Source organism: Streptomyces sp. NBC_01352 (assembly GCF_036237295.1).
Taxonomy (GTDB): domain Bacteria; phylum Actinomycetota; class Actinomycetes; order Streptomycetales; family Streptomycetaceae; genus Streptomyces; species Streptomyces plumbiresistens.
This window is the reverse complement of sequence record NZ_CP108354.1, coordinates 9,133,557-9,188,102: the sequence shown is the minus strand read 5'-3', so window position 1 is coordinate 9,188,102 and position 54,546 is coordinate 9,133,557. Positions and strand designations below refer to the sequence as shown.

The 54,546-nt window shown below is 72.4% G+C and carries 57 protein-coding genes and 1 riboswitch (2 of these 58 running past the window's edge); of the genes, 32 read left to right on the top strand and 25 right to left on the bottom strand.

Annotated features, from left to right (window positions below):
- The 3 genes from OG252_RS42220 to OG252_RS42210 form a co-directional block, all read right to left on the bottom strand.
- Window positions 1-263, bottom strand: the 5' portion of a protein-coding gene (locus tag OG252_RS42220) for an urease subunit beta (RefSeq protein ID WP_266443725.1). It extends 49 nt beyond the left edge of the window; the window shows 263 of its 312 coding nt (coding positions 1-263); it begins with the start codon at window positions 261-263; its stop codon lies beyond the left edge, outside the window.
- A 15-nt stretch (window positions 264-278) separates the two neighbouring features.
- Window positions 279-581 (bottom strand): urease subunit gamma, encoded by a 303-nt coding sequence (locus OG252_RS42215; RefSeq protein ID WP_010355509.1) that lies wholly within the window; start codon window positions 579-581, stop codon window positions 279-281.
- 113 nt (window positions 582-694) lie between these two features.
- Window positions 695-1,366 (bottom strand): TetR/AcrR family transcriptional regulator, encoded by a 672-nt coding sequence (locus OG252_RS42210; protein ID WP_329342810.1) that lies wholly within the window; start codon window positions 1,364-1,366, stop codon window positions 695-697.
- Window positions 1,367-1,536: 170 nt separating this feature from the next.
- Between OG252_RS42210 and OG252_RS42205 the strand changes: the two genes are divergently transcribed.
- Window positions 1,537-2,562 (top strand): ABC transporter permease, encoded by a 1,026-nt coding sequence (locus OG252_RS42205; protein ID WP_329342808.1) that lies wholly within the window; start codon window positions 1,537-1,539, stop codon window positions 2,560-2,562.
- 69 nt (window positions 2,563-2,631) lie between these two features.
- Here the strand turns inward: OG252_RS42205 and OG252_RS42200 are convergent, their stop codons facing one another.
- A complete protein-coding gene (locus OG252_RS42200; protein WP_266443702.1) occupies window positions 2,632-2,910 on the bottom strand; it encodes a type II toxin-antitoxin system Phd/YefM family antitoxin in 279 nt (92 codons plus the stop codon).
- 63 nt (window positions 2,911-2,973) lie between these two features.
- Here OG252_RS42200 and OG252_RS42195 point away from each other — a divergent pair, with 63 nt between their 5' ends.
- The 4 genes from OG252_RS42195 (at window position 2,974) to OG252_RS42180 (ending at window position 5,652) form a co-directional block, all read left to right on the top strand.
- Entirely contained in the window at window positions 2,974-3,609 is a 636-nt protein-coding gene (locus tag OG252_RS42195) for an ATP-dependent Clp protease proteolytic subunit (RefSeq protein WP_329342806.1), read from the top strand.
- Between the two features lie 7 nt (window positions 3,610-3,616).
- On the top strand, window positions 3,617-3,925 hold the full coding sequence (locus tag OG252_RS42190; protein WP_266443697.1) for a hypothetical protein: 309 nt from the start codon (window positions 3,617-3,619) through the stop codon (window positions 3,923-3,925).
- A 370-nt stretch (window positions 3,926-4,295) separates the two neighbouring features.
- Window positions 4,296-4,475: riboswitch (cyclic di-AMP (ydaO/yuaA leader) on the top strand.
- A gap of 3 nt (window positions 4,476-4,478) precedes the next feature.
- Window positions 4,479-4,952 (top strand): C40 family peptidase, encoded by a 474-nt coding sequence (locus OG252_RS42185; protein ID WP_266443695.1) that lies wholly within the window; start codon window positions 4,479-4,481, stop codon window positions 4,950-4,952.
- 136 nt (window positions 4,953-5,088) lie between these two features.
- Window positions 5,089-5,652: a DUF6328 family protein gene (locus OG252_RS42180; protein ID WP_266443692.1), complete on the top strand. Its 564-nt coding sequence runs from the start codon at window positions 5,089-5,091 to the stop codon at window positions 5,650-5,652.
- Between the two features lie 53 nt (window positions 5,653-5,705).
- Here OG252_RS42180 and OG252_RS42175 read toward each other — a convergent pair whose 3' ends face one another.
- Entirely contained in the window at window positions 5,706-6,164 is a 459-nt protein-coding gene (locus tag OG252_RS42175) for an ATP-binding protein (RefSeq protein WP_266443689.1), read from the bottom strand.
- A 214-nt stretch (window positions 6,165-6,378) separates the two neighbouring features.
- Here OG252_RS42175 and OG252_RS42170 point away from each other — a divergent pair, with 214 nt between their 5' ends.
- Both OG252_RS42170 and OG252_RS42165 read left to right on the top strand, forming a co-directional pair.
- Window positions 6,379-7,239, top strand: coding sequence for a helix-turn-helix domain-containing protein (locus OG252_RS42170; protein ID WP_266443688.1), 861 nt, complete (start codon window positions 6,379-6,381; stop codon window positions 7,237-7,239).
- A 9-nt stretch (window positions 7,240-7,248) separates the two neighbouring features.
- Window positions 7,249-7,479 (top strand): DUF397 domain-containing protein, encoded by a 231-nt coding sequence (locus OG252_RS42165; RefSeq protein WP_266443683.1) that lies wholly within the window; start codon window positions 7,249-7,251, stop codon window positions 7,477-7,479.
- Window positions 7,480-7,521: 42 nt separating this feature from the next.
- On the opposite strand, the gene OG252_RS42160 is transcribed toward OG252_RS42165, so the two are convergent.
- On the bottom strand, window positions 7,522-8,649 hold the full coding sequence (locus tag OG252_RS42160; protein WP_329342801.1) for an 8-amino-7-oxononanoate synthase: 1,128 nt from the start codon (window positions 8,647-8,649) through the stop codon (window positions 7,522-7,524).
- Window positions 8,650-8,816: 167 nt separating this feature from the next.
- Between OG252_RS42160 and bioB the strand changes: the two genes are divergently transcribed.
- Genes bioB through bioD form a run of 3 tightly spaced genes read left to right on the top strand, consistent with a single transcriptional unit; the run spans window position 8,817 to window position 12,017 of the window.
- Window positions 8,817-10,004, top strand: coding sequence for a biotin synthase BioB (gene bioB / locus OG252_RS42155; protein ID WP_329342798.1), 1,188 nt, complete (start codon window positions 8,817-8,819; stop codon window positions 10,002-10,004).
- Entirely contained in the window at window positions 9,997-11,286 is a 1,290-nt protein-coding gene (locus OG252_RS42150) for an adenosylmethionine--8-amino-7-oxononanoate transaminase (protein WP_329342796.1), read from the top strand. The genes bioB and OG252_RS42150 overlap by 8 nt, the downstream gene beginning before the upstream one ends.
- A gap of 14 nt (window positions 11,287-11,300) precedes the next feature.
- Entirely contained in the window at window positions 11,301-12,017 is a 717-nt protein-coding gene (gene bioD, locus OG252_RS42145) for a dethiobiotin synthase (RefSeq protein ID WP_329342794.1), read from the top strand.
- A gap of 250 nt (window positions 12,018-12,267) precedes the next feature.
- Here bioD and OG252_RS42140 read toward each other — a convergent pair whose 3' ends face one another.
- Complete coding sequence (locus OG252_RS42140; RefSeq protein WP_329342792.1) at window positions 12,268-14,598, bottom strand: helix-turn-helix transcriptional regulator; 2,331 nt, start codon at window positions 14,596-14,598, stop codon at window positions 12,268-12,270.
- Between the two features lie 115 nt (window positions 14,599-14,713).
- Between OG252_RS42140 and OG252_RS42135 the strand changes: the two genes are divergently transcribed.
- Together OG252_RS42135 and OG252_RS42130 are read left to right on the top strand one after the other, a co-directional pair.
- The gene (locus tag OG252_RS42135) at window positions 14,714-15,400 is read left to right on the top strand and encodes an esterase/lipase family protein (RefSeq protein WP_266443671.1); all 687 of its coding nucleotides are present in this window, start codon (window positions 14,714-14,716) and stop codon (window positions 15,398-15,400) included.
- Between the two features lie 72 nt (window positions 15,401-15,472).
- A complete protein-coding gene (locus OG252_RS42130) occupies window positions 15,473-16,162 on the top strand; it encodes a class I SAM-dependent methyltransferase (RefSeq protein ID WP_329342790.1) in 690 nt (229 codons plus the stop codon).
- A 22-nt stretch (window positions 16,163-16,184) separates the two neighbouring features.
- Here OG252_RS42130 and OG252_RS42125 read toward each other — a convergent pair whose 3' ends face one another.
- Together OG252_RS42125 and OG252_RS42120 are read right to left on the bottom strand one after the other, a co-directional pair.
- A complete protein-coding gene (locus OG252_RS42125; RefSeq protein ID WP_266443666.1) occupies window positions 16,185-16,559 on the bottom strand; it encodes a fic family toxin-antitoxin system, toxin component in 375 nt (124 codons plus the stop codon).
- Window positions 16,560-16,563: 4 nt separating this feature from the next.
- Window positions 16,564-16,782, bottom strand: a complete 219-nt coding sequence (locus OG252_RS42120; protein WP_266443663.1) for a toxin-antitoxin system HicB family antitoxin — start codon at window positions 16,780-16,782, stop codon at window positions 16,564-16,566.
- A 209-nt stretch (window positions 16,783-16,991) separates the two neighbouring features.
- Between OG252_RS42120 and OG252_RS42115 the strand changes: the two genes are divergently transcribed.
- From OG252_RS42115 to mug, 10 genes are all read left to right on the top strand, one after another.
- A complete protein-coding gene (locus OG252_RS42115; RefSeq protein WP_266443661.1) occupies window positions 16,992-17,828 on the top strand; it encodes an ABC transporter ATP-binding protein in 837 nt (278 codons plus the stop codon).
- Window positions 17,829-17,832: 4 nt separating this feature from the next.
- On the top strand, window positions 17,833-20,400 hold the full coding sequence (locus OG252_RS42110) for an ABC transporter permease (RefSeq protein ID WP_266443658.1): 2,568 nt from the start codon (window positions 17,833-17,835) through the stop codon (window positions 20,398-20,400).
- A 46-nt stretch (window positions 20,401-20,446) separates the two neighbouring features.
- Complete coding sequence (locus OG252_RS42105; protein WP_266443655.1) at window positions 20,447-21,331, top strand: LLM class F420-dependent oxidoreductase; 885 nt, start codon at window positions 20,447-20,449, stop codon at window positions 21,329-21,331.
- Between the two features lie 77 nt (window positions 21,332-21,408).
- Window positions 21,409-21,834, top strand: coding sequence for a GNAT family N-acetyltransferase (locus tag OG252_RS42100; protein ID WP_266443652.1), 426 nt, complete (start codon window positions 21,409-21,411; stop codon window positions 21,832-21,834).
- Window positions 21,835-22,001: 167 nt separating this feature from the next.
- Window positions 22,002-23,336 carry a hemolysin family protein gene (locus OG252_RS42095; protein ID WP_266443647.1) on the top strand — a complete coding sequence of 445 codons (1,335 nt, stop codon included), beginning with the start codon at window positions 22,002-22,004 and terminating at the stop codon, window positions 23,334-23,336.
- Window positions 23,333-24,346, top strand: coding sequence for a hemolysin family protein (locus tag OG252_RS42090; protein ID WP_266443645.1), 1,014 nt, complete (start codon window positions 23,333-23,335; stop codon window positions 24,344-24,346). The genes OG252_RS42095 and OG252_RS42090 overlap by 4 nt, the downstream gene beginning before the upstream one ends.
- A 68-nt stretch (window positions 24,347-24,414) precedes the next feature.
- Window positions 24,415-25,197: an SGNH/GDSL hydrolase family protein gene (locus OG252_RS42085; protein WP_266443642.1), complete on the top strand. Its 783-nt coding sequence runs from the start codon at window positions 24,415-24,417 to the stop codon at window positions 25,195-25,197.
- A 6-nt stretch (window positions 25,198-25,203) separates the two neighbouring features.
- Window positions 25,204-25,545, top strand: coding sequence for a DUF4326 domain-containing protein (locus OG252_RS42080; RefSeq protein WP_266443639.1), 342 nt, complete (start codon window positions 25,204-25,206; stop codon window positions 25,543-25,545).
- A 59-nt stretch (window positions 25,546-25,604) separates the two neighbouring features.
- A complete protein-coding gene (gene purB, locus OG252_RS42075) occupies window positions 25,605-27,047 on the top strand; it encodes an adenylosuccinate lyase (RefSeq protein WP_329342781.1) in 1,443 nt (480 codons plus the stop codon).
- Window positions 27,044-27,589 (top strand): G/U mismatch-specific DNA glycosylase, encoded by a 546-nt coding sequence (gene mug / locus OG252_RS42070; protein ID WP_266448776.1) that lies wholly within the window; start codon window positions 27,044-27,046, stop codon window positions 27,587-27,589. The genes purB and mug overlap by 4 nt, the downstream gene beginning before the upstream one ends.
- Before the next feature lie 85 nt (window positions 27,590-27,674).
- Here mug and OG252_RS42065 read toward each other — a convergent pair whose 3' ends face one another.
- From OG252_RS42065 to OG252_RS42050, 4 genes are all read right to left on the bottom strand, one after another.
- Window positions 27,675-28,835, bottom strand: coding sequence for an FAD-dependent monooxygenase (locus OG252_RS42065; RefSeq protein WP_266443634.1), 1,161 nt, complete (start codon window positions 28,833-28,835; stop codon window positions 27,675-27,677).
- A gap of 114 nt (window positions 28,836-28,949) precedes the next feature.
- A complete protein-coding gene (locus OG252_RS42060; protein ID WP_266443631.1) occupies window positions 28,950-29,390 on the bottom strand; it encodes a hypothetical protein in 441 nt (146 codons plus the stop codon).
- A 56-nt stretch (window positions 29,391-29,446) separates the two neighbouring features.
- Entirely contained in the window at window positions 29,447-30,172 is a 726-nt protein-coding gene (locus OG252_RS42055; protein WP_329342778.1) for an ABC transporter permease, read from the bottom strand.
- 1 nt (window position 30,173) lies between these two features.
- Window positions 30,174-31,109 (bottom strand): ABC transporter ATP-binding protein, encoded by a 936-nt coding sequence (locus OG252_RS42050; RefSeq protein ID WP_266443625.1) that lies wholly within the window; start codon window positions 31,107-31,109, stop codon window positions 30,174-30,176.
- 108 nt (window positions 31,110-31,217) lie between these two features.
- Here OG252_RS42050 and OG252_RS42045 point away from each other — a divergent pair, with 108 nt between their 5' ends.
- The 3 genes from OG252_RS42045 (at window position 31,218) to OG252_RS42035 (ending at window position 34,401) form a co-directional block, all read left to right on the top strand.
- The gene (locus OG252_RS42045; RefSeq protein WP_329342775.1) at window positions 31,218-32,387 is read left to right on the top strand and encodes a sensor histidine kinase; all 1,170 of its coding nucleotides are present in this window, start codon (window positions 31,218-31,220) and stop codon (window positions 32,385-32,387) included.
- 14 nt (window positions 32,388-32,401) lie between these two features.
- The gene (locus tag OG252_RS42040; protein WP_043668383.1) at window positions 32,402-33,064 is read left to right on the top strand and encodes a response regulator transcription factor; all 663 of its coding nucleotides are present in this window, start codon (window positions 32,402-32,404) and stop codon (window positions 33,062-33,064) included.
- A gap of 179 nt (window positions 33,065-33,243) precedes the next feature.
- Window positions 33,244-34,401, top strand: a complete 1,158-nt coding sequence (locus OG252_RS42035) for an ROK family transcriptional regulator (RefSeq protein ID WP_266443615.1) — start codon at window positions 33,244-33,246, stop codon at window positions 34,399-34,401.
- 104 nt (window positions 34,402-34,505) lie between these two features.
- Here the strand turns inward: OG252_RS42035 and OG252_RS42030 are convergent, their stop codons facing one another.
- Window positions 34,506-35,267, bottom strand: a complete 762-nt coding sequence (locus tag OG252_RS42030; protein WP_266443612.1) for a GntR family transcriptional regulator — start codon at window positions 35,265-35,267, stop codon at window positions 34,506-34,508.
- A gap of 194 nt (window positions 35,268-35,461) precedes the next feature.
- Window positions 35,462-36,349, bottom strand: a complete 888-nt coding sequence (locus OG252_RS42025; RefSeq protein WP_266443609.1) for an RNA polymerase sigma-70 factor — start codon at window positions 36,347-36,349, stop codon at window positions 35,462-35,464.
- Between the two features lie 167 nt (window positions 36,350-36,516).
- Between OG252_RS42025 and OG252_RS42020 the strand changes: the two genes are divergently transcribed.
- From OG252_RS42020 to OG252_RS42010, 3 genes are all read left to right on the top strand, one after another.
- Window positions 36,517-37,347, top strand: a complete 831-nt coding sequence (locus OG252_RS42020) for an alpha/beta fold hydrolase (protein WP_266443606.1) — start codon at window positions 36,517-36,519, stop codon at window positions 37,345-37,347.
- 151 nt (window positions 37,348-37,498) lie between these two features.
- On the top strand, window positions 37,499-39,073 hold the full coding sequence (locus OG252_RS42015; protein WP_329342770.1) for an alkaline phosphatase D family protein: 1,575 nt from the start codon (window positions 37,499-37,501) through the stop codon (window positions 39,071-39,073).
- 109 nt (window positions 39,074-39,182) lie between these two features.
- The gene (locus OG252_RS42010) at window positions 39,183-40,616 is read left to right on the top strand and encodes a GNAT family N-acetyltransferase (protein ID WP_329342768.1); all 1,434 of its coding nucleotides are present in this window, start codon (window positions 39,183-39,185) and stop codon (window positions 40,614-40,616) included.
- Here OG252_RS42010 and OG252_RS42005 read toward each other — a convergent pair.
- Window positions 40,594-41,832 carry a trans-sulfuration enzyme family protein gene (locus OG252_RS42005; protein ID WP_266443597.1) on the bottom strand — a complete coding sequence of 413 codons (1,239 nt, stop codon included), beginning with the start codon at window positions 41,830-41,832 and terminating at the stop codon, window positions 40,594-40,596. The genes OG252_RS42010 and OG252_RS42005 overlap by 23 nt on opposite strands.
- A 60-nt stretch (window positions 41,833-41,892) precedes the next feature.
- Here OG252_RS42005 and OG252_RS42000 point away from each other — a divergent pair, with 60 nt between their 5' ends.
- Window positions 41,893-42,387, top strand: coding sequence for an Lrp/AsnC family transcriptional regulator (locus OG252_RS42000; protein ID WP_266443595.1), 495 nt, complete (start codon window positions 41,893-41,895; stop codon window positions 42,385-42,387).
- Between the two features lie 33 nt (window positions 42,388-42,420).
- Window positions 42,421-44,112 carry a DUF885 domain-containing protein gene (locus OG252_RS41995; protein ID WP_329342765.1) on the top strand — a complete coding sequence of 564 codons (1,692 nt, stop codon included), beginning with the start codon at window positions 42,421-42,423 and terminating at the stop codon, window positions 44,110-44,112.
- An 18-nt stretch (window positions 44,113-44,130) separates the two neighbouring features.
- On the opposite strand, the gene OG252_RS41990 is transcribed toward OG252_RS41995, so the two are convergent.
- The 3 genes from OG252_RS41990 to OG252_RS41980 all read right to left on the bottom strand — a co-directional run bounded on the left by OG252_RS41990 (window position 44,131) and on the right by OG252_RS41980 (window position 46,251).
- Window positions 44,131-44,976: an SDR family oxidoreductase gene (locus OG252_RS41990; RefSeq protein ID WP_329342763.1), complete on the bottom strand. Its 846-nt coding sequence runs from the start codon at window positions 44,974-44,976 to the stop codon at window positions 44,131-44,133.
- A 230-nt stretch (window positions 44,977-45,206) separates the two neighbouring features.
- Window positions 45,207-45,722: an immunity 21 family protein gene (locus tag OG252_RS41985; protein ID WP_329342761.1), complete on the bottom strand. Its 516-nt coding sequence runs from the start codon at window positions 45,720-45,722 to the stop codon at window positions 45,207-45,209.
- Window positions 45,723-45,765: 43 nt separating this feature from the next.
- Window positions 45,766-46,251: a rhodanese-like domain-containing protein gene (locus OG252_RS41980; protein WP_329345338.1), complete on the bottom strand. Its 486-nt coding sequence runs from the start codon at window positions 46,249-46,251 to the stop codon at window positions 45,766-45,768.
- 133 nt (window positions 46,252-46,384) lie between these two features.
- Here OG252_RS41980 and OG252_RS41975 point away from each other — a divergent pair, with 133 nt between their 5' ends.
- On the top strand, window positions 46,385-46,831 hold the full coding sequence (locus tag OG252_RS41975; RefSeq protein ID WP_329342759.1) for an Lrp/AsnC family transcriptional regulator: 447 nt from the start codon (window positions 46,385-46,387) through the stop codon (window positions 46,829-46,831).
- A gap of 2 nt (window positions 46,832-46,833) precedes the next feature.
- On the opposite strand, the gene OG252_RS41970 is transcribed toward OG252_RS41975, so the two are convergent.
- The 3 genes from OG252_RS41970 to OG252_RS41960 form a co-directional block, all read right to left on the bottom strand.
- A complete protein-coding gene (locus OG252_RS41970) occupies window positions 46,834-49,827 on the bottom strand; it encodes an SMC family ATPase (RefSeq protein ID WP_329342757.1) in 2,994 nt (997 codons plus the stop codon).
- Window positions 49,824-50,987: an exonuclease SbcCD subunit D gene (locus tag OG252_RS41965; protein ID WP_329342755.1), complete on the bottom strand. Its 1,164-nt coding sequence runs from the start codon at window positions 50,985-50,987 to the stop codon at window positions 49,824-49,826. The genes OG252_RS41970 and OG252_RS41965 overlap by 4 nt, the downstream gene beginning before the upstream one ends.
- Before the next feature lie 338 nt (window positions 50,988-51,325).
- Window positions 51,326-52,597 carry a multidrug effflux MFS transporter gene (locus tag OG252_RS41960; RefSeq protein ID WP_329342753.1) on the bottom strand — a complete coding sequence of 424 codons (1,272 nt, stop codon included), beginning with the start codon at window positions 52,595-52,597 and terminating at the stop codon, window positions 51,326-51,328.
- Window positions 52,598-52,655: 58 nt separating this feature from the next.
- Here OG252_RS41960 and OG252_RS41955 point away from each other — a divergent pair, with 58 nt between their 5' ends.
- Complete coding sequence (locus OG252_RS41955) at window positions 52,656-53,162, top strand: MarR family winged helix-turn-helix transcriptional regulator (protein WP_329342751.1); 507 nt, start codon at window positions 52,656-52,658, stop codon at window positions 53,160-53,162.
- Window positions 53,163-53,244: 82 nt separating this feature from the next.
- Here OG252_RS41955 and OG252_RS41950 read toward each other — a convergent pair whose 3' ends face one another.
- The 3 genes in view from OG252_RS41950 to OG252_RS41940 are tightly spaced (at most 52 nt apart) and all read right to left on the bottom strand, a layout consistent with a single transcriptional unit that may run on beyond the window.
- Window positions 53,245-53,871, bottom strand: coding sequence for a YigZ family protein (locus OG252_RS41950; RefSeq protein WP_266443569.1), 627 nt, complete (start codon window positions 53,869-53,871; stop codon window positions 53,245-53,247).
- Between the two features lie 52 nt (window positions 53,872-53,923).
- A complete protein-coding gene (locus OG252_RS41945) occupies window positions 53,924-54,466 on the bottom strand; it encodes a SixA phosphatase family protein (protein ID WP_266443566.1) in 543 nt (180 codons plus the stop codon).
- A protein-coding gene (locus tag OG252_RS41940) for a hypothetical protein (protein WP_266443563.1) crosses the window boundary here: on the bottom strand, window positions 54,463-54,546 show its 3' end. 639 nt of this gene lie beyond the right edge of the window; the window shows 84 of its 723 coding nt (coding positions 640-723); its start codon lies off the right edge, out of view — the gene reads right to left on this strand; the stop codon is at window positions 54,463-54,465. The genes OG252_RS41945 and OG252_RS41940 overlap by 4 nt, the downstream gene beginning before the upstream one ends.

Sequence of the window (54,546 nt, the reverse complement as noted above, 5' to 3'; positions counted from 1 at the left end):
CGGGCGCCGGCGAGCGGGACGAGTTCGACGTCGACGGGGATCCCGGGTTCGAAGCGCACGGCGGTGCCGGCGGCGATGTTGAGCCGCTTGCCGCGTGCGGCGGCGCGGTCGAATTCCAGACCGGGGTTGGCCTCGGCGAAGTGGTAGTGGGAGCCGACCTGGACGGGCCGGTCGGCGGCGTTGAGGACGGTCAGCGCGGTGACCTCGCGCCCCTCGTTGTAGACGATCGGGCTTGAAGCGAACAGGAACTCTCCGGGAATCATGGCGGCTCCTGCCCGTCAGACGATCGGGTCGTGGACGGTGACGAGCTTGGTGCCGTCCGGGAAGGTCGCCTCGACCTGGACGTCGTGGATCATCTCGGGGATGCCCTCCATGACGTCGTCCCTGGTGAGCAGCTTGCGTCCGGAGGCCATGAGCTCGGCGACCGTACGGCCGTCACGCGCGCCCTCGAGGATGTGCGACGTGATGAGCGCGACCGCCTCGGGGTGGTTGAGCTTCAGCCCGCGGGCCCGGCGCTTCTCGGCCACGTCGGCCGCCACATGGATCAGCAGCCTCTCTTGCTCGTGCGGGGTCAGTTGCACGTCCCACCTCACAGTCCTCGCTCCGGACCGTGCGGGGTCCGGCTGCCGCAGCCCCCGGGCAACGTCCCTGGTGGCGTGGATCGGCAGGCTAGTTGGACCGGGTTTCAAGCAAGTTAACCGAGCTGTGATCCGTTCAGCCCACTTCCTTGATCCGTTCTGGCCTCTTTGTGGGGTGCCGACATGCTCATCAACGCGCGTAGTCCGTTCTGGAGAACCTCGACCGGGGCCGGCCCCAGCAGCGGCTGCTGGGCGACGAACCCCTGAACAGTCGCGATCATGGTGCGCACGACATGCTCTGCGGGCAGGTCCGCGCGCATCATCCCGGCGTCCTGGTACGCCTCGACGACCCGCATCCAGCCCTCACCGACAGCGGAATAGCCGTCCCGCAGGGTGGCGGCCAGCTCCGGGCTGCGCAGCGTCTCCGCCCACACCTGGACGATCAGCCGCGGGAAGGCCGGTTCCCCGTCGACGGTCAGCGACGCCCTGGTGGCAAGCGTCCGGCCCAGTACAGCGCCGACGAGGACGTCGGGCGGGGGCGGCGGACTCTGCTTCGCCGCCCCCTCGAAGGCGTCCCGGACCGACCCGAGTACCTCACCGACGATCGCGGCGATCAGCTCCTCCTTGCCACTGAAGTAGCGGTACACCGCTCCGGCCGAGAGGTCGACCTCCTTCAGCACGTCCTGCATGGACGTGGCGTGGAAGCCGTTGCGGGCGAAGCAGAGCGCGGCGCCGTCGAGGATCTGGCGGCGGCGGGCGTCGAGGTGCTCCTGGGATACACGGGCCATGTCCCCAACCTAAAACGAACGTTCCTTCTTGACAAGGAGCAGTCTCGGCGGGACGGTTGGAGCAGCCTAAAACGAACGATCCTTCTTTTTACCGCAGACTTTTGGCGCAGCCCTCTCTTCGGCCTCCGCCGCCGACGAGACAAGCGCCCCGACCCGAGGAGCACAGCCCCATGTCCACGCCCCCCGCCGCCCAGGCCGAGCCCCGGCCCCTGCCGCACGGCCGCCGCATGGTCGCCGTGGCGGTCCTGGTCCCGCTGCTCGCGGCCCTCGCCCTATGGGCCTTCGCCTGGCCCGCGGCCCGCACCGCGCCTCGGGACCTGCCGCTCGGCGTCGCCGGGCCCGCTGCCGCGACGGCCCAGGTAGAGCAACAACTCGCGCAGCACGAAGGCGCGTTCGAGATCCACCGCTACGCCGACGAGGCCGCCGCCCGGGACGCCGTCGAGGACCGGACCGTATACGGCGCGGTCGTGGTCACCCCCCAGGGCACCGAGCTGCTGACCGCCTCCGCGGCGAGCCCGTTCGTCGCCCAGTTGCTCCAGCAGACGATGGCCGAGCAGGCCGCCGCCTCGGGTGCGCAGGTCAGGACGGTCGACGTGGTGGCCGCCCCCGAGGCGGACCCGCGGGGCACGGCACTGAACGCGAGCGTGCTGCCGCTCGCCCTGGCCGGCATCGCGGCGGGCGCGGCGGTGACCCTGCTCGGACTGCGTGGCTGGCGTGCCGTCGGCGCACTCGTCGGCGCCGCGGCCCTGGTCGGCGTGGTGGCCGCCGCCCTCGCACACAGCTGGCTGGGCGTCCTCGCGGGCGACTGGTGGGCGGAGGCGGGATCGTTCGCCCTGTCCACGCTGGCCGTCGGGGCGGCGGTGGCCGGGCTGGCCGCCCTTCTGGGGCAGGCCGGTGTCGGGGTGGCCGCGGGCGTCGTGATGCTGTTCGGCAACCCGTTCTCCGGGGCGGCCACCGCGCCGCAGATGCTGCCGGAGCCGTTCGGGACGATCGGCCAGTGGCTGCCGCCGGGCGCGGGGACGAGCCTGCTGCGCTCGGTGTCCTTCTTCGACGGCGCGGCGGCGACCGGGCCCGCCCTGACGCTCACCTGGTGGGCCGCGCTGGGTCTGGGCGCCGTACTGCTGGGAAACGCGCTCACGGCGCGTACGAAGCGCGCCGAGCCCGCGCCCGATCGGGAGCCCGTGGCCGTCGGCTGACCGGCCGGCCGCACCGGTCCGACCGTGCACCCCCGCTGTGGCGGACGGGGGTGCACGGTCTTGTCGTCTCTAGGACGGGCCGTGCCCCCGGTGGTGCGCCGCGATGCCGAAGCGCTGCTGTTCGCGGGGAGCGGACGCGACCTCGCGGACGCTGGAGACCGCGCTGACCACCTGCTCCTCCGCGGGCTCCTGGAGCTCCTCCAGCCGTTCGAGGTCGGCGGCGGAAACCAGGGCGACGAGGGGTTTGCCGTGCCGTGTCACGACCACCCGCTCACCGCCGTACACCACCCGATTGATCAGGTCGGCGAGTTCAGCTCTGGCTTGCGTCACCGGAATCTCGTAGGCCATACCCCCATCATAACGTCACGTACGTCCTGTACATTTTTTACAGACGCCGAAGGAGGGGTACCCATGACCCGACCAGCCGCCCGCTACGTGCTGCCCGAGTTCACCGAGCGCACGAGCTACGGGCACAAGTCGATGGATCCGTACTCGAAGCTCCTGGAAGAGCGGATCGTCTTCCTCGGGACGCAGATCGACGACACCTCGGCGAACGACGTGATGGCCCAGTTCATGTACCTGGAGTACCAGGACCCGGACCGGGACATCTCGCTGTACATCAACTCGCCCGGGGGCTCGTTCAGCGCGATGTCCGCGATCTACGACACGATGCAGTACGTCCGTTGCGACGTGGAGACGACGTGTCTGGGGCAGGCCGGTTCGTCCGCCGCGGTGCTGCTGGCGGCGGGCACGCCGGGCAAGCGGAACCTGCTGCCGGGTGCGCGCGTGGTGATCCACCAGCCCGCCGTGTACGAACCCGTGCAGGGGCAGGCCAGCGATCTGGCCATCCAGGCCGACGAGTTGCTCCGCGTGCGCTCCCGCCTGGAGGAACTGCTCGTCAAGCACACCCACCGCAGCCCGGAACAGGTGAACGCCGACATCGAGCGCGAGAAGATCCTGGACGCGCCGGGAGCGCTGGAGTACGGCCTCGCGGACCGGATCATCCCCAGCCGCAGGACGACGATCGCCCCGCCCAGCGGGAGGTGAGCGGCCGGTGCTCCCACCCGAACTGCCGCCCCTGCCGGCCCTGACCCGCGCCGAGGGCGAACTGATCGACCGTTACCTCGACGTGGTCGATCTGCTCGGCCGGATCAACCCCGCCCGCCACGGCGACACGTACCGCGGGCTGCGGGCCGCGCAGGCACTGGTCACCAAGGCGGCCGAGCTGCGGGACGCGTTGGCGCTGATGCACCGTCGGGGCGAGACGGAGGTGCACGCCGACACGCTGGCGCGTGCGCTGCGTGTGCTGGACGGGGAGCGCCGCGCGGCTCGCGTCACACTGCCGCCGCTCTCCGACAGTTGACGCACCCACAGCCGGTCCGGGCCTTCCGTCCTCCTGACGGAGTGTCCGGACCGGCGCCGAAACGGACCAAATGGCGTACCGCCTTTTGGAGTAGTCGCACGTCCTTTTACGGGCCCGTCACGGTTGCGCAACACGCATGACCTCAGGGCGGAATGAGTCGTTCCGGTGCTGGTCCGGGCGTCCGCGGATCCCTGGACACCCCTTCGAACACTGGGGTGTCCACCCGAACGGGTGAGTGGTGAGTAACAACACAAACCATCGGTTCCGTTGGGATTTTCGGACATCCGTGAGCCAAGATCCCTGTCTGACGACAAGACCCCGCCGCAGCGGCGGGGCGATCCGGGCGGACGCCGAGTCCTGCCGCTGCCCGGATGACAGGTCGACAGAAGTGGATCGGCAGGAGTGGAGGACCCAGGCACGACGGGTCGCCGGAACGGTCACGCCATGACCGCGCCGAGCTGCCCTTGGGGTGAAGCCGCAGCAGCGGCCGGGCAACTTCGCCAGCCCGAATCCGACAGGTCATCCTTCACAGGCGGCTGACGAAGGGTTGCGCATGACTGCGCTCAATCGTGTCCCGTCGCTCATGGTCCGAGCCGGTACGGCCTCGGCCCTCACCATCGCCGCGATGGGCGGCTCCGTCGTGGTCCCGGGTGTCGCGTCCGACGCCGCGGCCGCCACGCCGGCGACGAAGGCACTTCAGATCGCCGCGTCCAAGAAGGGTTCCCCGTACAAGTACGGTGCCACCGGACCACGTCGCTTCGACTGCTCCGGGCTCACGCTGTACTCGTTCAAGAAGGCGGGCAAGAAGCTCCCCCGCACGGCGGCCCAGCAGTACAACAAGACACGCCACATCTCCTCCGGGAGCCGCAAGGCCGGAGACCTGGTGTTCTTCCACTCGGGGTCGAACGTGTACCACGTCGGCATCTACGCCGGGAAGGGGAAGATCTGGCACGCCCCGAAGACCGGGGACGTCGTGCGACTGCAGAAGATCTGGACGAAGAGCGTCTGGTACGGCCGGGTCAAGTGACCCACCCTCGGGGGGCGGCGGCGACCTGACCCGCCGTCGCCCCCTCCGGGGCTCTCAGTGGCTCCTCAGGGGCGCCAAGGGCCCTCCAGGGCTCTCAGGGCGCGTGACACGGGCTGAGATGGTTACTCGTCCGTCCATGGCCGACCACAGTCCCTGCACCGCACGCAACGAGACCCCGCTGGAGCGCGCCGACCGCAACTTCGGCGAACTGCTCCAGGAACTGCGCGTCACGCAGACCGGGGTGCAGATCCTCTTCGCCTTCCTGCTGACGCTGGCCTTCACGCCGCGCTTCCCGTCGCTCGACACGGTCCAGCGCACCACGTACGTCGTCACGCTCCTGCTGGCGGTCCTGGCGGCGGCCCTGTTCACCGCGCCCGCCGCCCTGCACCGCTCGCTCTTCCAGAAGGGCGCCAAGCCCCGCATAGTCCAGGTCTCCTCGCGGCTCGCCACCCTCGGCATGGGGGTGCTGGTGCTCGCGTTCACCGGGTCGGTGCTGCTCGTGGTGGACGTGACGACCGGCCGGGCCGGCGGGCTGGTCGCGGGCGGGGCGACCCTGTTCGTGTGTCTGTGCCTGTGGTGGCTGCTGCCGCGGCTGGTGAGCCGGGCGGTACGGGCGGACACGCCCCGGACGGCTGTCAGGCCGCTCGCACCGGTGCGAGGAGGAGTACCGCACCGAGAACTGTCGGCGCGCCGCCGATGACCCCCTGGCGCCGACAGCGCCCGCGTCCCGGGTCCGGCCCGCCGGTGTGAGGGTTACGGCTCCTGCTGGCCGGCCGCCGGTACCGGTTCGGCCGGTACGGTCCACGGCACTTCGATCGAGACGGTCTTGCCGCCCTCGCGGGTGGGCCGGACTCTCAGCTTGCCGCCGCACTCGGCGGTCAGCCAGCGGATGATCACCATGCCGCGGCCGTTGTCCTGCTGGACGGCGGCCGGCAGCCGTTTCGGGAAGCGCGGGTGGCTGTCGGTGACACCGATGCGCAGGTGTTCGTCACGCTCGAGCACGATGTCCACCGTGAAGGTGGGTGACTGACCGAAGGTGTGCTGTACGGCGTTGGTGGCGAGTTCGGAGACGATGAGGCGGATGGTGTCGGCCACCTCCGTCTCCGCGGGCAGACCCCACTCGGCCAGGGTGGTGAGCACGTAGGAGCGGGCCGCGGAGACCGAAGCGGGATCGCTCGGCAGAGTGACGGATGATTCCAGGTGGTCTGCCATGACGACGTCGTCCCTTTCCCGCGGGACCGCAGTCCGACGCGAAGGCGGAGGTTCGAGTACGGTCCCGGACTGGTGCTTCGTCGCCAGAGTGCCATCACCGAGGCGGTCAGGGGTGGCGATCCACCAAGATATGCATATATCTGTCGCTCGAAGCGGTGAACTCTGCGACGGCAGAGCGTATTTGGGTGCCTCGGTTGGAGTAAGGAGTAGCCCCATGCAGCACGGTCCCGCGGTGCGCCGCCGGAAGCTGGGCGCCGAACTGCGTGCGCTGCGCACCGGTGCGGAGCTCACGAGTGGTGAGGCGGCCCGGCTCGTGGGGTGGCACCAGTCCAAGGTGAGCCGGATCGAGACCGGCGCGAGCGGTGTGAAACCGGCCGATGTTCGGTTACTCCTCGACGCCTACGGGGTGCACGACTCCCAACTACGGGAGTTGCTCCTGATGTTGGCGGGATCCGACGAGGGCGGCGGCCGCCACCACTGGTGGCACGCGTACCGCGGGGTGCTGCCGCCGACCTACCGGGACTTCATCAGCCTGGAGTCGCAGGCGAGCACGATGCGCACCCTGGAGATCTCTGTGGTGCCCGGGCTCCTGCAGACCCCCGAGTACGCCCGGGCGGTGACGAAGGCGGCGGTGGACGGGCTGGACGAGGAGAAGCTGGACGCCCTGGTCGAGGTGCGCCTGGCCCGGCAGGACGTGCTGCGTTCGCATCCGCCGCTGGAGCTGAGTGCCGTCCTGGACGAGGCCGTGCTGCGGCGGGAGGTGGGCGGCCCCGACATCATGGCGCGGCAGCTGGCACGGCTGGTGGAAGCGGCGCGGCTGCCCCAAGTGCGGTTGCAGGTACTGCCGTTCGCGGCCGGCGCGCACATCGGCGTCACCGGCCCTTTCGTTATTTTCTCATTTTCGCGCACATCTGATCTGGATGTGGTTGTTCTCGACCACTTGACGAGTAGCCTCTATCTCGAGCGGAAAGAAGACCTCCAGGCCTACACCGAGGCCTTCAACGCCCTTCAGTTCCACGCCCTTTCGCCCGAGGACTCGTTGGACTACATCGCCGCTGTAGGTGACGGCGCGTAAGGAGGCACCATGTCTGCCCTGCCTCGGCACGTACTTTCCGGTACTGATCTGCCCGGCCTGCGGTGGCTGCGCAGCAGTTACAGCACAGGAGCGAACAACTGCGTCGAGACCGCCCGGCTCGTGGCCGGGCACTCGGCGGGACTGCTCGCCGTGCGCGACTCGAAGAACCCGGCCGGACCCGCGCTGCTCTTCTCCCCCGAGAGCTGGGCGGGTTTCACGGCCGCGGTGCACCACATCTGACCCGTTCAGTCATCTGGCGACGCACGGCCGTGGCACGCCGACTCACGGTCGCGTCTCGCCGATCACCCCTACAGCGCGTTCGATCTGCCCGTCCAGGAGGTCCGCGCGGGCGGTCAGCCTCAGCCGGGAGATGCCGTCGGGCACGGAAGGAGGACGGAAGCAGCCCACGGCCAGCCCCTGCGCACGACAGTCGGCCGCCCAGCGCACGGCACCCTCCGGGGACGGTGCGCGCACGGAGACGACCGCGGCGTCCGGACGTACCGCTTCCAGACCCGCGGCGCTCAGGCGTGCGTGCAGCTCGGCGGCGACCGCGCGCGCCCGCGCCGCCCGCTCCGGCTCGCGGCGCAGCAGGCGCACGGCCGCCAGGGCCGCGCCCGCCGCCGCGGGGGCGAGGCCGGTGTCGAAGATGAACGTCCGGGCCGCGTTGACCAGGTGGTCGATCACCCCGGCGGGACCGAGGACGGCACCGCCCTGGCTGCCGAGCGACTTGGACAGCGTGACCGTCACGACGACGTCGTCGGCGCCCGCGAGGCCCGCCGCCTGCGGGGCGCCGCGGCCGCCGTCGCCGAGGACCCCGAGACCGTGGGCGTCGTCGACCACCAGTCCCGCGCCGCGCTCCCGGCACGCTTCGGCGAGCCCGGCCAGCGGGGCAGCGTCGCCGTCGACGGAGAAGACCGTGTCGGAGACGACGACGGCGGGTCCCTCGTGGGTCAGGAGCGCCTTGCGTACGGCGTCCGGATCGGCGTGCGCGACGACCTGCGTGCTCCCGCGGGCCAGCCGGCAGCCGTCGATGAGCGAGGCGTGGTTGCCCGCGTCGGAGACGATCAGCGAACCGTGCGGCGCCAGCGCGGTGACCGCGGCGAGGTTGGCCGCGTAGCCCGAGGAGAAGACGAGCGCCGCCTCGAAGCCGCAGAAGTCGGCCAGCTCGCGTTCCAGTTCCTGGTGCAGCTCCGTGGTGCCGGTGACGAGCCGGGAGCCCGTCGAGCCGCCGCCCCAGGTCCGCGCGGCCCGCGCCGCGCCCTCGGTGACCTCCCGGTGCCGGGCCAGGCCCAGGTAGTCGTTGCTCGCCAGGTCCAGGAGCGGGGAGTCGGAAGGGCGGGGGCGCAGCGTCCGTACGAGTCCGGCGCGGCGGCGCAGCTCGGCCTGCTCGTCGATCCAGGCGAACGCCATCGGCCCTCCAGGGAATGGGTAGACAGTGCCGGTGATTTGTAGGCAGTCCACAGACACTAGCGGGACTGCCGGGCCCCCATGATGTGGCAATACCCACACGTCGAAGCGCCTCTGTTGTGCGAACTCTCCTTGGCCGAAGGCGGCTGCGTAAGACAGGATCGGCTCTCATGGACCTGCTGAACACGCTGGTGGACAAGGGGCTTCGGCGCGAGCTGCCGACCCGCGAGGAGGCGCTGGCCGTCCTCGCCACTTCCGACGACGACCTGCTCGATGTGGTGGCCGCGGCCGGCAAGGTGCGCCGGCACTGGTTCGGGCGACGGGTGAAACTGAACTACCTGGTCAACCTCAAGTCGGGCCTGTGCCCGGAGGACTGTTCCTACTGCTCCCAGCGGCTCGGCTCCAAGGCCGGCATCCTCAAGTACACCTGGCTCAAGCCCGACGACGCCTCGAAGGCCGCCGCGGCCGGGTTGGCGGGAGGCGCCAAACGGGTGTGTCTGGTGGCCAGTGGGCGCGGGCCCACCGACCGGGACGTGGACCGGGTCTCCGACACCATCAAGGCGATCAAGGACCAGAACGAGGGCGTCGAGGTGTGCGCCTGCCTCGGCCTGCTCTCCGACGGCCAGGCGGAGCGGCTGCGCGCGGCGGGCGCGGACGCCTACAACCACAACCTCAACACGTCCGAGGAGACGTACGGGGACATCACGACCACGCACACGTACGCCGACCGGGTGGACACCGTGCAGAAGGCGCACGCGGCCGGGCTGTCCGCCTGCTCCGGGCTGATCGCGGGCATGGGCGAGCGCGACGAGGACCTGATCGACGTGGTCTTCTCGCTGCGCGAGCTGGACGCGGACTCGGTGCCGGTCAACTTCCTGATCCCGGTCGAGGGCACCCCGCTCGCCAAGGAGTGGAACCTCACCCCGCAGCGCTGCCTGCGGATCCTGGCGATGGTCCGGTTCGTCTGCCCGGACGTCGAGGTGCGTATCGCGGGCGGCCGCGAGGTCCATCTGCGCTCGATGCAGCCGCTCGCCCTGCACCTGGCCAACTCGATCTTCCTGGGCGACTACCTCACGACGGAGGGCCAGGCCGGCAAGGCCGACCTGGACATGATCGCGGACGCCGGGTTCGAGGTGGAGGGCACCGACCAGGTGACGCTGCCGGAGCACCGGGTGACTGCCGGGGGCGGGTGCGGGTCGCACGAGGGCGGGGGCGGGTGCGGGTCGCACGAAGGGGGCGGCGCGTGCGGGTCCGCTCCGGCCGCAGCTCCGGCCGCCGCGCCTGCGGGCGAGCCTCGTACGGACCTGGTGGCCGTACGCCGTCGAGGCGCCGGAACGGACCTCGCGCCCAATGCCTGACCTGACCGGCCTGCCTGTCGCCGAGTTGCTGGAGCTGGACCGGCGGCACGTCTGGCATCCGTACGGGCCCATGCCCGGCCGGCAGGAACCGCTCGTCGTGGAGTCGGCGAGCGGGGTACGGCTGCGCCTGGCCGACGGCTCGGGCGAGCTGGTCGACGGCATGTCGTCCTGGTGGTCGGCGATCCACGGCTACAACCACCCGGTGCTCAACGAGGCCGCGCGCGAGCAGCTCGGCCGGATGAGCCACGTGATGTTCGGCGGGCTCACCCACGAGCCCGCCGTACGGCTCGCGAAGCTCCTTGTCGACATGTCGCCGGACGGCCTGGAGCATGTCTTCCTCGCCGACTCCGGGTCGGTGTCGGTCGAGGTCGCGGTCAAGATGTGCCTGCAGTACTGGCGCTCGCTGGGGCGGCCTGCCAAGCAGCGCCTGTTGACCTGGCGCGGCGGCTACCACGGCGACACCTGGCAGCCGATGTCGGTGTGCGACCCCGAGGGCGGGATGCACGAGCTGTGGTCCGGGGTGCTCCAGCGCCAGGTGTTCGCGGACCCGCCGCCGGCGGAGTACGAGGAGGCGTACGCCGACCGGCTGCGCGCGCTGATCGAGCGGCACGCCGACGAGCTGGCCGCGGTGATCGTCGAGCCGGTGGTGCAGGGCGCGGGCGGGATGCGGTTCCACTCCCCCGCGTACCTGCGGGTGCTGCGCGAGGCGTGCGACGCGCACGGCGTGCTGCTGGTGTTCGACGAGATCGCGACCGGGTTCGGCCGCACCGGCGCGCTGTTCGCGGCGGAGCACGCGGCGGTGACCCCGGACGTGATGTGCGTGGGCAAGGCGCTGACCGGCGGCTATATGACCATGGCGGCCACCCTGTGCACCGCGCGCGTGGCCGACGGCATCTCGCGGGGCGAGGTCCCGGTCCTCGCCCACGGCCCGACCTTCATGGGCAATCCCCTCGCCGCCTCGGTCGCCTGCGCCTCGATCGAGCTGCTGCTGGGCCAGGACTGGCTCGCGGAGGTCAAGCGGATCGAGGCGGGGCTGCGGGACGGGCTGGCGCCCGCTCTTGGTGTCCCGGGCGTGAAGGACGTCCGGGTCCTCGGCGCCATCGGGGTCGTGCAGCTCGACCACGCCGCGGACATGAAGGCGGCCACGGAAGCCGCCGTGCGCGAGGGCGTGTGGCTGCGGCCGTTCCGCGACCTCGTGTACACGATGCCGCCGTACGTCACGGGCGACGCGGACGTGACGCGGATCGCGCGCGCGGTGTGCGCGGCGGCGCGCGAAGGGTGAGCGGGAGGGATGACATGCCGGTACTGGTGATCACGGGCACGGGCACGGAGGTCGGCAAGACGGTCGCGACCGCCGCCGTGGCCGCCGCTGCGCTCGCCGCCGGACGCTCGGTGGCCGTGCTCAAGGCCGCGCAGACGGGCGTACGGCCGGACGAGCCCGGGGACGCCTCCGAGGTGGCGCGGCTCGCGGGTGCCGTAACAGCCGCCGAACTCGCCCGTTTTCCCGAGCCGTTGGCACCGGCCACGGCCGCGCGGCGGGCGGGGCGGGCGCCGGTGCGTCCCCAGGAGGTCGCCGAGGCCGCCGCCAAGCTGGCCACCGAGCACGACCTGGTGCTGGTCGAGGGGGCGGGCGGACTGCTCGTGCGGTTCGACGCGGTGGGCGGGACGCTGGCCGACGCGGCCGCGCTGCTGGCGGCACCGGTGCTGGTGGTGGCAGCGGCGGGCCTGGGCACGCTGAACACCACGGAACTGACGGCCCGTGAACTCCGTAGACGTGAGCTCGACTTGGCCGGAATCCTGATCGGCAGCTGGCCCGAGGCACCCGATCTCGCCTCGCGCTGCAATCTGGCGGACCTGCCGGACGTGTCCGGGGCCCCGCTGCTGGGCGCCCTGCCCGCCGGTGCCGGGGCCCTCGATCCCGCCGACTTCCGTACCGCGGCGCCGGGTTGGCTGGCGCCGCGGCTGGACGGGACGTGGGACGCGGAGGCGTTCTGGAGGCGGGAGGCTCCCTAGGCCCCCAGGGCCTGTCCGGCGGATCAGGTCGCAGACGCGGGGCCGCAGTGACATCAGCCGCTCCGCGGCGGGCGCCGATCTGCGGCGTTGTCGTCGGTTGCCGATTCCCCCACTCTCGACTTCGCTCGAGCGGGGGGACCCCCATCGCATCGACGCCCTCCTCCGCCTTGCAGCTCGACGCACCATGCCCCGCTCACCCGCGTCGATCACGCACCGCCGACTTCCTGCGACCTGATCCGCCGGACAGGCCCTAGTCGCCGGCTTCCGCGAGGAGCCTCACCAGTTCGATGCGGGAGCGGATGCCAAGCCGGGTGAAGACGCCGCGCAGATGGTGGTCGATCGTGCGCGGGCTGAGCGCCAGGCGGTCGGCGATCTCGCGGTTGGTGGCGCCCTCGGCGGCCATCTTGGCGACCCGGAGCTGCTGGGCGGTGAGGCGGGCCGTGGGGGTGTCGGGGGCGGTGTGGGCGGGTGCCGTCGGCGCGCCCAGGGCACGCAGTTCGGTGCGGGCCTGGGCCGCGCAGTGCGGTGCGCCGAAGGAGTCGAACGCCTCCAGGGCGCTGTGGAGGCGGTCGCGTGCCTCGGTACGGCGGCGCAGCCGGCGCAGTGCGCTGCCGAACAGCAGCTCCGTGCGGGCGCGTTCGAAGTCCCGGGTGCCGTGGGAGTGCAGGTCGAGTGCGCAGCGGTAGTGCTCCACGGCCTCCCCGTCCGGCGCCAGCAGGGCCCGGCAGCGGGCACTGAGGGCCAGGTCGTCGGGGCTGAGCACCGCGCTCGCCCACCGGTGGTAGTCGGCGTGGGCGACCCGCGCGACCCGGGAGTCGCCGGTGCGGACGGCGGCCTCGACGTAGTGCGGGGTGGCCAGGTGCCGGATCGCGCGGTGGCCGTGGCCGGGGCCGAACCCGGCGAGGGCGCGCAGCCGGGCCGCCGCAGCGGCGAAGCGGCCGGTGCTGAGGTCGAGGTAGGCGAGCGCCCACTGGGCGAGCGCGGCGGGCAGGCCGAGGCCGCGGGCGAGGGCGTACGTCCGTGCGGTCGCGGCGCGTTCGCGGCAGACGTCCGCGTCGCCGGTGACCGCCGCGAACATGGCGAGCGCGGCCTGCAGATGGCAGGCGCCGTTGTCCTGGCCGGTGGCGTACGCCTCCCTCAGCGCGTCCGCCGCGGCGGCCTCCCCGGCCTTCGGGCGCCCCGTCCAGAAGTCGGCGTAGGCCCGGAACTCCATCGCCTGCACCACGGTGGCCGTGGCGCCCCGAGCCCGGGCCGAGGCGTCCGCGCGGAGGGTGGCGGTGGCGGCCCGGGTGTGGTCTCCGAGCAGCAGCGCGGCGATGCCGGCGTGGATGAGCAGGGTGGGGTCCCCACCGGGACCGCACCGCCCGGCCGCCGCCATCAGCAGATCCCGCGCGTCCTCGTACCGCCCGTCGAAAGCGGCGGCCAGCCCACCGAGCGTCCCGGGCACCGGGATCCCCAGCCGGTCGGCGGCCCGCGCCGCCTCCCGGCACCGACGCAGGTCACCGGTGTAGATGGCGGCTTCGGTGGCACGGGCGAGGAGTTGGGCGGCGGGGTCGGGGGCGCGCGTCTGGGAGCCGGCGGACGAGGCAGCCTGCCTGCCCCGCACCGCAGCCACGGACGGCGTACGGCGCAACTCGCCCCCGGCGTCCGCGCCGTCGCCGTCGCCGGACGAGGCGTCAGGGCGGTCGCCTCCCCCGCCCTCACCCGCCGCCCTGCGCACCGCAGCCCCCAGCAACGCGTCGAACGCCTCCGAGGCGTTGCCCGCCCGCAGGGCGAGGATGCCGGTCAGCGCCTCCTCGTGGCCGGCGGCGGCCAGCCGGCGGGCGCGGTCGCCGTCGCCTGAGTGCCAGGCGCACGCGGCGGCGAGGGCGAGGAGGCGGGACTGTTCGCCCGGGTCGGAGCTGAGCGCGGCCGCGCGTTCGGCGAGGGCCCGGGCCGGGGCGAGCCGGCCCGCGGCCTGCACGTTGCGCGCCGCGGTCCCGAGTTCCGCCGAGAGCCGGCCGCTCGGGCCGAGGGCGCCCGCGCCGCGGTGCCAGGAGCGGCCGGACGTCTCGTCGTCGCCGCGCAGCACGCGGGCCAGCAGCCGGTGGGCGACGCGCCGGTCCGCCGGGGAGCCGGTCTCGTACGCGGCGATCCTGGTCCAGGCGTCCCGGAAGACGACCCCACCCGCCGTGGCCTGCGCGATGCCGGCCTTCTCGGCGGCCTCAAGCGGCCGGGTGTCGAGGCGGGCGGCCGTGACGGCGCGCAGGAAGGCGTGGGTGGGCACCGGGTACTGGTCGGCCGCCGCGAGGAGCAGGAGCAGGCGGGTGTCGTCGGGCAGCGCCTGGATCTCCGCGCGGTGTGCGCGCAGCAACGCGGGGGCCAGTTCGGCCGGTTCCGTCGGCAGGGGGTCCAGGCCCGCCGACTGCCGTTCGGTGAGCAGCGGTACGAGTTCGGCGGCGGCGCGCGGATCGCCGTACACGGCACGCAGCACTCGGACGCGGACGCCTTCGGCGAGCACGGGTGCCGACCGCTTGCACGTGTCCGTGCGCAGCGGTGGCGAAGTGCGCTCGCGGGGCTGGGGGTTCACCGGAGTCACCACGCCATTGACGTTACTGGCGCGTTAATTCACCCGTAAAGACCGGCGATTCAGCCGATGCGGCGCGCGTAGACCCGGCCTGACACTCCTGACAACCCCACCCGTATCAGGAGGCTTCATGCAGCGCTCCAAGCGTCGCATCGCCGCGGCCGTGTCGGCCGTGACGGCACCGCTCCTTCTGTCACTCTCCCTGGCCGCGGCCCCCGCGCAGGCCGCGACCCACAACCCGATCGTCTTCGTGCACGGCCTGAGCAGTTCGTCCAGCAGCTGGGACGACTGGGCCGGCTACTTCAGGGCCGACGGTTACACCGCCGCGGAGCTGGACGCCTGGTCGTACAGCTGGTCCCAGTCGAACGTGACGACCGCCAGGCAACTGGCCACCGAGATCCAGAACGTGCTCGCCCGGACCGGCGCCTCGAAGGTCGACCTGGTCGTGCACTCGATGGGCGCGCTCAGCTCCCGCTACTACCTGAAGAACCTCGGCGGGACGGCGTACGTCGACGACTTCGTCTCGACCGCCGGCACCAACCACGGTACGTCCACCGCCTCGTGGTGCTCGTGGCTGTACACCTCCTGCGCGGAGATGTACACCGGCAGTTCCTTCCTCACCTCGCTGAACTCCGGCGACGAGACACCGGGCAGTGTGTCGTACGCGAGCTACTGGTCGAACTGCGACGACGCGCTCACCCCGGACACCACGGCGATCCTGAACGGCGCCACCAATGTCGAGGTCGGCTGCGTGTCGCACACCGACATGAACAACGACCACGGTGTCTACGAGCAGGTGCGCGACTTCGTGGAGTGAGGGACCGCGGGGGGTGCGACGGGCTCGTACGGGGGACAATCCTGGTGAGGCCCGCCTGCCAGGGAGGTTGCCATGCCGCTGCGGTCCGCGCGATCCGGCAAGGTGTCCCGTGATCCCGTCCACCACCCGCTGTTCGCCCGGTACTACGCCCGGATCAGTGTGAGCGCCGAGACCAGGATGGGCATGGGCGGCGTGCGCGAACGGCTGCTGTCCGGGCTGTCCGGGCGGGTCATCGAGATCGGCGCGGGAAACGGCCTGAACTTCGCGCACTATCCGGGCACCGTCTCGGAGGTGGTGGCCATCGAACCGGAGCGCGTACTGCGTAAGTTGGCCGTGGAGGCGGCCCTGCGCTCCGGGGTGCCGGTCGACGTGGTGCCGGGCGCCGCGGAGGCGCTCCCGGTCAAGAGCGAGGCCTTCGACGCGGCGGTGATCTCGCTGGTGCTGTGCAGCGTGCGGGACGTGCCGCGGGCCCTCGGCGAGATACGGCGGGTGCTGCGGCCCGGTGGCGAGGTGCGGTTCTTCGAGCACGGCAGGGGCGGCGGCCGGGCGATGGGTCTCACCCAGCGCGCACTGGACCGCACGCTCTGGCCGCCGCTGAGCGGTGGCTGCCATGTGGCCCGGGACCCGATCGCCGCCCTGCGGGACGCCGGGTTCGAGCTCGGCCCCTACCGGCAGCTGCTGATGCCCGAGAAGGGCCCGAGGCTGCCCACGTCCTACTGCGTGCTGGGCACCGCGTGGCGCCCCGCGTCGCAGGAGCCGTGATCATTCGCTCCACCTGTGCAGATCACTCGCTCCACTGGCGCAGTTCCTGCGCGATGTCCTGCACGGACGCCTCGCCGCTCTTGACCAGCCGGGCCAGTTCACGCACCTGCTCGGGTGAGGTGACGACCTTGAGGCCGCTGGCCACCAGGTAGGCGTACGCCACGGCCGAGGCGAAGAGGGCGTTGGAGCGTTCCAACGCGGGGACGTGGACGAGGAGTTGGAGCAGAGCGGCGGCACGCGCGTGCGGGCTGTCGTAGACAGGCGCGTCGAATATCTCGGCCTGGTGGCGCGCGACAGCGGCGACGAGGGCACCCCAGTCGGTGACCTGGGGGTCTCCGGGGGTCCGCTGTTCGGCGAGCATCAGGAGCCAGGCGAGGTCGATTCGGAGATTGCTCAACGGATCAGCGGCGCCCTTCGCCGATCTCGTCGGTGAACACCTTCTCGTACTGCTTCATGAAGTCGGCGGCGGCCTCCACGAAGGTGTGGCCCACCTCGCCGGTGTCCTGTCTGACCAGTTCCTCGATGTAGCGGTTGACGCTCATCCCGCGGGCCAGGGCCCGTTCGCGGGCCGCGCGGGCCGTGCCCTCGTCGACGCGCACGTTCAGCTGGGTCTTCGCCATACCTTGAAGCTAGCGCCGGATTGCTAGCACCCGCAAGGGGGGGGCAGGTCACGCACCCGGGCAGGGAAGGTGCCCCTTACATCGGTATCAGGGACCCGACCTGCGACGGAGACCGACTCGACCCCACGAGGGATACCGGGTGTGGGCTCGGTCACACTACCCTCGGGCGGGACCAGGAGTGCGCGACGTCCACGAGCGAGGAGAGAGCCTTGTCCACACCCGCTGCTCAGCACGTGCCGGGCCAGGCACCGGCCGACGGGATCGCCGCCCGCGCCCGTGGCCTGACCAAGGCGTACGGCTCGGGCGAGACGACCGTGCTGGCCCTGGACTCGGTGGACGTGGACATCGCACGCGGCCGGTTCACCGCCGTCATGGGGCCATCCGGCTCCGGGAAGTCCACGATGATGCACTGCCTGGCGGGCCTCGACACCGTCTCGGCCGGACAGGTATGGCTCGGCGACACCGAGATCACGGGACTGAAGGACCGCGAGCTGACCCGGCTGCGCCGGGACCGGATCGGCTTCATGTTCCAGTCGTTCAACCTCATCCCGACGCTGAACGCGGCCGAGAACATCACCCTGCCGATGGACATCGCGGGCAAGAAGCCCGACGAGAAGTGGCTGGACCAGGTCATCGACACGCTGGGGCTGCGGGACCGGCTCAAACACCGGCCGTCCCAGCTGTCCGGCGGCCAGCAGCAGCGCGTCGCGTGTGCGCGGGCACTCGCCTCCCGGCCGGAGCTGATCTTCGCGGACGAACCGACCGGCAACCTCGACTCGCGGGCCGGCCTGGAAGTCCTCGGCTTCCTGCGCGAGGCGGTCGACCAGCTCGGGCAGACCGTCGTCATGGTCAGCCACGACCCGGGCGCCGCCGCCCACTCCGACCTGGTGCTCTTCCTCGCGGACGGGCGGATCGTCGACGAGATGGAGCGGCCGACCGCGGAGGCGGTCCTCGAACGCATGAAGCGCTTCGACGTGACCCGGGCCGCGCCGTTCACCGCCGAAGACGGGGGCACCCCGTCCGACGTCACCCTCGACAAGGACTGATCCCGTGCTGAAGGCGACGCTCCGCAGCTTCCTCGCCCACAAGGGACGACTGCTGCTCTCCGCGCTGGCCGTCGTCCTGTCCGTGGCGTTCGTCGCGGGCAGCCTGATCTTCTCCGACACGCTCAGCCGGACCTTCGACCGGCTCTTCGCCACGACCGCGCCCGACGTCACCGTCAGCCCGAGGGAGACCCTCGACGAGACCGTGCCGTCCGGCATGACGGCGACCCTGCCGGCCGAGCTCGCGGCCCGGGTGGCCGCCATCGACGGGGTGGCCGCCGCGCGCTCGGACGCCGAGGTCGAGAACATCACCGTCGTCGACGACGAGAACGAGACCGTCGGGCCGACCACCGGCGCCCCCACCATCGGCACCGACTGGAACCCGGACGAGCGCAGCCCGGTCGAGCTCACCTCGGGACACGCCCCGCGGGGACCGGCCGAGGCGATGCTCGACTCGGAGACCGCCGACCGCAAGGACGTAACGATCGGCGACACGCTCAGCGTGATCGCGGGTCCGGGCTCCTTCAAGGTCGAGGTGGTCGGCATCGCCACCTTCACCACCACGAACCCCGGCGCCGCGCTGCTCTTCCTCGACCCCGAGACCGCGCGGGAGAAGCTGCTGGGCGACGCGAAGGCCGCGACCAGCATCTCGGTCGACGCCGACGAGGGCGTGAGCGACGCTCAGCTGAAGCAGCGCGTGGCCGCCGCGCTCGGCACGGACACCTACGACTACCGGACCGCCGACGAGCAGGCCGAGTCGGACGTCGAACAGCTCGGCGGATTCCTCGACATCATCAAGTACGTCATGCTCGGCTTCGCCGGCATCGCCACGCTGGTGGGCATTTTCCTCATCGTCAACACCTTCTCGATGCTGATCGCGCAGCGCACCCGCGAGCTGGGCCTGCTGCGCGCGCTGGGCGCCGACCGGCGCCAGGTGCGCCGCTCGGTCCTCACCGAGGCGCTGCTGCTCGGCCTGGTCGGCTCCACACTGGGCCTGGCCACCGGCATCGGGCTCGCGGCCGGGCTGATCGAGCTGATGAACGCGCTCGGCATGAACATCAAGTCCAGCGAGATGGTGATCGGCTGGGGCACGCCGGTGGCTGCGTACGTCGTCGGTGTCGGCGTCACCTTCGTCGCGGCCTACCTACCGGCCCGGCGCGCGGCGGGCGTCTCGCCGATGGCGGCCCTCGCGGACGCCGAGATCGCCGGGATCGGCCGGCCGCTGCGGACGCGGGCGATCGTCGGCGGTGTCGTCGCGGCACTCGGCGCGGCCGCGCTCGTCGGCTGCGTCACCGCGTCCGAGACCGGTTCCGCGGCCTCCCTGCTGGGCCTCGGCATCATCCTCACCCTCCTCGCCACCGTGATCGCGGGCCCGCTGCTGGTGCGGCCGGTGATCCGGGTGCTCGGCGGCGCCTTCCCGGCGCTGTTCGGGTCCGTGGGCCGCATGAGCCAGCGCAACGCCCTGCGCAATCCCCGCCGCACCGGCGCCACCGCGGCCGCGCTGATGGTGGGCCTGGCGCTGGTGGGCGGGATGTCGGTGGCGAGCGCCTCGATGAGCGAGTCCTTCGACCAGCAGATCGACGAGACGCTGGGCGCCGACTTCGTCGTGCAGAACGGCAACTTCCTGCCCTTCCCGCAGGAGGTCACCGAGGCGGTGCGGGACACGCCGGGCGCGGGACTCGTCGTACGGTCGCGGCTCACCCCGATCGCGGTACGGCTGCCGGACGGCGACCGGGTCGAGACGACCGCCGCGGCCTACGACCCGCAGCTCGACGAGGTCGCCACCATCACGTACGCGCAGGGCGACACCGAGAACGCGCTCGCGGGCGGGAACCTCGCCATGGACCTGGACTTCGCGCGGGACCACGGCGTCCGGGTCGGCAGTACGATCCCCGTCGAGTTCCAGGGCGGACGCACCACCGAACTGACGGTCGGCGCCCTCACCGACCAGGACGCCGCCGAGGGGTTCGGGACCCAGGGCGGTCTGTACTTCGGCCTGGACACCCTGGAGGAGTTCGCGCCGGGCGGTCAGGACTCCGCGCTGTACGTGAACGCCGGCTCCGGACTGACCGCCGACGAGCTGCGCGACAACCTGGAGCGGACGCTCGACCCGTATCCGCAGGTGCAGGTGCGCGACCTGGCCGACTACAAGGAACTGGTCCACGACCAGATCGCGGTCCTGCTCTACCTCGTCTACGCGCTGCTGGGGCTGGCCATCGTCATCGCGGTCCTCGGCGTGGTCAACACCCTTGCCCTGTCGGTCGTGGAGCGGACCCGGGAGATCGGTCTGCTGCGGGCCATCGGGCTCGCCCGGCGTCAGCTGCGCCGGATGATCCGGCTGGAGTCGGTGGTGATCGCGGTGTTCGGCGCCGTCCTGGGGCTCGCGCTGGGGCTGGTGTGGGGCGTGTGCACCCAGCAGGTGCTGGCCCTGCAGGGCATGAACGCGCTCGCGATCCCCTGGGGCACGATCGTCGCGGTCGTCGTCGGCTCGGCGGTGGTGGGTGTCGTGGCGGCGCTGCTGCCCGCGTTGCGTGCATCACGCATGAATGTGCTGGCGGCCATCGCGCACGAGTGATGGAATCCGGACGGGTACTCAAGTCGCCTACTGCCGAGGAGAGTTCATGTCCCGTCCGTTCCGTTTCGGTGCCAGCATGATCGTCCCCGCGCCCGCCGAGGAGTGGCGCGCCAAGTGCCGCCGGGCCGAGGACCTGGGCTACGACGTGATCCTGGTCCCCGACCACCTCGGCATGGTCGCGCCCTTCCCGGCGCTGGTCGCGGCGGCGGAGGCGACCACGCGGCCGCGACTGGGCACCTTCGTGCTCAACGCCGGCTTCTGGAACCCCGCGTTGCTGGCCCGCGAGGTCGCCACCACCGACGCGCTGACCGGCGGACGGCTGGAACTGGGCCTCGGCACCGGATACGTACAGGCCGAGCACGACACGGCCCACCTTCCGTACGGCTCGCCGGGCGAGCGGGTGGACCATCTGCGGCGCACGATCGAGGAGTTGGGACGACTGCTCGCGTCCCCGGAACACCAACCTCAGCCTGTCCGGAAAGTGCCGCTCATGGTCGGCGGCAACGGCGACCGCATGCTGCGGCTCACCGCCGAGCACGCCGACATCGCGGCCTTCACCGGCGCGCGCCCGGTGCCGGGGGACGCGGCGGGCAAGATGCTGCCGATCACTCCCAAGGAACTCGACGAGCGCGTGGCCCGGTACCGAGAGCTCGCGAAGGGGCGTTCGGAGCCGGCCGAACTGAACCTCCTCATCCAGCTGGTGGCGATCACCGACGACCCGGAGGCGGCCGTCCGGCCCCTCGTGGAGCGGGTGCCCGACCTCAGCGTGGAACAGGCCCTGGAGCTGCCCCTCGTCCTGGCAGGCACGCTGGAGCAGATCACCGCGAAGGTGCTGGCGCAGCGTGAGCGGTACGGCTTCTCTTATCTGACGGTCCTGGAGCCGTACATGGAGGCGTTCGCGCCGGTGGTCGCCCGGTTGCGGGGCCGATGACGGTCTCGCAGGGCCGATGACCGTCCGGATGCCGGAATTCCGGGTCCCGGTCCGGGTCGGCGTGATGGGATCGCCGTATGACCGACCTGCGGATACGGGCCGCGACGCCCGGCGACCTCGACAGCGTGCTGGCCTTCTGGAAGGTGGCCGCCGAGGGCACGAGCATCAGCGACGACCGGAGCGGCGTGGAGCGGCTGGTCGCCCGTGACCCCGAGGCGCTGATCCTGGCCGAGCTCGACGGCGAACTCGTCGGCACGGTGATCGCGGGCTTCGACGGCTGGCGCTGCCATCTGTACCGGCTCGCGGTCCACCCGGACCGCCGCCGCCGGGGCATCGGCGGCGCCCTGCTCACGGCCGCCGAGGAGCGTTTCGTACAGTTGGGCGGGCGTCGTGGGGACGCGATGGTGCTGACGCGCAACGAGACCGCGCACCACGCGTGGCGGGCCGCCGGGTACGCGCCCGAGGAGAAGTGGCGACGTTGGGTGAAGCCCCTGACGGACTAGGGAACCGGCCACCGAACGTACTCTTTTGCCCATCCTTTACTATTAGTGGGCCACTCGGTCCTCCATGAAAGGTGTGAGCGTCCGCCCATGGGCGAACCTCCCAGTACCAGTACGCGACATCGCGCGATCCTCCCCGCACTGCCCGACCATGGGACGGAGGTGACCCGATGACGGAAGTGCTTCTGCTGCTGGTGGCGATCCTGCTCTCGCTGATCTGTGGCGCCTTCGTCGCCGCGGAGTTCTCGCTGACCACCGTCGACCGCGGCGAACTGGAGCGCGCGGTCGAGCGCGGCGAGCGGGGCGCGGCCGGGGCCCTGAAGGCCGTACGCAGCCTGACCTTCCAGCTCTCCGGCGCGCAGCTCGGCATCACGGTCACCAACCTGGTGGTCGGCATGCTCTCCGAGCCGTCGATCGCCGCGCTGATCGCGGGCCCGCTGGAATCGGTCGGCGTCTCCCGCTCCACGGCGAGTTCCCTGGCCCTGGTGCTCGGTACGGCCCTGTCGACGGTGTTCCTGATGGTCGTCGGCGAGCTGGTGCCGAAGAACTGGGCGATCTCCTCGCCGCTGGCCGTGGCCAAGCGGGTGGGCAACGCCCAGCGCTGGTTCAGCGCCGCGTTCCGCCCCTTCATCACCCACCTCAACAACACCGCCAACCGCGCGGTGCGCCTCTTCGGTCTGGAGCCCGCCGAGGAGCTGGCCTCGGCGCGCGGGCCGCAGGAGCTGGCCGCGCTGGCCCGGCACTCCGCGCGGGAGGGCGCCCTGGAGGCGGACACCGCCGAGCTGTTCGTACGGACGCTGAACCTCGCCGACCTGACCGCGGAGAACGTGATGACTCCGCGCGTCCAGGTCATCGCCCTGGACGCGCAGGCGACCTGCGAGGACGTGGCGAACGCGACCCGGGCGACCGGCCTGTCCCGGTTCCCGGTCTACCGCGGCAACCTCGACTCGGTCGTGGGCACCGCGCACATCAAGGACGTCCTGGCGGTCCCCGCCGAGCTCCGCACCCGCGTGTCCGTGTCCGAGCTGATGCGCGAGCCGCTCCTGGTCCCGGAGTCCCTCACCGTCGACCGGCTCCTGGACCGGCTGTCCGGCAAGCGCACGATGGCCGTGGTCATCGACGAGTACGGCGGCACGGCGGGCGTGGCCACGCTGGAGGACATCGTCGAGGAGGTCGTCGGCGAGGTGCGGGACGAGCACGACCCGCACGAGACGCCCGACCTGGCCCGGGCCGGCACCGACGAGGAGGGCCGCGCCCTGTACTCCGCGGACGGCTCCACCCGCACCGACCAGCTCGCCCGCGTGGGCCTGAGGGCCCCCGAGGGGCCGTACGAGACCCTGGCCGGCCTTGTCGCGACGGAGCTCGGCCGCATCCCCGCCGTCGAGGACCGGGTCGAGGTCGCGGGCTGGCTGCTGGACGTGGTGGACGCGTCGGGCCGCAGGGCCGCGCGGCTGCTGCTGCACGCACCGCTGCATGAAGGGATGACGGAGGTGGAGGGCAAGTGACCGCCGTTCAGTTGCTGATCGGGCTGGCGACCCTCGTCGTCAACGCCTTCTTCGTGGGCGCGGAGTTCGCGCTGATCTCCGTACGCCGCAGCCAGATCGAGCCGCATGCCGACCAGGGCGACCGGCGCGCGAAGAGCGTGCTGTGGGGTCTGCAGCACGTGTCCGCGCTGATGGCGGCCGCACAGCTCGGCATCACGCTGTGCACGCTGGTCCTGGGTGTGGTCGCGGAGCCGGCCATCGCGCATCTGCTGGAGCCGGTGTTCCATGCCATGGGGGTGCCCGCCGGCGCCGGACACGCGGTCTCCTTCGTGATCGCGCTGACCCTGGCGACGTATCTGCACATGCTGCTCGGCGAGATGATCCCGAAGAACATCGCGCTCGCGGAGCCGGTGCGCAGCGCGCTGGTGCTCGGCCCGCCGCTGGTCGCCCTGTCCCGGGCGCTGCGACCGGTGATCTTCACGATCAACGCCTTCGCCAACACCCTGCTGAAGCTCCTCAGGGTCGAGACCAAGGACGAGGTCGCGGCCACCTTCTCGGACGCCGAGCTGGCCCGGATCGTGCGGGACTCCGGCGAGGCGGGTCTGATCGACGACCGTGCGCGGGAGCGGCTGCACGACGCGCTGGAACTGGGGCGCCGGCCGGTGCGGGACGTGGTGCTGCCCCTGGAACGTGTCGTCTACGCGCGCGTGGGCATCACTCCGGAACAGCTGGAGCAGCTGTCGGCCGAGTCCGGGTTCTCCCGCTTCCCGGTGGTGGACGACGGGCGCCGCATCGTCGGCTACCTGCATGTGAAGGACGCGCTGGACGCCGCTCCGCGGGACGTGCCGTTCCGGGTGCAGGACATGCGGCCCAGCGCCCGGGTGCGGGAGAGCACCCCGCTGGACGACGTCCTGACGGCGATGCGGGGCAGCCGTACGCATCTCGCGGCCGTGCTGGGCTCCGACGGGCGGCTGACCGGCCTGGTGACCATGGAGGACGTGCTGCGGGAGCTGTTCGGGCAGCGGGCCTGATCAGTGAGGTGCGGGGGCCCGGGCCGACCGACCGGCGGGTATGGGCCCGGGTTACCATCTGTGACGCCATGCAGAAGAACCCCACATACACCAGCCTGGTCGCGGTCGGCGACTCCTTCACCGAGGGCATGTCGGACCTGCTGCCGGACGGCACCTACCGCGGCTGGGCCGACCTGCTCGCCGGGCGGATGGCCGCCCACTCCCCCGACTTCCGCTACGCGAACCTCGCGGTGCGGGGCAAGCTGATCGGGCAGATCGTCGCCGAGCAGATCGACGTGGCGGCGGCCATGCGGGCCGACGTCGTCACGCTGGTCGGCGGGCTCAACGACACGCTCCGGCCCAAGTGCGACATGGGGCGGGTGCGCGCGCTGCTGACGGAGGCCGTGGAGCGGCTCGCCCCGTCCTGCGAGCAGCTGGTGCTGATGCGCAGCCCGGGGCGCCAGGGCCCGGTCCTGGAGCGCTTCCGGCCGCGCATGGAGGAGCTGTTCGAGTGCATCGACGGCCTCGCCGAGAAGCACGGCGCGCTGGTCGTCGACCTGTACGGGGCGCCGTCGCTCGGCGATCCCCGGATGTGGGACGTGGACCGGCTGCACCTGAGCGGCGAGGGACACCGGCGGGTCGCGGAGGCGGTGTGGCAGGGGCTCGGCTACGAGCCCGAGGACACCGAGTGGCGCACACCGCTGCCCCTCACACCACCGCCGGGCTGGGCCGCCCGCCGGGTCGCGGACGCCCGCTTCGCCCGCCAGTACCTCCTCCCGTGGATCGGCCGCCGCCTGACGGGCCGCTCCTCGGGCGACGGACTCCCGCCGAAGCGGCCGGACCTGTCGCCGTACGAGGGCCCCGCGGAGTAACCCGCCGTGGCCACGCGGGTGATCAACGTCAGGGGCCGGCTCCACGAGTACGGCCCCCGGCTGGAACACGCCCCGGCGGACGTGGTCTACGTCGGCCGCCGCTGGACCATGGGCGGCTGGGACCTGCCCCGGCACCCGCTGTACAACCCGTTCACCTACGACACCCCGGTGAAGCGGCGGGACGGCACCCGGGCGGAGGTCATGGCGAAGTACCGGGCATACCTCCTCGAGCGGCCCGGGCTGCTGGAGCTGGTGCCGCCACTGCGCGGGAAGGCGCTGGCCTGCTGGTGTGCGCCTCAGTTGTGCCATGCGGAGGTGCTGGCGGAGCTCGCGGAGACGCTCTCGTAGGTTCCGACAAGGGCACCCGTGGCGCTGGCCTGCAGGAATCGCCAGTAGAATCCGTACACGTGACTTCCGCTCCCGCCAAGCCCCGCATCCCGAACGTCCTCGCCGGACGCTACGCCTCCGCCGAGCTCGCCACGCTCTGGTCGCCCGAGCAGAAGGTGAAGCTGGAGCGTCAGCTCTGGCTCGCCGTGCTGCGGGCCCAGAAGGACCTCGGGATCGAGGTGCCGGACGCGGCGATCGCCGACTACGAGCGCGTCCTCGACCAGGTCGACCTGGCCTCGATCGCCGAGCGCGAGAAGGTCACGCGGCACGACGTGAAGGCGCGGATCGAGGAGTTCAACGACCTCGCCGGGCACGAGCACGTGCACAAGGGCATGACCTCCCGGGACCTCACCGAGAACGTGGAGCAGCTGCAGATCCGGCTCTCCCTGGAGCTGGTGCGCGACCGTACGGTGGCAGTGCTGGCGCGGCTAGGGAAGCTGGCGGGCGAGTACGGCGAGCTGGTCATGGCCGGCCGTTCGCACAACGTGGCCGCGCAGGCGACGACGCTCGGCAAGCGGTTCGCGACCGCGGCCGACGAGCTGCTCGTGGCGTACGGCCGGGTCGAGGAACTCCTCGCCCGCTACCCTCTGCGCGGCATCAAGGGCCCGGTCGGTACGGCCCAGGACATGCTGGACCTGCTGGGCGGGGACGCGGGCAAGCTGGCGGACCTGGAGCAGCGGATCGCCGGGCACCTGGGCTTCGCGCAGGCGTTCACCTCGGTCGGCCAGGTCTACCCGCGCTCGCTGGACTACGAGGTGGTGACCTCGCTGGTGCAGCTGGCGGCGGCCCCGTCGTCGCTGGCGAAGACGATCCGCCTGATGGCCGGGCACGAGCTGGTCACCGAGGGCTTCAAGCCGGGCCAGGTCGGCTCGTCCGCGATGCCGCACAAGATGAACACCCGTTCCTGCGAGCGCGTCAACGGCCTGATGGTCATCCTGCGCGGCTACGCGTCGATGACCGGCGAGCTGGCCGGCGACCAGTGGAACGAGGGGGACGTGTCCTGCTCGGTGGTGCGCCGGGTGGCCCTTCCCGACGCGTTCTTCGCGCTCGACGGTCTGCTGGAGACGTTCCTTACGGTGCTCGACGAGTTCGGCGCCTTCCCGGCCGTCGTCGCCCGTGAGCTGGACCGCTACCTGCCGTTCCTCGCCACCACCAAGGTGCTGATGGGCGCGGTGCGCGCCGGCGTCGGCCGCGAGCTCGCGCACGAGGCGATCAAGGAGAACGCGGTGGCCTCCGCGCTGGCGATGCGCGAGCAGGGCGCCGAACGCAACGAACTGCTGGACAAGCTGGCCGCCGACGAGCGCCTTCCGCTGGACCGTGCCCAGCTGGACGCGCTGATGGCCGACAAGCTGTCCTTCACGGGCGCGGCGGCCGACCAGGTCGCCACGGTCGTCGGCCGCGTCGAGGAGATCGTGAAGCAGCGCCCGGAGGCCGCGGGTTACACCCCCGGAGCGATCCTCTGACGCGCTTCACTCCCGAGGAGTTGGAGGCCGCCCGCGACCGTCTGGTACCGGACGTCGTCGCGGACGGCCTCCGTGTGCTGTTCTGCGGCATCAACCCCGGCCTCATGACGGCCGCGACGGGCCACCACTTCGCCCGCCCGGGCAACCGGTTCTGGCCGGTGCTGCAGTTGTCCGGGTTCACGCCGAGGCTCCTGAAGCCGTCCGAGCAGCAGGAGTTGCTGTCGTACGGTCTCGGCATCACGAACGTCGTGGCCCGGGCGAGCGCGCGGGCCGACGAGCTGAGCGCGGAGGAGTACCGGGAGGGCGGGCGGCTCCTGGCACTCAAGGTGGCCCGGCTGCGCCCGCGTTGGCTGGCCGTCGTCGGGGTCACCGCCTACCGTGCCGCGTTCGACGACCGCAGGGCCCAAGTGGGGCCGCAGGAGCGGACGATCGGGGACACGCGGGTGTGGGTGCTGCCGAATCCGAGCGGGCTGAACGCGCACTGGACGGCCGCGACGATGGCGGAGGAGTTCGCGCGGTTGCGGGTGGCTGCGGAGGCCTAGGGCAGGCGGCGGGGGCGCGGGCTCAGAGGCGGGTGCGGAGACTCACAGGCGGGCCCGGAGGGCCAAAGCAGGTCTTGTAGGCGCCCTAGAGGACGTCGGCGCCCCACGCCGTCGCCTGCGGCAGGAACCTGTTCTCGGCCGCGTGGGCCGCCATGCGGGCGTTGCGCGCCCGGGCCTCGGGGCCGTCCGGCAGGTGGAACTCCTCGCCCGCCCGCGCGGAACCGGCCTGCACGTCGGTGGCGGTCGCCAGCCGTCGGCTCACGTACCGGTCGAGCGCGTCGGGTACGTCGGCCGGGGTCGCACCCACGAGGGCGTCACCGAGTACGGCCGCGTCCAGGATCGCCTGTGCCGCGCCCTGGGCCTGGAACGGCACCATCGCGTGGGCACTGTCACCCAGCAGGGTCACCCGCCCGATGTTCCATCGGGCGAGCGGGGCACGGGTGTAGAGGCCGTAGCGGAACACCTGTCCCGCGCGTTCCAGGACGTCGAGCACGCGGGGGTCCCACCCGTCGAACTCCCGCAGTTGCTCTCCCGGTTCCGCCCGGGCGGTCCACGACTCCTGCGCCGCCTCCGTCCCGAACACGGCCACGACGTTGAGCAGTTCCCCGCGACGCACCCGGTAGTGGACGAAGTGCCGGCCGGGTCCGAGCCAGACGCCGAGTTGCGGCAGGTCCAGATCGGCCAACTGGTCGGCCGGGAGCAGCGCCCGGTAGGCGGCGGTTCCCGAGAACACCGCCTCGTCCGCGCCGAAGAGCCACTGGCGGGCCGCGGACCGTATCCCGTCGGCGGCCACAACCAGGTCCGCGCGCAGGTGCTCGCCGCCGGCCGTGGTCACGTAGGCGGCCTCGTCGTCCTGGTCGATTCCCACGACAGCCGTGTTCAGGCGCACCGACCGGGGCGGCACCGCGGCGGCCAGGGCCTGGTGGAGATCGGCCCGGTGGAGCAGGAGGTAGGGCGCCCCGAACGTGTCCTCGACCTCGCGGCCCAGCGCGTAGCGGCAGATCTCCGCGCCGTCGGACCAGGTGCAAAAGCTCAGGTGGGAGGGGCGGGCGGCGTGCGCGGCCACCTCGTCGAGGAGGCCGAGTCGGCGCAGCACGCGGGTGGCGTGGGGCGCGAGCTGGATCCCGGCTCCGATCTCGGTGAACCGCGGCGTCTGCTCGACGAGTGTGACCTCATGGCCGGCGCGGCCCAGGCTCAGCGTCGCGGCCAGTCCCCCGATGCCCGCCCCTACGACGATCGCCCGCATGCCACGACCTCACCTCGACGTCAGTCGCGTGCCCCTGTCCCGACCGGCGACCCTGCCGAACACGGGGGCGTCGGTCAACCGGAGACGTCCGAAATGGCCGGTAACAGCGCTCGGTCACGGCGGGTCGATCTCCGTGACCACGGCGAGGAGCCGGACCTCGTCGGACGGGTTCAGGTCGGCGACGGCCACCGCGACCCAACGGCCGGTGCCCTCCGCCTCCCACACGTACGCGAGGCCTGCGTCCGCGCTGAGCATCACCCAGGGCTCGGGTATCTCCTCCCGATCGGTACGCAACAGGGTGGTCTGCAGGTTCATCGGTGCCGTGTGTCCCCAGCGCGGCGCCAGCAGTTCGTACAGGGCGTCCCGGTCCTTCTCGTACTGCTCCACCGTCGTGGCGCGCACCCCGCAGTCGCTGTCCGCCGCAACCTGGCTGCTCTCTAACACCGCGATGTGGTACCCGGGTCCCTCCACGCCGATTTCCGACGAGCCGCGCTCCGCCGGAAAGGGTCGGAAGCACAGCTCGTCGATGAGCGCGATGTGCCGTGCGATGTTCATGTGGTCCAGTAAACCCGTCGCCACTGACAATTGGTGTGGCGTCAGACATCCCGGCGTCAGGCGTCCCGGCGCCGCACGCTCCACGCCCCCGCCAGCAGCGCCGCCGCCGTCCACAGCGCGGTCACCGCGAGCCCGGACCACGGGCCCAGTGTGCCGTCGTACGTCTGGTGGAGAACCACCTGGCCGGCCCTGTCGGGCAGGAAGTCGGCGACGGTGCCCGCCGCGTCCCCGACGACGAACGAGACGACGAGGATGAACGGGATCAGAAGGGACAGCGTGGCGACTCCGCTGCGCAGCAGGGCGGCCAGACCGGCCGCGAACAATGCCATCAGCGTCAGGTAGGTCCCGCCGCCCACGACCCCGCGCAGCTGCTCCTCGACGGTGAGCCCGCTCGCCGCGTCGCCGAGGCCGGCCCGCGCCACGAAAAGGGCAACGAAGGCGGTGAGCAGTCCCACGAGGAGGGCGGGTACGGCGATCGCGGTCACCTTGGCGGCGAACCACCGTCCGCGCTGCGGCACAGCGGCGAAGGTCAGCCGGAGCCCACCCCCGTGGAGTTCTGACGACACGGCCATCGCACCGAAGGAGATCGCGGCGATCTGGCCGGGCGCGATCCCGGAGAGTGCCATGAACAGCGGGTCGAACTCGGGGTCGGACGTCTCGGAGACCCCGGCGACGGCGGAGAACACGGTGGTCGCGGCGAACACCGCCAGCAGTGCTCCGCACAGCGAGCGCAGTGTGCGGATCTTCAGCCACTCTGCGCGCAGAACGGATGCGAACGACATGTCAGGCCTCCTGCGGCTGTGTCGCGGACGGGTGGGCGGCGAACTCGGCTTCCGAGACCGTGAGGTCGAGATAGGCCTGCTCCAACGTGCCTTCCACAGCGGCCAGTTCGAGGACCGGCACGCCCGCGCTCGACATGAGGCGGCCGATGTCGTCCACGCGCGCGTGGTGCACGGTCCAGTGCCCGTCCTCGTGCTGCTCGGCGTCGTGGCCGTGCCGGGCGAGGACCGCCTTGAGCGCGGTGGGGTCCGATGTGCGGATGCGTACGCGGGGCCGCACGCGCGCGTGGATGAACTCCCGCATTGGGGTGTCGGCGAGCAGGCGGCCCCGGCCGAGGACCACGAGGTGGTCGGCGAAGGACGCGGTCTCGTTCATCAGATGGCTGGAGACCAGGACCGTGCGTCCCTCGGCCGCGAGCCGGCGCAGCAACTCGCGGATCCAGATGATGCCTTCGGGGTCGAGGCCGTTCGACGGCTCGTCGAGCATGACCACCTCGGGGTCGCCGAGCAGGGCGCCGGCGATGCCGAGCCGCTGTCGCATGCCCAGGGAGTACGTCCGCACCCGGCGCCGCGCCACCGAGGCGAGCCCGGTCTCCTCCAGCAGTTCGTCGACCCGGCGGTCCGGGATGCGGTTGCCCGCCGCCAGGGTGCGCAGGTGGTCGCGGCCGGTGCGGGAGCCGTGTGCGGCCTGCGCGTCGAGCAGGGCGCCCACCTGGTGGAGGGGTTCGCGCAGGGTGGCGTAGGCGCGGCCGTCGATCGTGGCGGAGCCGGAGCTCGGCCGGTCGAGGCCGAGCACCAGCCGCATAGTGGTGGACTTCCCGGCGCCGTTGGGGCCGAGGAAGCCGGTGACGCGGCCGGGCAGGACCCGGAAGGTGAGGTGGTCGACGGCTCGTCGGGTGCCGTACTCCTTGGTGAGGTCCTGGACGTCGATGCTGGTCATGGCAGCATCCTGGCCGCGGGGAGGGGGGCGGGGCCTCCCCCGCGCGTGGAGATCGTCTCCCCCGTGCGGGGGAGGTCCGTTGTCAGTGGCGGCTGGCACGATGACGAAATGGCCCGCATGCTGCGCCCGTTCGGTCGGGCGGTGACCTACACACGATTGCTGCATCTGTACATCGCCGTCGTGTGGCCGAGCATGTGGCTGTTCGTCGAGGAAGCGTGGTGGACCTGGGTGGTGGCGGGCGCGGCGCTCGTCCCGGCCGGGCTGGTGCCCGCGATGCGCACCGTCGAGGGGCTGCAGGCCAGGCTGCTGCTGACCGGTCACCGGCACGACAGTGAGAGCACCGACATCGTCGTCGCGCCGTCCGCCTCCTGGGGCGACCGGGGGCGGCTCGTCATGTGGCTGGAGTTACGGCTGCTGCTCGGCTGCACGACTTCGATGCTCACCTTCCAACTGCTCCTGACAGCGGTGGACTTGGTGTCGGCGGCGCTCGGCAGGGGCATCGACGAGGGCCTTCTGTTCCCGGTCGACGGCCACCACTGGTGGCACGTCCTGCTCGTGCCCCTGGTTCTGTTCGCGCTGGCGGTGGCGGTGCTGGCCTCCGGCCACCTCATCACCGCACTGGCCCGCCGCCTCCTCGGCCCCTCCCCCGCGGAGCGGCTCGCCGCCATGGAGGAGCGCACCGAACAACTGCTGGAGCGCACCCGCATCGCCCGCGAACTGCACGACTCCATCGGCCATGCGCTGACCGTGGCCGTGGTGCAGGCGGGTGCGGCACGCGCGGCGAAGGACCCCGCGTTCACCGACCGGGCCCTGGACGCCATCGAGGAGACCGGCCGGTCCGCGTTGGAGGACCTGGAGCGGGTGCTCGGGATCCTCCGGGAGTCGCAGCGGCCTGTCAGTAGTCGCCCGACGCTCACCGACGCCGACCGTCTGCTGGAGTCGGCCCGAGCCTCCGGAGCGAAGGTCGACGTCGACGTGACCGGGCCCCTGGACACCGTGCCGGGACCGGTCTCCCGCGAGGGCTACCGCATCCTCCAGGAGTCGCTGACCAACGTGTTGCGGCACGCGGGAGCCGTCCCCGTCCGCGTCCGCATCGAGGTCGACGACAGCAGTCTCGGCCTGGAGGTCCGTAATCCGCTCACCGCCGACATACCCCGCCCCGGCCGGGGCAGCGGCCTGCGCGGCATACGCGAGCGCGCGGCCCTGCTCGGCGGCCGTGCGCACACCGGGCCGGACCAGGGCGACTGGCAGGTGCAGGTCGAACTGCCGTTGCGTTGATCTACGCTGGCCGGATGCCGGTCACCGTTCTCCTCGTCGACGACGAGCCGCTCGTACGTGCCGGTCTGCGGGCCGTGCTGGAGGCGCAGCCCGACATCGAGGTCGTCGGGGAGGCGGCCGACGGGGCGGCGGTGATCCCGCTGGTGCGGCAGCTGCGGCCCGACGTGGTCGCCATGGACGTACGCATGCCGCTGCTGGACGGCATCGAGGCCACGCGCGCGGTGCTGCGGACGGTCGACGATCCACCGAAGATCCTCGTGATCACGACGTTCGAGAACGACGAGTACGTGTACGAGGCGCTGCGGGCCGGGGCCGACGGGTTCCTGCTGAAGCGGGCGCGGCCTGCCGAGATCGTGCACGCGGTGCGGCTGGTCGCCGAGGGCGAGTCGCTGCTGTTCCCGGCCTCGGTGCGGCAGCTCGCCGCCGAGTACGGCGACGACGGGGGCAACCGCGCGGCCCGCGCCGTGATGGAGCGCGCCCAGCTGACCGAGCGGGAGGCCGAGGTGCTGCGGCTGATGGCCCGCGGCCTGTCGAACGCGGAGATCGCCGCCCGGCTGGTCGTCGGGACGGAGACGGTGAAGTCTCACGTCAGCGCCGTACTGGCGAAGCTGGGGGCGCGGGATCGTACGCAGGCCGTGATCGCGGCGTACGAGTCGGGGTTCGTGGCGCCCGGCTGACCGGAACGCGTCGGCGGGCCGGTGGCCGACCGGCGGGAAGCCGTGCGGGACCCGGATGGCCGACCGGCCGGATCCGGTCGGCGGGACCGGGAGGCCCTCTCGGGCGTCCCGGCACTCGCCGGGGTCCGCCGCGCCGAGTACGATCCGGCCAACACGCGCACGAGCTGGGAGGACGGACGTTGGGGCGGCTGACCGGCGGGGATCCCTCGCTGCTGCGAAGGATCAATTCCGCGGTGGTGCTGCACGCGCTGCGCGCCACCGACTGCGCGACGCTGACCGAGATCACCCGGGTGACCGGACTGTCCCGGCCGACCGTCGAAGGTGTCGTCGAGGGGCTCATCGAGGCCGGTTACGTCGTCGAGAAGGCGGCTGACGAGAGCGTGGAGCGGCGGCAGGGGCGGCCCGCGCGGCGGTTCCGGTTCCGGGCCGAGGCCGGGCATCTGCTGGGGGTGGAGATCGGGGCGCACCGCGTGGCCGCGCTCCTGTCCGACCTGGACGGCCGGATCATCGGCGCGCAGGCCAAGGACGTAGACGAGACGGCCTCGGCGGACGAGCGCCTGGAACGGCTGCGCACCGCGGTGGCCGAACTGCTGCGCCGGGCGGGGGTCGCGCGCGGCTCGCTGCGGGCCGTGGGCGTCGCCACGCCGGGGATCATCGAGGCGGACGGCACGGTCCGGCTGGGGACCGCGCTGCCCGAGTGGACGGGGCTGCGCCTCGGCGAGCGGCTGAGCCGCTCCTTCAAGTGCCCGGTGCTGGTCGAGAACGACGCCAACGCGGCGGCGGTCGCCGAGCACTGGAAGGGCTCGGCCACCGAGTCCGACGACATCGTGTTCGTGCTGGCCGGGCTGAGCCCGGGCGCCGGCGCGCTGATCGGCGGACAGCTGCACCGCGGCTACGGCGGGGCGGCCGGCGAGATCGGCGCCCTGCACCTGCTGGGCCGCGAGGTCACCCCGGAGACACTGCTGTCCACCACGGGCGAGCCCCTGCACCCGCTGGACGAGCAGGCCGTCGCCGAGGTCTTCGCGCAGGCCCGCGAGGGCGACCAGCGGGCCCGCGCGGCCGTCGACCGGTTCATCCAGCGGCTCGTGCACGACGTGGCGGCACTCGTGCTGGCCCTCGATCCGGAGCTGGTCGTGGTCGGCGGCTGGGCGGCCGGACTGGACGGCGTACTGGAACCGCTGCGCGGTGAGCTGGCGCGCTACTGTCTGCGGCCCCCGAAGGTCGCCCTCTCGCTGCTGGGCGAGGCGGCCGTGGCCACCGGCGCGCTGCGGCTGGCCCTCGACCACGTGGAGCAGCAGCTGTTCGCGGTGGAGGGGACGATGACCGCCCGGCGGTGAGGGCCACCCGCACGCAACAGCGCCCCGCAGACGGCTGCGGGGCGCTGAGCACGGGCACTACGGCGGTCAGGACGCCCGGCGCTCCGGGGCACCGACCAGGTGACTCAGGAGGCCCGTCGCTCGGGCCCCTGGTGGATCTCCACGCCGCCGGAGTCCCCGAAGGTCAGCCGGCAGGTGTCCGCGCGGTAGGTGGCGACGGAGACCGCGGCCGTGCGGCCCTCGGCGATGTAGCGGGTGGTGACGACGAGGACGGGCGCCCCGGGGAGCCGGTCCAGCTGCCGGGCGTCGTCCGCGCGGGCGGAGCCCAGCTCGACGGCGCTCTCCTGGCCCTCCAGCTCCAGGCGCTGGAGTTCGCGCAGGACGGCACGCGCGCGTGCGGCGCCGGCGGGCGCGTCTATGGCGGAGAGGTCGGGCACCGCCGACTGAGCGATGTAGAGCAGTTCGGCGGCGACGGGCTGGCCGTGGGTCGTGCGGGAGCGGCGCACCAGGTGCACGTTCTGCTCGGCGCCGGTCTCCAGGGCGGCCGCGACGGCCGCGGGCGGCTCCTCCAGGGCGCAGTCGACGGGCTGCCAGTCGTCGCCGGCGGCTCCCGGCCAGACGTGCTGCTCCGTGCCGACGGCCACGCCCACACGCGGCGGGGCGACGGTCGTACCGACTCCGCGGCGGCGCTGCAGGCGGCCTTCCAGTTCGAGCTGCTCCAGGGCCTGGCGGAGCGTGGCGCGGGCCACGCCGAAGCGGGCGGCGAGGTCGCGTTCGTTGGGCAGGATCTCGCCCACCGTGAACTCGGTGTCCAGTGCCTCACTCAGCACGGTCTTGAGATGCCAGTACTTCGGTTCCGGCACCGTTTCCAGCTGCGTGGTCCCCACCCTTGCCTCCGCAATCGCCGTTGTCCCGCGGCGTTTTAGCGCCCTTGTTTATTAAAGGTTGTTGCACTTCTCTGCGACCATAGGACGACCCCTACCCTTGGTCAAGACCAATCCTCGATCCCTGCCGCAACGGACGACGGCGTTGCCGGGCGGCGTTCACGAGGCGTTCGTACGACAGGGCCGGACGCCGGACGTCAGAGGGCGGCCAGGGACCGCAGCTTGTCGGGGTTGCGGATGATGTAGACGGACTGGATGCGCCCGTCCAGGACGTCCAGCTGGAAGACGGAGTCGGGCTTGTCGCCGGACAGGACCAGGATGGCGGGCCCCGCGTTGAGTTCCAGGAAGCGGAAGGACAGGTCGGGGATGCCGCCCTTCTCCGCGACCCCGATCATGAAGCGGCCCACCTTGTCGGCCGTCTCCAGCACCCGCAGCGGCGCCTTCGCCTTGCCTCCGCTGTCGCCCACGAGCCGCACGTCCGGGGCGAGCAGGGACATCAGCCCTTCCAGGTCGCCCTCCCCGGCGGCGGCGAGGAACCGCTCGGTGAGGTCGCGGCGCTGCACGGGGTCGACCTGGTAGCGCGGCCGGCGCTCCTCGACGTGCTTGCGGGCCCGCCCGGCGAGCTGCCGCACAGCCGGTTCGCCGCGATCCAGCATGGCGGCGATGTCGGCGTACGGGTAGCCGAAGGCCTCCCTGAGGACGAACACCGCGCGTTCCAGGGGCGAGAGCGACTCCAGGACGACGAGTACGGCGAGGGAGACGGAGTCGGCGAGGACCGCCCGCTCCGCGGTGTCGGGCACGGTGTCCCCGAAGTCGGTGACGTAGGGCTCCGGCAGCCACGGGCCGACGTAGGTCTCGCCGCGTGCCTTGACCTGGCGCAGCCGGTCGATGGCGAGCCGGGTGGTGATCCGCACCAGATAGGCGCGCGGTTCGCGCACCTCGGTCCGGTCGGCGCCCGCCCAGCGCAGCCAGGCCTCCTGCACGACGTCCTCCGCGTCGGCCACCCGCCCGAGCATGCGGTAGGCGACGCCCAGGAGGACGGGACGGTGCTCTTCGAAGACGTCGGTCACGGTGTCGGCTGTCACGGCTCCATCCCAACCGACACCCGCGGTCGTGTCCAGGCGATTGTGGTGCGCGCCGCCCCAGGAGCCCCAGCCCCGGGGCTCTCAAGGGGCTACCCGCCGGTAGCAATTGCTGACAAGCTGTCTACGCCGCGTTCGTCAGCGAGTTCCCACCGTCGAGGAGCAGCCCCATGTCCGCCACCGTCGCCTTCGAGGTGCCCACCGCACAGGGCCCCCGGCCCGTCACCGTGTCCTACACACGCCGGGGCAGGGGCGAACCGCTGCTCCTGCTGCACGGCATAGGTCATCACCGGCAGGCCTGGGACCCGGTCGTGGACATCCTCGCGACCGAGCGCGACGTGATCGCCGTGGACCTGCCCGGGTTCGGCGTCTCACCCGCCCTGCCGGACGGCCTCGCGTACGACCTGCCCACGACCACCTCGGTGTTCGGCGCCTTCTGCGAGGCGATGGAGCTCGACCGGCCGCACGTGGCGGGCAACTCGCTCGGCGGCCTCCTCGCCCTGGAGCTCGGCCGGGAGAAGCTCGTACGGTCGGTCACGGCCCTGTCCCCGGCCGGGTTCTGGTCGCAGGCCGAGCGGCGTTACGCCTTCGGCGTGCTCGTCACGATGCGGCGGATCGCCGAGCGGATGCCGCTCCCCATGGTCGAGCGAATGGCGCGCACGCCGGTCGGTCGCGCGGCCCTGACGAGCACCATCTACGCCCGCCCGGCCCGCCGTTCGCCCGAGGCCGTCGTCGCCGAGACGCTGGCGCTGGCGCGGGCGACGGGGTTCGCCGAGACCCTCCGGGCGGGCAGCGCCGTCCAGTTCACCGACGACGTGCCCGGCCTCCCCGTCACCCTCGCCTGGGGCACGAAGGACCGGCTGCTCATCCGGCGCCAGGGCGTGCGCGCCAAGCAGATCATCCCCCGGGCACGGCTCGTGCGGCTGCCCGGCTGCGGCCACTGCCCGATGAACGACGATCCCGCGCTGGTCGCGCGCGTCATCCTCGACGGCAGCCGCTGAGGAGCCCGCCCCAGGGCACAGGGGACTTGAGAACCCCTCACCGACGGGTTGTGCTGCCTCAGTTGTTCACTTGTGGTTTCCGTGGGCGCTGCGGCGTACGAGTAGGTGTGTCACTGCACACTGGCCGGAACCCGTCCCTGGAGGCGTATCCATGTCACACCGTCCCTTCCCGGGCCGCCGCAGCGTCCTGCGCGGCTCCCTGGCCGCATCCGCGGCCCTGACCCTGCCCGCCGCCGTCGGCGCGGCGCCGGCGTTCGCCCTGTCCGGGCGTCCCGGGGCGGGCTGGGGCGTGCAGACGGGAGACGTCACCTGCGACTCCGGCCTGGTGTGGGTGCGCTCCGACCGTCCGGCCCGGATGATCGTGGAGACCTCCGCCACCGAGTCGTTCCGCAACCCCCGCAGATGGCGCGGACCGCTGCTCGGCGCGGACACGGACTTCACGGGGACGACCGCGCTGCGCGGACTGCCGGCGGGCGAGCAGATCCACTACCGGGTGCTGCTCGCCGACCCGGACGACCCGCGCCGCACCGGCGAGCCGGTGACCGGCACCTTCCGCACGGCGTCCGCGAAACGGCGCGACGGTGTGCGGTTCGTCTGGTCGGGCGACCTGGCCGGGCAGGGCTGGGGCATCAACCCGGGGTTCGGCGGCTACCGGATCTACGACGCGATGGCGAAGCTCGACCCGGACTTCTTCCTGTGCAGCGGCGACAACGTCTACGCCGACGGCCCGATCAGCGAGACCGTGGCCCTGCCCGACGGGCGGACCTGGCGGAACATCACCACCGAGGAGAAGGCGAAGGTCGCCGAGACCCTGGCGGAGTTCCGCGGCAACTTCCGCTACAACCTGCTCGACGAGAACCTCAAGCGCTTCAACGCCCAGGTCCCCTCCATCATCCAGTGGGACGACCACGAGGTCACCAACAACTGGTATCCGGGCGAGATCCTCACCGACACCCGGTACACCGAGAAGAGCGTCGACGTCCTCGCCGCCCGCGCCCGGCAGGCGTTCTCGGAGTACTTCCCGATCTCGACGCTGCGCCGCCCCGACGGCCGTGTGTACCGGGTGCAGAAGTACGGCCCGCTCCTCGACGTCTTCGTCCTGGACATGCGCACCTACCGCAACGCCAACTCGACGGACGACCAGGCCACCGACCCGCAGGGCATCCTCGGCCGGGAGCAGCTGGAGTGGCTCAAGCGCGAGCTGGCCCGCTCCCGTGCGGTGTGGAAGGTGATCGCCTCCGACATGCCGCTCGGCCTGGTCGTGCCGGACACCGGCGACGGCAAGCCGAACATCGAGGCGGTCGCGCAGGGCGACCCCGGCGCACCGCTCGGCCGGGAGCTGCAGATCGCCGAGCTGCTGCGGTACATCAAGCACCGGCGGATCACCGGCACGGTCTGGCTGACGGCCGACGTCCACTACACCTCGGCCCAGCACTACGACCCGTCGCGGGCCGCGTTCAAGGACTTCGCGCCGTTCTGGGAGTTCGTCTCCGGGCCGCTCAACGCGGGCGCCTTCCCCGCGAACACGCTGGACGGCACCTTCGGCCCGGACCGGGTCTTCCTCAAGGCACCCACCACGGCCAATGTCTCTCCGGCCGGCGGGTACCAGTTCTTCGGCGAGGTGGACATCGACGGTGACAGCGGCGAGCTGACGGTACGGCTGCGGGAACAGGACGGCACCGTGTTGTTCACACAGGTGCTTCAGCCGGGCCGGGTGGGTCAGTAATGGCCACCGAAGAATCGTACAAAGAAAAATAAAAGGTACGGAACCACCTTTTACCGATCAGTCACAAAGCGTTCGTGATCACGCAACACCGTTCCTTCACAGTGGGTGCATGACTCGAAAAGTGTCCGATGTGACGCGCACCAAGAACGGTCGCCCCGTCCACCACTGGCGGCGCGACGTGGTCGAACTCGCTGCCCTGTTCACGGCCGTGGCGGTGGCGGACGCCGTGGCGAACCTGGTCGGGCACGGGCCCGACGGCCCGGAGCTGCTGCTGGTCTCGGCGATGGTCCTGGTCGCCACGGCCGGGTTCCACACATGGTGGTCACGCCGCCACGGTCACGCCCCTCCGACGGGCGATACAGGTGCCCGGCCGCTGCCCTCGGAGCAGCAGGCCGGGCCGTCCGACCGGGGGTCGGCGACGCCGGACCCGGTGGCCGGGGAGAGCACGCTGTGGCGGATGCGGACCACCGTGAAGGACGAGCCGGGCTCGCTGGCCGCCCTGTGCGCGGCCCTCGCCGGGCAGCGGGTCGACATCCTCAGCCTGCAGACGCACCCGCTGGCCGACGGCACCGTGGACGAGTTCCTGCTGCGTGCTCCCGGCGACCTCGCGGGCAGCGACATCACCCGGGCGGTCGCGCTGGCCGGCGGCAGTGACACCTGGATCGAGCGGGCGGACGCCCACGACCTCGTGGACGCGCCGACCCGGATGCTGGGCCTGGCCGCCCGTACTGCCCTGGACGCGGCGGAACTGCCGCTGGCCCTGCGCCAGTTGCTGGGCCGGTGCACCATCCGCTCGCTGCCCGCCAAGCCGGTGGCCGGCAGCGGCAGCGGGCCGGAGGCCGTGCCGGCCGAAGGGGTGCTGGAGGACACCGTGATGCGGCTTCGGGCGCCGGAAGGCGGAGTGATCACCGTGGAGCGGCCGTACCTGCCGTTCACCCCGACGGAGTTCGCGCGGGTGCGGGCGCTGGTGGAGCTGGACGCGCGGCTCGGTCCGCGGGTGCCGCGCAGTCATGACGTGCTGACGCTGCCCGAGGGCAGCGACATCACCGTGCGCCGGGCCGACGTGGACGACCTGGAGGCCGCGAAGGCGATGCACGAGCGGTGCTCGCCGCGCACCCTCGGCATGCGGTACCACGGTCCGATCGGTGACGCCGACCGCTACCTCAACCACCTGCTCAGCCCGCGGTTCGGGCGGACGCTCGCCGTGCAGAACGCCTCCGGACGCGTCGTCGGTCTCGGCCATCTGCTGTGGGACGGGGACGAGACGGAGGTCGCCCTGCTCATCGAGGACGCCTGGCAGCGGCGCGGCATCGGCAGCGAGTTGCTCCGCAGGTTGGTGGGGATGGCCGTCGAGGCGGGCTGCGCGAGTGTGTACGCCGTGACGCAGTCGTCCAACACCGGGATGGTCGCCGCGATGCGCGGCCTGGGGCTCCCCCTCGACTATCAGATCGAGGAGGGGACCCTGGTCATCACGGCCCGGTTGGAGACTCCGCTGGGAGCTTCGGAAGGAACCGTGGGGGTTACGAGGGCCGAGGCGCCGTAGGGGCTAGGGGGGCGCTGGCGGTTGCGGGTTCGTTGTGGCTGGTCGCGCCCGCGCGGCGGAGCCGCACATGTTCCGGCCCCGCGCCCCTGACGGGGCGCGCCAGCGCGCCGTCCAGATCAGCCCACAGGTCCTCGACGTCCTCCAAGCCCACCGACAGCCGCAGCAGCCGGTCGCTCACCCCGGCGCCCCGGCGGTCCTCCTCGTCCACGATGCGGTGGCTGATGGACGCCGGGTGCTGGATGAGGGTGTCGACGCTGCCGAGGCTCACGGCCGGGGTGATCAGGCGGACCCCGCCGATGACCTCGTGCGGGTCGCCGTACACCTCGAAGGCGATCATCGCGCCGCCGATGCGCGGATAGTGGACGCGGCGCACGCGCGGGTCGACGGTCAGGCGCCGGGCGAGTTCGGCGGCGTTCGCGGACGCGGCCCGTACCCGTACCGGCAGGGTCGCCAGGCCCCGCAGCAGCAGATAGCCGGCCAGCGGATGCAGCACGCCGCCCGTGGCGAACCGGACCTGCCGCAGCCGCCCGGCGAACTCCTCGTCGCAGGCCACCACCCCCGCCATGACGTCCCCGTGCCCGCCGAGGTACTTGGTGGCGCTGTGCAGCACCAGCCGCGCGCCGTGCTCGGCCGGGCGTTGCAGGACGGGCGTGGCGAACGTGTTGTCCGCGAGCAGCGGCACCGAGCCGCAGGCGTGGGCGACGGCCCTCAGGTCCAGCTCGGCGAGCGTGGGATTGGCCGGGGACTCCACCATCACCAGGCCCGTGTCGGGCCGCAGCGCGTCCGCGATCCCGGCCGGGTCGGTCCAGGTCACCTCGGAGCCGAGCAGCCCCGCGGTCAGCAGGTGGTCGCTGCAGCCGTACAGGGGGCGTACGGCCACCACGTGCCGCAGTCCCAGGGACGACCGTACGAGAAGGACGGCGCTCAGGGCGGCCATCCCGCTCGCGAAGGCGACCGCGGCCTCGGTGCCCTCCAGCCTGGCGAGGGCTGTCTCGAAGCGGGCGACGGTCGGGTTGCCGAGCCGCCCGTAGACGGGCGGGCCGTCCGGCTCGGCGCCCGTGGCCGCGAAGGCGTCGATGCGGGCGGCCTCGCCGCGGCTGTCGTACGAGGGGTACGTCGTGGACAGGTCGATCGGCGGGGCGTGCAGGCCCTGCCGGGCGAGGTCGTCACGGCCGGCGTGGACGGCCTCGGTTGCCAGTGCTCTCGGTGAGTCCATGGACGGAAGGGTGAACACGGAACGGGCCGAAGGGATCATGCCCCGTGTTACGTTCGGCCCATGGCCGAATCTGTCGTACTGGATCCGGTGGACCTGCATCTGCTGCGCCTGCTGCAGAACGACGCCCGGACCACCTACCGGGACCTCGCCGCGCAGGTCGGCGTCGCGCCGTCGACCTGTCTGGACCGGGTCACCCGGCTGCGCCGCGCGGGCGTCATCCTCGGCCATCAGCTCCGGCTCGACCCGGCCAGGCTGGGCCGGGGCCTTCAGGCACTGCTGTCCGTGCAGGTCCGGCCGCACCGGCGGGAGTTGGTGGGGCCGTTCGTGGAGCGGATCCGGGCGCTGCCGGAGTCCCGGACCGTCTTCCATCTCACCGGCCCGGACGACTACCTCGTCCATGTGGCCGTCGCGGACATGACCGACCTGCAGCGCCTGGTCCTCGACGAGTTCACGTCCCGGCGCGAAGTGGCCCGCGTGGAGACCCGGTTGATCTTCCAGCAGTGGGACTGCGGGCCCCTCCTGCCGCCCGATACGCCCTCGGCTCAATCCGGGTGACGTGCGGCGACACCTCGTACGAGGATGGTCCCCATGTCTGACACCAAGAGCCCGCTGCCCCGTGAGGTCGCCGACGCCTATGTCGACGAGCTCATCGCCCTCGACCCGGTGACCGGTACGTATCTCGGCGTGAAGGAGAGTTCGAGCAGGCTGCCCGACCTCTCGCCCGCGGGCCAGGAGGCGCTCGCGGAACTCCAACGGACGACACTGGCCAGGCTCGACGAGGCCGAGCGGCAGCCCGGTGCGGACAGTGACATCGAGCGCCGGTGTGCGCGGCTGCTGCGGGAGCGGCTCGGCGCGGAGCTCGCCGTGCACGAGGCGGACGAGGGGCTGCGCGCCGTGGGCAACCTGGCCACGCCCGCGCACTCGGTGCGGGACATCTTCACGGTCACGCCGACGGAGACCGACGAGGACTGGGCGGCCGTCGCCGAGCGGCTGCGCGCGGTGCCGACCGCGCTGGCGGGCTACCGCGCGTCCCTCACGCTGGGCCTGGAGCGCAAGCTGTACGCGGCCCCGCGGCCGACGGCCACCTTCGTCGAGCAGCTCACCGAGTGGGCGGACACCGACGGCGAGGGACGCGGCTGGTTCGAGGACTTCGCGTCGGCGGGCCCCGACTCGCTGCGCACCGAGCTCGACGAGGCCGCCCGCGCGGCGACCGCGGCCGTGGCCGGGCTGCGGGACTGGATGCGCGAGGTGTACGTACCGACCATCGAGGGCGCCCCGAACACGGTGGGCCGGGAGCGCTACGCCCGCTGGTCGCGCTACTTCAACGGCACCGATCTCGACCTGGACGAGGCGTACGCGTACGGCTGGGCCGAGTACCACCGGCTGCTCGCCGAGATGAAGAAGGAGGCCGAGAAGATCCTGCCCGGCGCCGGGACGCCATGGGTGGCGCTCGCCCACCTCGACGAGCACGGCAAGCACATCGAGGGCGTCGACGAGGTCCGCGACTGGTTGCAGGGCCTGATGGACCAGGCCATCGAGACGCTCGACGGCACGCACTTCGAACTCGCCGAGCGGGTACGGAAGGTGGAGTCCCGGATCGCCCCGCCCGGCGGCGCCGCGGCCCCGTACTACACGCCCCCGTCGGAGGACTTCTCGCGCCCGGGCCGCACTTGGCTGCCGACGATGGGCCAGACCCGCTTCCCGGTCTACGACCTCGTCTCGACCTGGTACCACGAGGGCGTCCCCGGGCATCACCTCCAGCTCGCGCAGTGGGTGCACGTCGCCGGGAGCCTCTCCCGTTACCAGGCCTCCATCGGCATGGTCAGCGCCAACGCGGAGGGCTGGGCGCTGTACGCGGAGCGGCTGATGGACGAGCTGGGCTTCCTCACCGACGCGGAGCAGCGGCTCGGCTACCTGGACGCGCAGATGATGCGGGCCGCCCGGGTCATCGTCGACATCGGCATGCACCTGGAGCTCGAGATCCCGGCGGACTCCCCCTTCCACCCGGGCCAGCGCTGGACTCCGGAGCTGGCGCAGGAGTTCTTCGGGGCGCACAGCAGCCGCCCGGCGGACTTCGTGGAGAGCGAGCTGACCCGCTATCTGACGATCCCGGGGCAGGCGATCGGCTACAAGCTCGGCGAGCGGGCCTGGCTGCTGGGCCGGGAGAAGGCGCGCGAGCGGCACGGTGACGCCTTCGACCTCAAGTCCTGGCACATGGCGGCCCTTTCGCAGGGCTCGCTGGGTCTGGACGACCTGGTGGACGAGCTGTCGCAGCTCTGATCTTTCAAAGACCGGAGATCAGCGCCGGAAGCCGCCCTCCGAGTCGATCACGTTGCCGGTGACCCAGCCCGCCTCGTCCGTCGCGAGCCACGCGATGAGGCGGGCGGGGTCGTCGGGCATGCCCCAGCGGCCGCCCGGGAACATCGCGGCGACGGTGTCGTACGCCGCCCCGGTCAGGTAATCCGTGTCCACGGGGCCGGGGTTGACGGTGTTCACCGTGACCGCGTGCTCGGCGAGTGTGGTCGACAGGGAGCGGGTGATCGAGGCGAGGGCGCCCTTCTGGAGGGCGTACGCCATCTCGCCGGGCATGCCGGAGCCGTGGTCCTGGCCGGAGGTCATCATGACCACCCGGCCGCCCGGCGTACGCGGCGGCAGCTCGGCCCGCAGCCGGGCATAGGCCTGCACGAGCAGCAGCACCGAGCGGGCGTCGATCGCCCAGTGGGCGTCGAGCATCGCGGCGTCGATCGTGTCGAGGGTGCCGTCGGAGCCGCTGAGGGCGTGGTTGGCGACGAGGATGTCGAGTCGTCCGCCGAGTGCCGAGGCGGCGGTGGCGATCAGCTCGGCGGGCGCGGCCGGGTCGGCGAGGTCACCGGGTCCCGAGACGACCCTGGCGTCCGGGTCGCCCAGCGCCTCGCGCACGGAGGCGGCGACCTCCTCGGGCCGGTCGGCGCCCCAGGGCATCTCCTCGTCGTGCGGGACGTGATGGTGCAGATAGACGCTCGCCCCGTACGCGGCGAGCCGCCGGGCCACCGCGTGCCCGATGCCGGCGCGCCGACTGGCTCCGGTGACCAGTGCGGTGCGGCCGCGCAGGGGCAGGGGGTCGCGGCGCAGTTCGTCGGGGGTGGGGTGTGGGAGTCGAGGCATGGTGATCAGGATGGGCGCCGGCGACGCGGAGCCGCACGTCATTTTCCGAGGCGGGTCAGTCGGGCAGCCGCCGCACGAGCGGGTCGGCCCGGCAGCCGCCGCACGAGGGCGTCAGTCCGGCAGCCGCAGCACAAGGCGGGACAGCCCCGGCAGCCGCCGCATGAGAGGGGTCAGTCCGGCAACCGCAGCACACGGCAGGACAACCCAGCAACCACCCCACGAGAGCGGGGTCAGTCCGGCAGCCGCCGTAGCTGTACGAGCCCCAGCCAGGTCTCGGGGCCGGGCTGCACATGGGCCGCGCGCACGGCGTACCGGCCGGGATCGAGGACGACCCTCACGCGCTCGGTGCGTGCGGAGTCGGTGCCGGGCCAGGCCGCGTCGAACAGGAGCACCGCGCCGGGCACGTTCCAGCGCACCTCCGTCTCCCACGCGGCCGCGTCGAGCGCCTTCGGGACCTCCGCCAGGAGCGCGGCTTCGGAGTCGGCCGCGGACCACCGTACGAAGGTGTGGTGTTCCGGAAGAAAGGTGGTGGAGGCGGGCTCGTCGCCGAAGACCAGCGCGGCGCTGTCCCCGACGGGCAGCAGGCCGATGAATCCGTCCACCTCGCACGCCCGGTCGTAGTCGGACGCCGTCTCGTCCCCGTCGGCCCCGGCCCAGAAGGGCAGGACCGTCTCCGGCACCGCTATGAGCGGACCGCCGCCCGACTCGACCCACTCCACCGTGCCCGGCTCCGCGTATCGCACCATGCGCCAGAACCTACACGCCCGCGCGGCCCGCCGAACTACGGCCTCAGCAGCCGCAGTTGTCGGCGCCCACCGGCGCGGTCAGCGGGTCGGCGTCGCGCCGCTCGCGGCTCTCCCCGGTCTCGAACTCGAACCCCTCGCGCACCCAGTACTCGAAGCCGCCGAGCATCTCCTTGACCTGATAGCCCAGTTCGGCGAGGGCGAGCGCGGCCCGGGTGGCGCCGTTGCAGCCGGGTCCCCAGCAGTACGTCACGACCGGCACGGACTTGTCGAGGAGCAGTTCGGCCTGTTCGGGGATGAGCGCGGTCGGGAGGTGGACCGCGCCCGGGACGTGGCCCTGGTCCCAGGACTCGGTGGAGCGGGAGTCGAGGACGACGAAGCCGGGGGCGCCGCCGGCCGCGAGCACCGCGGCGACGTCGGACACGTCGGCGTGGAAGACGAGGCTGGCGCGGAAGTAGGCGGCGGCCTCGGCGGGGGCGGCGGGGGCGGCGCGCAGGACGGGGTTGGCGACGGTCGTCGTGGTGGTGGTCATGGTGGTCATGTCGAGGCCCTTTCCGTGGTCGGTCTCGGTGACCAGAAATCTACGGCCGGTGATCAGCAAGCTGAAGGGGCTTTCCACGGCGTCCGCCTTGCTCGGCCGGGGATTCACCTGCTATTTCTCGGCCATGACCGCGTATTCCCCGGACGCCACCGACTGGCGCATCCTCGATGTCCTCCAGCGGGAGGGCCGGGCCAGTTTCGCCGAGCTGGCCCGGGCCGTGTCCATGTCGCCGAGCGCGGTGACCGAGCGGGTCCGGCGGCTGGAGGAGGCGGGTGTCATCAAGGGGTATGCGGCCGTCGTGGATCCCGAGCGGCTCGGCCTGCCGATCCTGGCGTTCGTCCGCCTGCGCTACCCGAACGGCAACTACAAGCCCTTCCACGACCTGGTCGCGGCGACGCCGGAGATCCTGGAGGCGCACCATGTGACGGGCGACGACTGCTTCGTCATCAAGGTCACGGCCGGTTCGATGCGCCATCTGGAAGAGGTAACGGGCAAGATCGGCACCCTGGGCTCGGTGACGACGAGCGTCGTGTACTCCTCGCCGCTGCCGAGGCGCCCGCTGGGGCGGTGAGGTCAGCCGGCCCCGCGCTGCCGCAGCACCGACCCCGAGCGCCCCTTCACGACCTCCAGCTGGGCGTGGATGCGCCGTCGCAGGTCGGCGACGTGGCTGACGATGCCGACGCTGCGGTCGCGTTCGCGCAGGGAGTCGAGGACGTCGAGGACCTCGTCGAGGGTCTGGTCGTCGAGGCTGCCGAAGCCCTCGTCGATGAAGAGGGTGTCCAGGCGGACCCCGCCCGCCTCGTCGGTGACGACGTCCGCGAGGCCGAGGGCCAGGGCGAGCGAGGCGAAGAAGGTCTCGCCGCCGGACAGGGTCGCCGTGTCGCGCTCGCGGCCGGTCCAGGCGTCGACGACGTGCAGCCCGAGGCCGCTGCGGCCGCGTCCACTGCGGTCGTCGGAGTGGACGAGGGTGTAGCGGCCGGACGACATGCGCTGCAGCCGTACGGTCGCGGCGGCGGCCACCTGTTCCAGCCGGGCCGCCAGCACGTACGCCTCCAGGCGCATCTTGCGTTCGTTGTCCGACGAGGTGCCCGCGGCGAGACCGGCCAGGCGGGCCACGCGGTCGTACTCGTCGCGCAGCGGCGCGAGGCGTCGTACCGACGTGGTGGCTCGCGTGGACAGCCGGTCGAGTTCGGTGCAGCGGCGGGCGGCCGCGTCGCGCGCGGAGGCGGCGTCGCGCAGCCGCTGGGCCGCGGCGGCCGCCGTCCGCTCCGCCGCGGTGAGGTCGGCGGGCTGCTGCTGGGCGGCGGCCGCGGTGTCGGTCTCGGCGAGGACGGCGCGTACGGCGGCCTCCTCGGACTGCCAGGCGTCCAGCCTGCGTTGCAGCTCGCGGTGGTCCGCATCGTCGAGAAGGGCCGCCGCCGCGGCCTGCGGGGTGTCGAACCCGGCGCGGAAGGCGGCGTCGGCGAGGCGGGCGTCGGCGTCCTTGAGGCGCTGTGCGGTGTCCTCGGCGGCGCGCGCGGTGTCGGCGGCGTCGGTGAGCAACGCGACCCGCCGCTCCAGCTGCGCGGCCCGCGCGGCGACACTCTCTGCGGTGCCGCGTGCCTGGTTCAGTTCGGTGTCCAGGGCGGTCCGTTCCCGGTCGAGCGCTTCCCGGCGCGTCGTCCGTGACGCCGCGCGCACCTCCGCCTCCTGGCGGACGGTGGAGCGGCGTTCGCGCTCCCGCTCGGCCTGCCGCAGCGCCTCGCTCGCGGCGTGCAGTCCGGAGGCGACATCGCGGGCCTCGGCGTACTGGCGCTCCAACTCCTCGAATTCCGCGGCGAGTCGGTCGGTCGGGATGTCGCCGGCCTCCGCCTCGGCCGCGGCCAGCGCCCGGTGCACGAGGCCCAGGCGCTCCGCCTCCTGGGCTCGCTCCTCCTCCGCCCGCTGAAAGTCCGCCAGCGCCCGTTCCTCCGCCGCGCGGTCGACGTGTCCGGCGTCCTTGCGCGCGGGCGCCGGGTGGACATCGGAACCGCAGACGGCGCACGGCTCACCGTCCTTCAGCTCCGCGGCGAGTTCGGCGGCGATCGAGTCGAGGCGCTGTTCCTTGACGTCCAGCCAGTGGGCGCGGGCCTGCTGCGCGTGTTCCGTCAGGGCGAGCACCTGTCGCTGAGCGGCCTCCACGTCGTGTGCGAGCTCGTCGCGCTGGCGGGCGGCCCCCAGCCGCCGTCCGGCCGGATCGCGCCGGCCGGACAGGTGCTCGGCTCGCGTCGCCGCTTCCTGAGCCGCGTCCACACGCGCCTGAAGCCCCGCGCGCCGCTCGTCCCAACCGGCCAGCCAGCTTTCGGCCTCCCGCCGGACGTCCTCGTCGTCCCGCTCCTGTCGCTCCAACTCGGTTCGCTCGTCGTGGAGTTCGGCGAGCCGGCGTTCCCCGCGCCGCGCCGACTCCAGGCCGCCCAGCTCCTCGGCGGTCCGGCGCGCGGCGGCGGCGAGTCCGGCGGCACCGGCGTCCCTGAAGGTCTCGGGAAGAAGCCCGCGCGCGCGTGCCTCGGCGGCAGCCGCCCGCCGGTGTTCGGCGTCGGCGGCCTCCCGCAGGTCCAGCGCCGGGGCCACCGCCTCCGCCTTGCGGGCCCGCTCCATCCGCGCCTGCGCCTGCCGGTACCCCTCGGACCGCTCCTCCAGCAGCGCGGCCCGCTCCCGCGCCTCGGTGAACCGCCGCTGCAGCCGGGCCAGTTCGCGTACGTCGGCCAGGGCGCGGTCGGCCGACGCGTGGGCGGACTCGGCGGCCGTGAGACGGCAGTGGGCGATCGTCAGGTGTTCGCGGGCGGTGCTGCGGGCGACGGCGGCCGCGCACAGGACGGCGTCGGCGAGGCCCGGTTCGCCCGGTGCCAGGTCCGGCAGCTCCATGGCGGCACCGGCCGCCTGCTGCATGCGGTGCGCGTCGGCCAGCAACTCGGAGTCGCCTTCGCGTACTTGGGTCTCGGCCGCGCGCCGGCGTTCGGCGAGCCGCTTCTCGACCTCGGCGAAGCGGTGGGTGTCGAAGAGGCGGCCGAGCAGTCTGCCGCGGGCTTCGGCGTCGGCGCGCAGGAAGCGCGCGAAGTCGCCCTGGGGCAGCAGCACGACCTGGCAGAACTGCTCGCGGCTCATGCCGAGCAGCTGGGTGATCTCCTCGCCGATCTCCTGGTGGGAGCGGCTGAGGTCCTTCCAGGCGGCGGCCGCCGCGTCGTACTCGCGCAGCCAGCTCTGGGCCTTGTCGAGGGTCGTGCCCGAGCCTCGCTTCTTGGGCCGCTCCCAGGGCGGCTGCCGGGTGACCTCCAACCGGCGTCCGGCGACGGTGAGTTCGAGGCGCACCTCGGTGCGCGTACCGGCCGCGGCGTGGTCGCTGCGCAGCGTCATTCCCTGGCCGGACTGCCGGGCGCCCGGCACGGTGCCGTACAGCGCGTAGCACACGGCGTCCAGGACGGAGGTCTTGCCGGCGCCGGTCGGTCCGTGCAGCAGGAAGAGCCCGGCGGTGGACAGCTCGTCGAAGTCGACGGTCTGCGAGCCGCCGAAGGGCCCGAACGCGGTGATCTCCAGCTGATGCAGCCTCACCGCGCCACCTCCCGCACGGCCTCGTCCGCACGCGCCGCGTCGAACGCGTCCCGCAGCACCAGCTGCTCGCGCTCGTCGGGTCCGGCGCCGCGCACATGGGCCACGAAGTCCTCCGCGATCTGCTGGTCGGTGCGCCCGGCGAGCCGCTTGGCGTACGACAGGGCCGGGTCGTGCGGCGTCCGCTCGGGGTCGAAGGCGAGGCTGAGCGTGTGCGGGAACCGCTCGCTGATCCGGGCCATCGGGTCGGCGGGCCGCACCGCGTCGGTGAGGGTCGCCTCGACCCAGGCCTCCTCGTGGCGGGCGAGGTCCGGGTCGGCGAGCAGGTCCTCCAGGGTGCCCCGGATGCGGGCCAGCGCGCGTGGCACCGGGCAGTCGACGCGCTCGGCGGTGACCGAGCCGTCGGCGTCCAGGTCGACGAGCCACATGCTCTTGCGGTGTTCGGCCTCCGAGAAGGAGTACGGCAGCGGGGAGCCGGAGTAGCGCACGCGCTCGGTGATGGTCTGACAGCCGTGCAGGTGACCGAGGGCCACGTAGTCGACGCCGTCGAAGACACCGGCGGGGACGGCGGCCACTCCGCCCACGGTGATGTCCCGTTCGCTGTCGCTGGCCTCGCCGCCGGTGACGAAGGCGTGCGCGAGGACGACGGAGCGGGTGCCAGGCGCGCGGGTGGCGAGGTCCGCGCGAACGCGGTCCATGGCGGCGGCGAGCACGGCCTCGTGTCCGGCCCGCTCCACCCCGAACTCGTCCCTCACCAGGGCGGGTTCGAGATACGGCAGCCCGTAGAAGGCCACGTCACCATGGGCGTCGGAGAGCATCACCGGCGTCCCGCACGCCGACGGCTCGGTCCGCAGATGGATGCCCGCGCGGTCGATGAGGCCGGCGCCCACTCCCAGCCGCCGGGCCGAGTCGTGGTTCCCGGAGATCATCACCGTGGGCACGCCGAGCTCGGCGAGTCGGTGCAGGGCGTCGTCGAACAGCTCGACCGCGGAGAGCGGCGGCACCGCGCGGTCGTACACGTCCCCCGACACGACCACCGCGTCCACTCCGCGCTCCCGTACGGTCGCGACGACGTGGCCGAAGAACTCGGCCTGGGCACCGAGCATGTTCACCCGGTGGAAGGCCCGGCCGAGATGCCAGTCGGAAGTGTGCAGCAATCTCACAAACCCACTCCGAACCGCATATCTCCCCCTGCTCCGCCCCTGGAACCAGCACGAACCAACACAAGCTCGCCGTCAGCAGCAACCACGCTAACGCCTGTCGGCACCTGATCCACCACGAACCTCGGCCTGTCACCCGCATCCGACACAGATGGAAGGGAATGTCCTCGATGAGCCGATTGACGAAGTGACCGGTGGGATCGGTGAGATGCCGACGACAGGGCCTCAAGGCGAACGAACCGTGACATCGGACAGGCGGCGCACCACTGCCGGTCCGCCTACGGACGAGGAACAGCCGCTCCCCGCCCGAGGGTTCGCCCACGGTGCCGCCGCCCGGCCGGTCAGGCCGTCCGGCGCTCCGGTTCCCCGTGCCCCTGCCAGAACCGTGCGAGGCCGACGAGGGCGACTCCCGCCGCGGCCACGGAGGTCAGCATGATCAGGGCCATCGGGAGCGAGCTGTCCTCTCCGAAGAGGCCGACCAGCGGCGCGGCGAGGGCGCCGAAGAAGAACTGGAGTCCGCCGAGGAGTGCGGAGGCCGCGCCCGGGGCGGTCCGGCCGACGGCCTGACCGATGCTCATACCGGCCGGGAAGACCAGGCCGATCCCGGTGACCGTCACGAACAGGGTGATCCAGGTGCCCGCCAGCGTCTCGCCCACGGACACGACCAGCAGAACCTGACCCAGAGCGCCCAGCACGGAGACTCCGACACCGGCCGCGAGGAGGGTGTTCAGCCGTACGCCCCGCCCGGCCAGCCGGGCGAAGACGGCTCCGGCGGCCAGCATGCCGACCGCGTTGGTGGCGAAGATGAGGGAGTACGTCGTCGACGACACGCCGTGCAGGTTCTCGAAGACGAAGCTGGAGCCGCTGATGTAGGCGAACAGCGCCGCCGCGACGAGGGCGATGACGAGGACGTACCCCATGAACTCCCGGCGGCCGAGCAGCACCCCCATGGCGCGGAAGGTGCTCGTGAGCCCGCCGGCGTGACGCCGCTCCGGCGGCAGGGACTCCGGCACGGCCCGTACGACGGCGAGCAGCAGCAGGACGCCCAGCACGGTCAGTACGGCGAACACCGCGCGCCAGGTGGACACGGCCAGCACCGCTCCGCCGAGCACCGGCGCGGCGATCGGCGCCACCCCCATGACCTGGGAGAGGACCGCGAAGTAGCGGGGCAGTTCGGCGCCGTGGAAGCGGTCGGTGAGCACGGCCCGGGCGAGGACCATGCCCGCCGCGCCTGCCACGCCCTGCAGGAAGCGGGAACCGGTCAGCAGGGTGACGTTCGGGGCGAGGGCGCAGAGGACGGAGAAGAGCACGAAGCCGGCCGAGCCGGATATGAGCAGTCTGCGGCGGCCGAGCCCGTCGCTGAGCGGACCGATGACCAGCTGCCCGACGACGAGGCCGGCGAGGAACGCGGTCATCGTGAGCTGTACGGCCGAGCTGCTCGCGCCGAGGGCGTCGCCCATGGCCGGGAAGCCGGGGACGTACATGTCGGTCGCGAGCGGGGCGACCGCGGTGAGAGCGCCGAGGACGGTGACGAGGGCGGCCGTACGGCCGGCGGGGGCGGGGGCTGTGGCGGCGGAGGTCGGGACGGTACGCGAGGGGGACGGGGATACCATGAGCGAAACGATAACCAATAGTTCACTGGTTAACAAATAGTAAGAGAAGGCGAGCCTCATGTCCTTCCCCGCCGACATCCGCGCCGAGTGGTCCCGGCACAACCCCGGCCTCGACACGTCCCCGATGGATCTGGTGGCCCTCCTCAAACGCGCCACCGGCCTCCTCGACCGCGCCGTCGAGCCCCTCTACGAGGGCGCTCCGCTCACCGCGCCCGAGGTCGACATGCTCATCCCGCTGCGCCACGCCACCGACCCGGTCATCGCCCGCCGCCTGGCCACGAACCTGGGTCTGTCCCGCGCGGGCGTCAGCAAGACCCTCGCCAAGCTGGAGAAGCGCGGGTTCATCTCCCGGGCCCCGAACCCCGCCGACCGCCGAGCCGCGCTGGTCACCATCACGCCCGCCGGCGCCCAGGCCGTCGACGACCTCTTCCCCCGCCAACTCGCCGCCGAGGTGGGGCTGCTGGCCGGGCTCGGGGAGGACCGGGAGTGGGTGCTCAAGGCGCTGGGGCGGCTGGTGGAGGCGATGGAGGCGCACACGTCGGCGCGGCCAGGGGTCGACTCCTGAAGGTCACGGGCCCCCTCGAAGGTCACGCGCCCTCTTGAAGGTCACGCGCCCTCTCCTGAGGCTCACGCGTCCCCTCCTGGGCTCACGCGTCCCCGTACGCCTCCCCGCCCAGGTCGAACCCGGCCGTCCCCGCGGTGGCGTCCGCGAGCCAGGCCCGGAAGGCCTCGACGTCGGTGTCCGGCAGGCCGATCTCGATCGTGACCGCCTCGCCGTAGCGCACGTCGCGTACCTCGCGGCCGGTCGCGCGCAGGTCGTTCTGGATCTTGCCGGCGCGCTGGTGGTCGAGTGTCACCGTGGCCAGCCGGAAGCGGCGGCGGGTGATCGTGCCGACGGCGTCCAGGGCCTCGCCGACCGCTCCGCCGTACGCCCGGATCAGGCCGCCCGCGCCGAGCTTGACGCCGCCGTAATAGCGGGTGACGACGGCGACGACGTACCGCATGTCACGGCGCAGCAGCATCTGGAGCATGGGGACGCCGGCGGTGCCGCCGGGTTCGCCGTCGTCGCTCGCCTTCTGGATCGCGGCGTCGGCGCCGATGACGTACGCGAAGCAGTTGTGCGTGGCGTCCGCGTGCTCCTTGCGGATGCCCGCGACGAAGGCCTGGGCCTCCTGCTCGGTGGCCGCCGGGGCGAGCGCGCACAGGAAGCGGGAGCGGTTGACCTCGGTCTCGTGCACGCCCGCGCGGGCGACTGTGCGGTACTCGTCCGGCATCCGGCCACCCTATGCGCAGCGATCCGCCTCCCGGTCTTCGGCCGTCTCGCGGTCACTTCTTCTTGCCGCGCGCCACGATCACGTCCGTGAGCAGGGCCGTGCCCGGGGCGAGGTCCTGCCAGTCGGTGCCGCGCCAGGCGAGGACGGCGATCGCCGAGGTCGGGAACTTCAGCCGGACCTCGTCCAGCGCGTGGTCGAGGCTGTCCCCGGCGAGGGCGAGGACCAGTTCCTCCAGGCCGGGGTTGTGCCCGACGAGCAGCAGCGTCTCGACCTCGGCCGGCACCTCGTGCACGACGGCCAGCAGCTCGGGTACGTCGGCCGCGTACACCCGCGCGTCGTGCCGCACCGGCGGCGGGGTGCCCCACTGCGCGGAGGCCAGCTCCCAGGTCTGCCGGGCGCGTACGGCGGTGGAGCACACGGCGAGGTCCGGCAGCAGGTCGGCGTCGGCGAGGGCCCGGCCCGCGGCCGGGGCATCCCGGCGGCCGCGCGGGGCGAGGGGGCGTTCGTGGTCGGGGACGCCGTCCGGCCAGGCGGACTTGGCGTGCCGCAGGACGACCAGGTGCCGCAGCGGACCGGCTCCCGCCCGCGCGATCATGGCGTCGATCCCACGTCGCGGGTGAGTTCGACACCGAGCAGCCGGTCGGCGTAGGCGTACGTCTCGAAGCGGGCGCCCTC

Coding starts and splice junctions, on each gene's coding strand:
- OG252_RS42100 (WP_266443652.1), top strand. CDS start 21,409: ATGACCGACCTGCGGATACGGGCCGCGACGCCCGGCGACCTCGACAGC.
- OG252_RS42050 (WP_266443625.1), bottom strand. CDS start 31,109: ATGACCAGCATCGACGTCCAGGACCTCACCAAGGAGTACGGCACCCGA.
- OG252_RS42195 (WP_329342806.1), top strand. CDS start 2,974: ATGACCCGACCAGCCGCCCGCTACGTGCTGCCCGAGTTCACCGAGCGC.
- OG252_RS42000 (WP_266443595.1), top strand. CDS start 41,893: ATGGCCGAATCTGTCGTACTGGATCCGGTGGACCTGCATCTGCTGCGC.
- OG252_RS42135 (WP_266443671.1), top strand. CDS start 14,714: ATGCAGCGCTCCAAGCGTCGCATCGCCGCGGCCGTGTCGGCCGTGACG.
- OG252_RS42120 (WP_266443663.1), bottom strand. CDS start 16,782: ATGGCGAAGACCCAGCTGAACGTGCGCGTCGACGAGGGCACGGCCCGC.
- OG252_RS42005 (WP_266443597.1), bottom strand. CDS start 41,832: ATGGACTCACCGAGAGCACTGGCAACCGAGGCCGTCCACGCCGGCCGT.
- OG252_RS42010 (WP_329342768.1), top strand. CDS start 39,183: ATGACTCGAAAAGTGTCCGATGTGACGCGCACCAAGAACGGTCGCCCC.
- OG252_RS42040 (WP_043668383.1), top strand. CDS start 32,402: ATGCCGGTCACCGTTCTCCTCGTCGACGACGAGCCGCTCGTACGTGCC.
- OG252_RS41980 (WP_329345338.1), bottom strand. CDS start 46,251: ATGACCACCACCACGACGACCGTCGCCAACCCCGTCCTGCGCGCCGCC.
- OG252_RS41960 (WP_329342753.1), bottom strand. CDS start 52,597: ATGGTATCCCCGTCCCCCTCGCGTACCGTCCCGACCTCCGCCGCCACA.
- OG252_RS42170 (WP_266443688.1), top strand. CDS start 6,379: ATGCAGCACGGTCCCGCGGTGCGCCGCCGGAAGCTGGGCGCCGAACTG.
- OG252_RS41975 (WP_329342759.1), top strand. CDS start 46,385: ATGACCGCGTATTCCCCGGACGCCACCGACTGGCGCATCCTCGATGTC.
- OG252_RS42055 (WP_329342778.1), bottom strand. CDS start 30,172: ATGTCGTTCGCATCCGTTCTGCGCGCAGAGTGGCTGAAGATCCGCACA.
- OG252_RS41985 (WP_329342761.1), bottom strand. CDS start 45,722: ATGGTGCGATACGCGGAGCCGGGCACGGTGGAGTGGGTCGAGTCGGGC.
- OG252_RS42045 (WP_329342775.1), top strand. CDS start 31,218: ATGGCCCGCATGCTGCGCCCGTTCGGTCGGGCGGTGACCTACACACGA.
- OG252_RS42200 (WP_266443702.1), bottom strand. CDS start 2,910: ATGGCCTACGAGATTCCGGTGACGCAAGCCAGAGCTGAACTCGCCGAC.
- OG252_RS42210 (WP_329342810.1), bottom strand. CDS start 1,366: ATGGCCCGTGTATCCCAGGAGCACCTCGACGCCCGCCGCCGCCAGATC.
- OG252_RS42065 (WP_266443634.1), bottom strand. CDS start 28,835: ATGCGGGCGATCGTCGTAGGGGCGGGCATCGGGGGACTGGCCGCGACG.
- OG252_RS42175 (WP_266443689.1), bottom strand. CDS start 6,164: ATGGCAGACCACCTGGAATCATCCGTCACTCTGCCGAGCGATCCCGCT.
- OG252_RS42165 (WP_266443683.1), top strand. CDS start 7,249: ATGTCTGCCCTGCCTCGGCACGTACTTTCCGGTACTGATCTGCCCGGC.
- OG252_RS42105 (WP_266443655.1), top strand. CDS start 20,447: ATGTCCCGTCCGTTCCGTTTCGGTGCCAGCATGATCGTCCCCGCGCCC.
- OG252_RS42185 (WP_266443695.1), top strand. CDS start 4,479: ATGACTGCGCTCAATCGTGTCCCGTCGCTCATGGTCCGAGCCGGTACG.
- bioD (WP_329342794.1), top strand. CDS start 11,301: ATGCCGGTACTGGTGATCACGGGCACGGGCACGGAGGTCGGCAAGACG.
- OG252_RS42180 (WP_266443692.1), top strand. CDS start 5,089: ATGGCCGACCACAGTCCCTGCACCGCACGCAACGAGACCCCGCTGGAG.
- OG252_RS42085 (WP_266443642.1), top strand. CDS start 24,415: ATGCAGAAGAACCCCACATACACCAGCCTGGTCGCGGTCGGCGACTCC.
- OG252_RS41950 (WP_266443569.1), bottom strand. CDS start 53,871: ATGCCGGACGAGTACCGCACAGTCGCCCGCGCGGGCGTGCACGAGACC.
- OG252_RS42020 (WP_266443606.1), top strand. CDS start 36,517: ATGTCCGCCACCGTCGCCTTCGAGGTGCCCACCGCACAGGGCCCCCGG.
- OG252_RS42095 (WP_266443647.1), top strand. CDS start 22,002: ATGACGGAAGTGCTTCTGCTGCTGGTGGCGATCCTGCTCTCGCTGATC.
- OG252_RS41945 (WP_266443566.1), bottom strand. CDS start 54,466: ATGATCGCGCGGGCGGGAGCCGGTCCGCTGCGGCACCTGGTCGTCCTG.
- bioB (WP_329342798.1), top strand. CDS start 8,817: ATGGACCTGCTGAACACGCTGGTGGACAAGGGGCTTCGGCGCGAGCTG.
- OG252_RS41955 (WP_329342751.1), top strand. CDS start 52,656: ATGTCCTTCCCCGCCGACATCCGCGCCGAGTGGTCCCGGCACAACCCC.
- OG252_RS42060 (WP_266443631.1), bottom strand. CDS start 29,390: ATGAACATCGCACGGCACATCGCGCTCATCGACGAGCTGTGCTTCCGA.
- OG252_RS42015 (WP_329342770.1), top strand. CDS start 37,499: ATGTCACACCGTCCCTTCCCGGGCCGCCGCAGCGTCCTGCGCGGCTCC.
- OG252_RS42160 (WP_329342801.1), bottom strand. CDS start 8,649: ATGGCGTTCGCCTGGATCGACGAGCAGGCCGAGCTGCGCCGCCGCGCC.
- OG252_RS41990 (WP_329342763.1), bottom strand. CDS start 44,976: ATGCCTCGACTCCCACACCCCACCCCCGACGAACTGCGCCGCGACCCC.
- OG252_RS42205 (WP_329342808.1), top strand. CDS start 1,537: ATGTCCACGCCCCCCGCCGCCCAGGCCGAGCCCCGGCCCCTGCCGCAC.
- OG252_RS41995 (WP_329342765.1), top strand. CDS start 42,421: ATGTCTGACACCAAGAGCCCGCTGCCCCGTGAGGTCGCCGACGCCTAT.
- OG252_RS42130 (WP_329342790.1), top strand. CDS start 15,473: ATGCCGCTGCGGTCCGCGCGATCCGGCAAGGTGTCCCGTGATCCCGTC.
- OG252_RS42150 (WP_329342796.1), top strand. CDS start 9,997: ATGCCTGACCTGACCGGCCTGCCTGTCGCCGAGTTGCTGGAGCTGGAC.